This window comes from Micromonospora mangrovicola (genome assembly GCF_047200535.1).
Taxonomy (GTDB): domain Bacteria; phylum Actinomycetota; class Actinomycetes; order Mycobacteriales; family Micromonosporaceae; genus Micromonospora.
In genome coordinates this window covers 1-55906 of sequence record NZ_JBJZOG010000041.1, presented here as the reverse complement: position 1 = coordinate 55906, position 55906 = coordinate 1, and the positions used below count along the sequence as shown (strand labels likewise).

General features: G+C 73.1%; 52 protein-coding genes and 1 pseudogene. 20 read left to right on the top strand and 33 right to left on the bottom strand.

Going from position 1 to position 55906, the window contains the following annotated elements:
- Positions 1 to 3: 3 nt before the first annotated feature.
- Positions 4 to 432 carry a DUF3151 domain-containing protein gene (locus tag ACL02O_RS18225; protein WP_412819284.1) on the bottom strand — a complete coding sequence of 143 codons (429 nt, stop codon included), beginning with the start codon at positions 430 to 432 and terminating at the stop codon, positions 4 to 6.
- 285 nt (positions 433 to 717) lie between these two features.
- On the opposite strand from ACL02O_RS18225, the gene ACL02O_RS18220 reads away from it, so the two are divergent.
- Positions 718 to 1932 (top strand): LOG family protein, encoded by a 1215-nt coding sequence (locus ACL02O_RS18220; protein WP_412819283.1) that lies wholly within the window; start codon positions 718 to 720, stop codon positions 1930 to 1932.
- 55 nt (positions 1933 to 1987) lie between these two features.
- Here ACL02O_RS18220 and fbaA read toward each other — a convergent pair whose 3' ends face one another.
- A complete protein-coding gene (gene fbaA, locus ACL02O_RS18215) occupies positions 1988 to 3013 on the bottom strand; it encodes a class II fructose-bisphosphate aldolase (RefSeq protein WP_412819282.1) in 1026 nt (341 codons plus the stop codon).
- Positions 3014 to 3144: 131 nt separating this feature from the next.
- The gene (locus ACL02O_RS18210; RefSeq protein ID WP_412819281.1) at positions 3145 to 3528 is read right to left on the bottom strand and encodes a phage holin family protein; all 384 of its coding nucleotides are present in this window, start codon (positions 3526 to 3528) and stop codon (positions 3145 to 3147) included.
- Between the two features lie 155 nt (positions 3529 to 3683).
- Between ACL02O_RS18210 and ACL02O_RS18205 the strand changes: the two genes are divergently transcribed.
- A complete protein-coding gene (locus ACL02O_RS18205; protein WP_412819280.1) occupies positions 3684 to 3896 on the top strand; it encodes a hypothetical protein in 213 nt (70 codons plus the stop codon).
- Positions 3897 to 3930: 34 nt separating this feature from the next.
- Here the strand turns inward: ACL02O_RS18205 and ACL02O_RS18200 are convergent, their stop codons facing one another.
- Together ACL02O_RS18200 and ACL02O_RS18195 are read right to left on the bottom strand one after the other, a co-directional pair.
- Positions 3931 to 4992, bottom strand: a complete 1062-nt coding sequence (locus ACL02O_RS18200; protein ID WP_412819279.1) for an LCP family protein — start codon at positions 4990 to 4992, stop codon at positions 3931 to 3933.
- The gene (locus ACL02O_RS18195; protein WP_412819278.1) at positions 4992 to 5474 is read right to left on the bottom strand and encodes a SigE family RNA polymerase sigma factor; all 483 of its coding nucleotides are present in this window, start codon (positions 5472 to 5474) and stop codon (positions 4992 to 4994) included. The genes ACL02O_RS18200 and ACL02O_RS18195 overlap by 1 nt, the downstream gene beginning before the upstream one ends.
- A gap of 175 nt (positions 5475 to 5649) precedes the next feature.
- On the opposite strand from ACL02O_RS18195, the gene ACL02O_RS18190 reads away from it, so the two are divergent.
- The 4 genes from ACL02O_RS18190 (at position 5650) to ACL02O_RS18175 (ending at position 12239) form a co-directional block, all read left to right on the top strand.
- Positions 5650 to 7224, top strand: a complete 1575-nt coding sequence (locus ACL02O_RS18190; RefSeq protein WP_412819277.1) for an LPXTG cell wall anchor domain-containing protein — start codon at positions 5650 to 5652, stop codon at positions 7222 to 7224.
- Positions 7225 to 7334: 110 nt separating this feature from the next.
- On the top strand, positions 7335 to 8774 hold the full coding sequence (locus tag ACL02O_RS18185) for a 3' terminal RNA ribose 2'-O-methyltransferase Hen1 (RefSeq protein WP_412819276.1): 1440 nt from the start codon (positions 7335 to 7337) through the stop codon (positions 8772 to 8774).
- Entirely contained in the window at positions 8771 to 11287 is a 2517-nt protein-coding gene (locus tag ACL02O_RS18180) for a polynucleotide kinase-phosphatase (protein WP_412819275.1), read from the top strand. The genes ACL02O_RS18185 and ACL02O_RS18180 overlap by 4 nt, the downstream gene beginning before the upstream one ends.
- A gap of 172 nt (positions 11288 to 11459) precedes the next feature.
- Positions 11460 to 12239 carry a DedA family protein gene (locus ACL02O_RS18175; protein WP_412819288.1) on the top strand — a complete coding sequence of 260 codons (780 nt, stop codon included), beginning with the start codon at positions 11460 to 11462 and terminating at the stop codon, positions 12237 to 12239.
- A gap of 218 nt (positions 12240 to 12457) precedes the next feature.
- Here the strand turns inward: ACL02O_RS18175 and ACL02O_RS18170 are convergent, their stop codons facing one another.
- From ACL02O_RS18170 to ACL02O_RS18090, 17 genes and pseudogenes are all read right to left on the bottom strand, one after another.
- Complete coding sequence (locus ACL02O_RS18170) at positions 12458 to 12835, bottom strand: ArsR/SmtB family transcription factor (protein ID WP_007073957.1); 378 nt, start codon at positions 12833 to 12835, stop codon at positions 12458 to 12460.
- Between the two features lie 57 nt (positions 12836 to 12892).
- Entirely contained in the window at positions 12893 to 13432 is a 540-nt protein-coding gene (gene pyrE, locus ACL02O_RS18165; RefSeq protein ID WP_412819274.1) for an orotate phosphoribosyltransferase, read from the bottom strand.
- 166 nt (positions 13433 to 13598) lie between these two features.
- Positions 13599 to 14408 carry an SDR family NAD(P)-dependent oxidoreductase gene (locus tag ACL02O_RS18160; RefSeq protein WP_412819273.1) on the bottom strand — a complete coding sequence of 270 codons (810 nt, stop codon included), beginning with the start codon at positions 14406 to 14408 and terminating at the stop codon, positions 13599 to 13601.
- Positions 14409 to 14689: 281 nt separating this feature from the next.
- Positions 14690 to 15301, bottom strand: a pseudogene (locus ACL02O_RS18155) (hypothetical protein); the annotation flags it as partial.
- Positions 15302 to 15374: 73 nt separating this feature from the next.
- A complete protein-coding gene (locus ACL02O_RS18150; RefSeq protein WP_412819272.1) occupies positions 15375 to 16229 on the bottom strand; it encodes a hypothetical protein in 855 nt (284 codons plus the stop codon).
- Between the two features lie 82 nt (positions 16230 to 16311).
- Positions 16312 to 17370: a hypothetical protein gene (locus tag ACL02O_RS18145; RefSeq protein WP_412819271.1), complete on the bottom strand. Its 1059-nt coding sequence runs from the start codon at positions 17368 to 17370 to the stop codon at positions 16312 to 16314.
- Between the two features lie 9 nt (positions 17371 to 17379).
- Positions 17380 to 18948 carry a polyamine aminopropyltransferase gene (locus ACL02O_RS18140; protein ID WP_412819270.1) on the bottom strand — a complete coding sequence of 523 codons (1569 nt, stop codon included), beginning with the start codon at positions 18946 to 18948 and terminating at the stop codon, positions 17380 to 17382.
- On the bottom strand, positions 18945 to 19775 hold the full coding sequence (locus tag ACL02O_RS18135; RefSeq protein WP_412819269.1) for a hypothetical protein: 831 nt from the start codon (positions 19773 to 19775) through the stop codon (positions 18945 to 18947). The genes ACL02O_RS18140 and ACL02O_RS18135 overlap by 4 nt, the downstream gene beginning before the upstream one ends.
- The gene (locus ACL02O_RS18130) at positions 19772 to 20194 is read right to left on the bottom strand and encodes a DUF350 domain-containing protein (RefSeq protein WP_412819268.1); all 423 of its coding nucleotides are present in this window, start codon (positions 20192 to 20194) and stop codon (positions 19772 to 19774) included. Before ACL02O_RS18130 ends, ACL02O_RS18135 begins: the two co-directional genes overlap by 4 nt.
- A 37-nt stretch (positions 20195 to 20231) precedes the next feature.
- A complete protein-coding gene (locus tag ACL02O_RS18125) occupies positions 20232 to 20657 on the bottom strand; it encodes a DUF4247 domain-containing protein (RefSeq protein ID WP_412819267.1) in 426 nt (141 codons plus the stop codon).
- The gene (locus ACL02O_RS18120) at positions 20654 to 21145 is read right to left on the bottom strand and encodes a DUF2617 family protein (RefSeq protein WP_412819266.1); all 492 of its coding nucleotides are present in this window, start codon (positions 21143 to 21145) and stop codon (positions 20654 to 20656) included. Before ACL02O_RS18120 ends, ACL02O_RS18125 begins: the two co-directional genes overlap by 4 nt.
- 2 nt (positions 21146 to 21147) lie before the next feature.
- On the bottom strand, positions 21148 to 21777 hold the full coding sequence (locus ACL02O_RS18115; protein ID WP_412819265.1) for a DUF4178 domain-containing protein: 630 nt from the start codon (positions 21775 to 21777) through the stop codon (positions 21148 to 21150).
- Between the two features lie 80 nt (positions 21778 to 21857).
- Positions 21858 to 22718 carry a hypothetical protein gene (locus ACL02O_RS18110; RefSeq protein ID WP_412819264.1) on the bottom strand — a complete coding sequence of 287 codons (861 nt, stop codon included), beginning with the start codon at positions 22716 to 22718 and terminating at the stop codon, positions 21858 to 21860.
- A gap of 56 nt (positions 22719 to 22774) precedes the next feature.
- On the bottom strand, positions 22775 to 23152 hold the full coding sequence (locus tag ACL02O_RS18105) for a hypothetical protein (RefSeq protein ID WP_412819263.1): 378 nt from the start codon (positions 23150 to 23152) through the stop codon (positions 22775 to 22777).
- 131 nt (positions 23153 to 23283) lie between these two features.
- Complete coding sequence (gene clpB / locus ACL02O_RS18100; RefSeq protein WP_412819262.1) at positions 23284 to 25875, bottom strand: ATP-dependent chaperone ClpB; 2592 nt, start codon at positions 25873 to 25875, stop codon at positions 23284 to 23286.
- Between the two features lie 154 nt (positions 25876 to 26029).
- Positions 26030 to 26293: a hypothetical protein gene (locus tag ACL02O_RS18095; protein WP_412819261.1), complete on the bottom strand. Its 264-nt coding sequence runs from the start codon at positions 26291 to 26293 to the stop codon at positions 26030 to 26032.
- Positions 26290 to 26577, bottom strand: a complete 288-nt coding sequence (locus tag ACL02O_RS18090) for a DivIVA domain-containing protein (protein WP_412819260.1) — start codon at positions 26575 to 26577, stop codon at positions 26290 to 26292. Before ACL02O_RS18090 ends, ACL02O_RS18095 begins: the two co-directional genes overlap by 4 nt.
- 304 nt (positions 26578 to 26881) lie before the next feature.
- Between ACL02O_RS18090 and ACL02O_RS18085 the strand changes: the two genes are divergently transcribed.
- On the top strand, positions 26882 to 27112 hold the full coding sequence (locus tag ACL02O_RS18085) for a winged helix-turn-helix domain-containing protein (protein ID WP_412819259.1): 231 nt from the start codon (positions 26882 to 26884) through the stop codon (positions 27110 to 27112).
- A gap of 108 nt (positions 27113 to 27220) precedes the next feature.
- On the opposite strand, the gene ACL02O_RS18080 is transcribed toward ACL02O_RS18085, so the two are convergent.
- Positions 27221 to 28303: a beta propeller repeat protein gene (locus ACL02O_RS18080; RefSeq protein WP_412819258.1), complete on the bottom strand. Its 1083-nt coding sequence runs from the start codon at positions 28301 to 28303 to the stop codon at positions 27221 to 27223.
- Between the two features lie 55 nt (positions 28304 to 28358).
- On the opposite strand from ACL02O_RS18080, the gene ACL02O_RS18075 reads away from it, so the two are divergent.
- From ACL02O_RS18075 to ACL02O_RS18065, 3 genes are all read left to right on the top strand, one after another.
- Positions 28359 to 28859 carry a cation:proton antiporter regulatory subunit gene (locus tag ACL02O_RS18075; RefSeq protein ID WP_412819257.1) on the top strand — a complete coding sequence of 167 codons (501 nt, stop codon included), beginning with the start codon at positions 28359 to 28361 and terminating at the stop codon, positions 28857 to 28859.
- 7 nt (positions 28860 to 28866) lie between these two features.
- On the top strand, positions 28867 to 30075 hold the full coding sequence (locus ACL02O_RS18070; RefSeq protein ID WP_412819256.1) for a cation:proton antiporter: 1209 nt from the start codon (positions 28867 to 28869) through the stop codon (positions 30073 to 30075).
- A gap of 169 nt (positions 30076 to 30244) precedes the next feature.
- Positions 30245 to 30673: a hypothetical protein gene (locus ACL02O_RS18065; RefSeq protein WP_412819255.1), complete on the top strand. Its 429-nt coding sequence runs from the start codon at positions 30245 to 30247 to the stop codon at positions 30671 to 30673.
- A 55-nt stretch (positions 30674 to 30728) separates the two neighbouring features.
- Here ACL02O_RS18065 and ACL02O_RS18060 read toward each other — a convergent pair whose 3' ends face one another.
- Together ACL02O_RS18060 and ACL02O_RS18055 are read right to left on the bottom strand one after the other, a co-directional pair.
- A complete protein-coding gene (locus ACL02O_RS18060) occupies positions 30729 to 32768 on the bottom strand; it encodes an amylo-alpha-1,6-glucosidase (protein WP_412819254.1) in 2040 nt (679 codons plus the stop codon).
- Positions 32765 to 33148 carry an SCP2 sterol-binding domain-containing protein gene (locus ACL02O_RS18055; protein ID WP_412819253.1) on the bottom strand — a complete coding sequence of 128 codons (384 nt, stop codon included), beginning with the start codon at positions 33146 to 33148 and terminating at the stop codon, positions 32765 to 32767. Before ACL02O_RS18055 ends, ACL02O_RS18060 begins: the two co-directional genes overlap by 4 nt.
- Positions 33149 to 33339: 191 nt before the next feature.
- Here ACL02O_RS18055 and ACL02O_RS18050 point away from each other — a divergent pair, with 191 nt between their 5' ends.
- Entirely contained in the window at positions 33340 to 33894 is a 555-nt protein-coding gene (locus ACL02O_RS18050) for a DJ-1/PfpI family protein (RefSeq protein WP_412819252.1), read from the top strand.
- A gap of 124 nt (positions 33895 to 34018) precedes the next feature.
- On the opposite strand, the gene ACL02O_RS18045 is transcribed toward ACL02O_RS18050, so the two are convergent.
- The 5 genes from ACL02O_RS18045 to dnaK form a co-directional block, all read right to left on the bottom strand.
- On the bottom strand, positions 34019 to 34228 hold the full coding sequence (locus ACL02O_RS18045) for a hypothetical protein (RefSeq protein ID WP_412819251.1): 210 nt from the start codon (positions 34226 to 34228) through the stop codon (positions 34019 to 34021).
- Positions 34229 to 34420: 192 nt separating this feature from the next.
- On the bottom strand, positions 34421 to 34861 hold the full coding sequence (locus ACL02O_RS18040) for a heat shock protein transcriptional repressor HspR (RefSeq protein WP_412819250.1): 441 nt from the start codon (positions 34859 to 34861) through the stop codon (positions 34421 to 34423).
- A gap of 30 nt (positions 34862 to 34891) precedes the next feature.
- On the bottom strand, positions 34892 to 36079 hold the full coding sequence (dnaJ, locus tag ACL02O_RS18035; RefSeq protein ID WP_412819249.1) for a molecular chaperone DnaJ: 1188 nt from the start codon (positions 36077 to 36079) through the stop codon (positions 34892 to 34894).
- Between the two features lie 79 nt (positions 36080 to 36158).
- A complete protein-coding gene (gene grpE / locus ACL02O_RS18030) occupies positions 36159 to 36911 on the bottom strand; it encodes a nucleotide exchange factor GrpE (protein ID WP_412819248.1) in 753 nt (250 codons plus the stop codon).
- 48 nt (positions 36912 to 36959) lie between these two features.
- On the bottom strand, positions 36960 to 38813 hold the full coding sequence (gene dnaK / locus ACL02O_RS18025; protein WP_412819247.1) for a molecular chaperone DnaK: 1854 nt from the start codon (positions 38811 to 38813) through the stop codon (positions 36960 to 36962).
- A gap of 208 nt (positions 38814 to 39021) precedes the next feature.
- Here dnaK and ACL02O_RS18020 point away from each other — a divergent pair, with 208 nt between their 5' ends.
- Genes ACL02O_RS18020 through ACL02O_RS18010 form a run of 3 tightly spaced genes read left to right on the top strand, consistent with a single transcriptional unit; the run spans position 39022 to position 43801 of the window.
- The gene (locus ACL02O_RS18020; RefSeq protein WP_412819246.1) at positions 39022 to 40863 is read left to right on the top strand and encodes an ABC transporter; all 1842 of its coding nucleotides are present in this window, start codon (positions 39022 to 39024) and stop codon (positions 40861 to 40863) included.
- Positions 40864 to 40880: 17 nt separating this feature from the next.
- Complete coding sequence (locus tag ACL02O_RS18015; RefSeq protein WP_412819287.1) at positions 40881 to 42539, top strand: GTPase; 1659 nt, start codon at positions 40881 to 40883, stop codon at positions 42537 to 42539.
- Positions 42540 to 42577: 38 nt separating this feature from the next.
- Positions 42578 to 43801, top strand: a complete 1224-nt coding sequence (locus ACL02O_RS18010) for a hypothetical protein (RefSeq protein ID WP_412819245.1) — start codon at positions 42578 to 42580, stop codon at positions 43799 to 43801.
- A gap of 33 nt (positions 43802 to 43834) precedes the next feature.
- Here the strand turns inward: ACL02O_RS18010 and ACL02O_RS18005 are convergent, their stop codons facing one another.
- Positions 43835 to 44737, bottom strand: a complete 903-nt coding sequence (locus ACL02O_RS18005) for a hypothetical protein (protein WP_412819244.1) — start codon at positions 44735 to 44737, stop codon at positions 43835 to 43837.
- A 503-nt stretch (positions 44738 to 45240) separates the two neighbouring features.
- On the opposite strand from ACL02O_RS18005, the gene pdhA reads away from it, so the two are divergent.
- From pdhA to ACL02O_RS17975, 6 genes are all read left to right on the top strand, one after another.
- Positions 45241 to 46419 carry a pyruvate dehydrogenase (acetyl-transferring) E1 component subunit alpha gene (gene pdhA / locus ACL02O_RS18000; protein ID WP_412819243.1) on the top strand — a complete coding sequence of 393 codons (1179 nt, stop codon included), beginning with the start codon at positions 45241 to 45243 and terminating at the stop codon, positions 46417 to 46419.
- Positions 46419 to 47408: an alpha-ketoacid dehydrogenase subunit beta gene (locus ACL02O_RS17995; RefSeq protein WP_412819242.1), complete on the top strand. Its 990-nt coding sequence runs from the start codon at positions 46419 to 46421 to the stop codon at positions 47406 to 47408. Before pdhA ends, ACL02O_RS17995 begins: the two co-directional genes overlap by 1 nt.
- Positions 47409 to 47413: 5 nt before the next feature.
- The gene (locus tag ACL02O_RS17990) at positions 47414 to 48865 is read left to right on the top strand and encodes a dihydrolipoamide acetyltransferase family protein (RefSeq protein WP_412819286.1); all 1452 of its coding nucleotides are present in this window, start codon (positions 47414 to 47416) and stop codon (positions 48863 to 48865) included.
- 223 nt (positions 48866 to 49088) lie between these two features.
- On the top strand, positions 49089 to 49226 hold the full coding sequence (locus tag ACL02O_RS17985) for a hypothetical protein (protein ID WP_013283356.1): 138 nt from the start codon (positions 49089 to 49091) through the stop codon (positions 49224 to 49226).
- 350 nt (positions 49227 to 49576) lie between these two features.
- Positions 49577 to 52177: an LppU/SCO3897 family protein gene (locus tag ACL02O_RS17980; protein WP_412819241.1), complete on the top strand. Its 2601-nt coding sequence runs from the start codon at positions 49577 to 49579 to the stop codon at positions 52175 to 52177.
- Between the two features lie 161 nt (positions 52178 to 52338).
- Positions 52339 to 54174 (top strand): NHL domain-containing thioredoxin family protein, encoded by a 1836-nt coding sequence (locus ACL02O_RS17975; protein ID WP_412819240.1) that lies wholly within the window; start codon positions 52339 to 52341, stop codon positions 54172 to 54174.
- Positions 54175 to 54234: 60 nt separating this feature from the next.
- Here ACL02O_RS17975 and ACL02O_RS17970 read toward each other — a convergent pair whose 3' ends face one another.
- The gene (locus ACL02O_RS17970) at positions 54235 to 54984 is read right to left on the bottom strand and encodes a LamB/YcsF family protein (RefSeq protein WP_412819239.1); all 750 of its coding nucleotides are present in this window, start codon (positions 54982 to 54984) and stop codon (positions 54235 to 54237) included.
- Positions 54968 to 55897: a 5-oxoprolinase subunit C family protein gene (locus tag ACL02O_RS17965; protein WP_412819285.1), complete on the bottom strand. Its 930-nt coding sequence runs from the start codon at positions 55895 to 55897 to the stop codon at positions 54968 to 54970. Before ACL02O_RS17965 ends, ACL02O_RS17970 begins: the two co-directional genes overlap by 17 nt.
- Positions 55898 to 55906: the final 9 nt, after the last annotated feature.

Below are 55906 nucleotides of genomic sequence, written 5' to 3'. Positions count from 1 at the left end.
CGGTCAGTGGCTGGCGAGGGCGTCCGCTGCGGCCGGGTCGCAGTCCCGCAGGAACTGGGCACAGCGCGCCGCCTCGTCCGCCTCGCCGATCTCGCCGGCCGCGCGGGACAGCACGTAGAGGCAGCGGAGGAAACCCCGGTTGGGCTTGTGCGACCACGGCACCGGGCCGTGGCCCTTCCAACCGCTGCGCCGCAGCTGGTCCAGGCCCCGGTGGTAGCCGGTACGCGCGTACGCGTACGCGGAGACGACCTGGCCGGCGGCCAACGCCCGGGCGGCGAGCGCGCCCCAGGCCGCGCTGTGGCTCGGGTAGCGGGCCGCGGCGTCGGCGAACGCCTCGTCGGTGTCCTGCTCGGCGGCGGCGGCCAGCGCTGCGTCGGCCTCCTCGTGCACAGGCAGGAGGGTGGCCGGTGGCTCAGGCAACAGGTTCTGCATCGCCCCATTCAACCCGCTTCGCCCTCGGGTGCGCGAGGGGGTCCGGGAAGCCGCTCGGCTGAACGGCTGAGGGTTTCGTCACGCCTGCGGCCCGCCGGTCGCGTACCCGCGGCCCATGCCACGCCGAGATGTTTTCCATTACAACTAATGGTCCGGAGCCTCCCCAGGACCCGGTTACGCAGGAGCCCGACGGCCTGGCCGTCGGGCTCCTGTCGTTCCCCGGCCATCCGCCGACCCCCGGCCCAAACGGTTTGCCGGCTTGCCCGGCGCGGGCAGGATGAGCTGGTGCCGACCCCACCTCCCGCGGACGTCATCGAGCCGCACGACACCACCATCGACGAGATCGAGACCCGGGCCGAGTTCGACCGGCGGATGGCCGAGGGCAGCCTCGCCGGCCTGACCGTGCAGGGCCTGCGCCTCGACCTCGATCCGGTCCCCGACCTGCGCGACGTCGAAGTCGCCGGCACCCTCTTCGTGGGCTGCCGGTTCGCCGACCGGGAGGTCGGCGCGGACCTGGTCCGCCGCGGCGCCAACGTGGTCCCGCCCTTCTCCGGGCTGCCCTACCCGACCCAGCCGTCCCACCTCTACACCCCCGACGACCTGGCCGCCGGCTTCGCCGAGGGTGGCTTCGCCGGGATGTACGACACCCGGGTGTACGCGCACTTCCGGGCGCACGGCGGGGCGCTGCCGGACGTCCGCGAGGCGCTCGGCCAGCGGCTGCACGACCACGGGGTGGACAACGCCCTGGCCGACGCCACCCGGACCTGGTTGGCGGTGCACGGGTCGCAGTCGGTGGTGGGCGTGATGGGCGGGCACGCGGTGCCGCGCGGCAGCACCGCGTACCGGATGGCGGCGGTGCTGGGCTGGGAGCTGGCGCGGGCCGACCGGCTGGTGGTGACCGGCGGCGGTCCCGGCGTGATGGAGGCGGCCAACCTGGGCACGTTCCTCGCCGCCTGGCCGGCGGAGGAGCTGACCGCGGCGATCGACGTGCTGGCCACCGCGCCGGACTTCACCGACCACGACCACTACACCGAGATGGCGCTGCGGGTCCGGGAGAAGTACGCGGCCGGCCCCGCGCTGCCCGCCCCGCGCCCGGCCGCCGCCGGCACCGGATGGGCCCGCTCCGGCGGCCTGGCCATCCCCACCTGGTTGTACGGGCACGAGCCGGCGAACCTGTTCGCCGGGCGGATCGCCAAGTACTTCTCCAACGCCATCCGGGAGGACACCATCCTGCGGCTGGCCCGGGGCGGGATCGTCTTCGCGCCCGGCCGGGCCGGGACGGTGCAGGAGGTGTTCCAGGCGGCCACCAAGACCTACTACGGCACCGACGGGGCCAGCGGCGCGTACGTCTTCCTGGACCGGACGTACTGGACCACCGAGCTGCCCGTCGAGTCGCTGCTGCGCCCGCTCTTCGCCGCGTCCCCGTTCGGCGACCTGTCGGCCACCGTGCACCTGACCGACGACGTACGCGAGGCGGTCCGGGTGCTGACCGCCGGCTGAGCGGCGCGGAGGCCGGCCCCCGGGCGGGGAGCCGGCCTCCGGTGGAGCGGAATCCTTACTTGGTCATCGTGGTGCCGGTCGAGCGCAGGTGCTCGCAGGCCTCGACGACGCGGGCGGCCATGCCGGCCTCGGCGGCCTTGCCCCAGACGCGCGGGTCGTACATCTTCTTGTTGCCGACCTCGCCGTCGACCTTCAGCACCCCGTCGTAGTTGCGGAACATGTGGTCCGCGACCGGGCGGGAGAAGGTGTACTGGGTGTCGGTGTCGATGTTCATCTTCACCACGCCGTAGTCCAGCGCCTCGCGGATCTCGGAGAGCAGCGAGCCGGAACCGCCGTGGAAGACCAGGCTGAGCGGCTTCTCCTTGCCGTACTTGGCGCCGACCGCCTCCTGGATGTGCTTCAGCACCTCGGGGCGGAGCTTGACGTTGCCCGGCTTGTAGACGCCGTGCACGTTGCCGAAGGTCAGCGCCGCCATGTAGCGGCCCTTCTCGCCGAGGCCGAGCGCGTCGACCATGGCCAGACCGTCCTCGACGGTGGTGTAGAGCTTCTCGTTGATGGCGTTCTCGACGCCGTCCTCCTCGCCGCCGACGACGCCGACCTCGATCTCGAGGACGATCTTGCCCTTGGCGGCCTCGGTGAGGAGCTGCTCGGCGATCTCCAGGTTCTCCGCCACCGGCACGGCCGAGCCGTCCCACATGTGCGACTGGAACAGCGGCTCCTGGCCGTTCTTGACCCGCTCCTGCGAGACGGCCATCAGCGGCCGGACGAACTTGTCCAGCTTGTCCTTCGGGCAGTGGTCGGTGTGCAGCGCGATGTTCACCGGGTACTTCTTGGCCACCTCGTGCGCGTACGCCGCGAACGCGACCGCGCCGGTCACCATGTCCTTCACCGACGGGCCGGACAGGTACTCGGCGCCACCGGTGGAGACCTGGATGATGCCGTCGCTCTCCGCGTCGGCGAAGCCCTTGAGCGCCGCGTTCAGCGTCTGCGAGGAGGTCACGTTGATCGCGGGGTACGCGAACCGGCCGGCCTTGGCCCGGTCCAGCATCTCCGCGTAAGCCTCGGGGGAAGCGATGGGCATGTCGAACGCTCCTTACTTACCGCTCTCGGCCGTGCTGGCCGCTGTCTTCCTTGGCTGCGCCGGACCGCGCTGTCCACCGCGGGCAGTATCCCGTAGGAGGAGACGACGGGCACAACCGACCCGGAAACCGCTCACGAACGCTCCAGCCGGTCCGGCACCGCGACGCTGATCAGCCAGCTCACCACCGCCATCACGATGGCGCCCCAGAAGGCGGCCCAGAAGCCGTCGACGTGGAACGGCAGATGCAGCTGCCGGGCGATCCAGTCGGTGAGCAGGAACAGCAGGGCGTTGACCACGAGCGCGAACAGGCCGAGCGTGAGCAGGTAGAACACGCAGCCGAACACCCTGATCACCGGCTTGAGCACGGCGTTGACCACACCGAAGATGAGCGCCACCGCGAGCAGGGTGAGCGCCGTGTTCGCCCCGTTCCGGCCGGTCACCTCCACGCCGGGCACGATCAGCGTGGTGATCCACAACGCGATCGCGGTGATCACCAGTCGGATCAGGAAGCCCACGGTCCCATCCTGGCACCGGGCAGCGCACGCGGAGGCGCGAACCGCCGACTCCGCGGCTCGCCGCCGCCGCGGTTCCGCTCGGCGCCGAGCGGCGGGCGGCACCAGCCCGTACGGTGTGGTGGTGACTTGTCCGCACCGGGATCCAGGGAGGGACGATGGGTCAGCCCGACGAGGACTTCACCCCGAGCGACCACCTCGCTCCGGAGGAGCGGGATCTGGAGGCGGAACCGGCCGACGCGGTCGAGCAGGCCGTGGGGGTCACCGCCGAGGACGGTGACGGCGAGCCGCACCGCGGCCTGGAGGTCGACGACTGGGACGCGATGGAGCAGGCCAGAGTGGTCGCCGCCGACGAGGACGACTACCGCTGACCTGCCGGCAGGGGCCGCCCGGCCCGCTGCCGCGTCACCGCAGCCGGGTGACCTGGTCGGGGTGGGCGGCGGTCCACTCACCGAGCCGGTCGCCCCGCAGGGCGGCCAGGAAGCCCGGCCCGAGGGCGGGATCGAGCCGGAAGTTGAAGTTCGACTTCTCCGCGTGCCGCCCAGGCAGGACGACGCCGACCGGCTCGACGCGGGCGGCCTGCGCCGCCGTCGCGCCCAGGGTCGCCAGGGAGGCGTCGCCGGTGTCGGCGACCAGCCCGGAGCTGAGGTGCCGGAGCAACTGTTCGAGCACGACCGGGTTGCTGAACGTGCCCCGTTCCTGGAGCCGTTGGAGCAGGCTGGCCGCGTACCGCTCGGCGTTGCGGTCCCGGTCCAGGACCCCGTCCGGCAGCTCGGCCCGCTGGCGGAGCAGGTCCACCGAGGCGTTGCCGTCGAACTGCTGACAGCCGGCCGGGTAGACCCGGTCGCTGTGGATCGAACGGACCCGCTGCGGCAGGCAGACCCGCACGCCGCCGACCACGTCGGTGAGCTCCCGTACCACCGGGTAGGTCAGCGCCACGCCGGCGTCGATCCGTACGCCGAGGGCATCCGCCACCGCGTCCCGGGTGGCCCGGTAGCCCCCGTTCAGGTCCGGCTGCGGGCCCCTGGCGCCGAACGAGAACGCCGCGTTGAGATGTTGCGTGCCGTTGCCCGGGACGGTGACCTCCAGGTAGCGCGGAAGCGAGACCAGGTAGAGCCGGCTGCGGTCAGCCGGGATGTGCACCAGCAGCACCGAGTCGGCGAACCGCGCCTGCCGGTCCGCGTTCCCGTCGACACCGACCACGAGCACGTTCAGCGGCACCCCGGCGGGCGCGGGCGATGCCGGATCACCGAGCAGGTGCGCGGTCTCGGGCTGCCGCGGCGCCATCGCCGTGAAGCCGGTCAGGGCGGCGGCGACCACCGCCAGCGCCGTGCCGCCGAGCCGGAGGCGGAGGCGGCGACGCCGGCGGCGGACCACCATCCGGTCGATGGCGGCGCGGAGCGGGCCGGTCGGTGGGGTGAGCGCCTCGTGCCGCGCGAAGGCCGCCCGCAGGTCGTCCTCGATCATCAGTGGACCTCCACGTACTCGGCTCGGAGGGTGGCCAGCGCCCGGGAGATGCAGGACCGTACGGTGCCGACGGCACAGCCGAGGATCTCGGCGATCTCCGCGTCGGGCAGGTCCTCGTAGTAGCGGAGCACCAGCGTGGCGCGCTGCCGTCGGGGCAGCCGGGACAGCCAGGACCAGACCTGGTCCCGGTCCACGGCGGACTGCGCGTGGTCGGTCGGCGCCGGCACGGCCTCGTCCGGCTCGCCGCGCAGCAGCACCCGACGCGCCCACGATCCCCGCCGCCAGTCGATGAACTGGTTGGTGAGCATCCGGCGGACGTACCGCTCCGGGGCGTCGCTACGGGCCACCCGCCGCCAGTTCAGCTGGACCCGCACCATGGTCTCCTGCACCAGGTCCTGCGCCTGGTGCGGATCGCCGGTCAGCATGACCGCGTACCGCAGCAGGGCGCCCAGCCGCGCGTCGGCGAACTCCTCGTACGTCACTGCACCTCCCGGTGTCCCGCCCTGTCGACGGGTACGGGCCGGTGAAACATTGCACCGCCAGCGATCAACCGTTCGGTCAATTTCCGCCGGTCAAGCGACAGCGGGGCAGCAAGGGCTTTAAGGATTTTTTAAGCTCCACGGGCTCCACCTGAATCCCACGGGAGGAACCCCCCACATGCTCACCAACTCCACCCGGCGCTGGCTCGCCGGGCTGGGCGTCGCAGGCGCGTTCGTCGCCGCCTCCGCCACCCCCGCCGCCGCGGCAGCTGAGGAGACCCCGGTCAAGCTCGGCTGGTATTTCAACGACACCACGGTCGCGGCCGGCACCGCTGGCAAGATCGAGGATGGCACTATCTATGCCTCGGCCCCCACGGTGCTGCACGACCTCACCGTCCGCTACGACTACAGCGACCTGGTCGGCAAGGTCGACTTCACCGCATACGACGACACGTACGACGAGTGCGACAGCCCGTCGACGGGCGTGCTGCTCTGTGTCGCGCAGTTCGAGCTGGGCGCCGAGGAGTGGGGTCTGGCCGGCATCTTCCCGGTCCAGGTCACCCCCACCAAGGATGCGCAGGACGGCGACACCGGCAAGCTTAGGATGACGGTGAGCGCCGCCGGCTTCGACGAGATCACCGCGGAATCGACCGTCCGGATCGGTGAGGGCGTCGACCTGGCCGCCGGTCCGCAGACCGAGCTCTCGATGGCCCCCGGCAAGGGCTTCACCGCGCCGCTAAAGGTCACCAACGCGGGCGAGACCACCGCCAAGGGTGCCACCGCGATCTTCTTCAACGACTACGGCCTGAACTCCACCAAGCACTTCAGCAACTGCACGTACGTCGACGACGAGCTGCGTACCTGCCAGTTCAAGGACGACCTGCCGGCTGGCGCCAGCTTCGGCGCGACGCTGCCGTACGTCCTCGGCGCGGACAGCTTCGCGCCCGGCTTCAAGTACGGCGAGATCGTCTGGATGACCCCGGCCGAGTTTGAGGACTTCCAGGGCTACCTCGAGTACCGGGGTGTGACCATCGGCAAGCCGGGCACCGACGGCGAGCTGACCTTGACCGAGGCCGGCACGACCAGTGCGCGGGGTTTCCAGGCGGACACCCAGCCGGACAACAACTGGTCCAGCCTCGCGGTGACCGTCACCGGCAAGAACAGCACCGACCTCGAGGCGCTCGGCGCGAAGGTCAGCGGCAAGGCCGGCGACACGGTGACGGCGACGGTCGGAGTGCGCAACAACGGCCCCGCGACCCTCGACTACAGCCGCGGCGACAGCCCCGTCACTTACCTGACCCTGGACGTGCCGGAGGGCACCACGGCCGTCGCCGTGCCGCAGAGCTGCCTGCCGGAGAACGGCGACGAGCAGGGTGAGCCGGGCGAGCCGAAGGCGCGTCACTACCGCTGCTTCTTCGAGCCGTTCCTGAAGGCCGGCGACAAGGCCACCCTGGACTTCTCGCTGCGAATCGACAAGGTCATCGCAAACGCGACCGGCCTCGTCAAAGTCAATGTTCCGTGCCCGTGCGACGGCGGTTTCTCCCAGGACCTGAAGCCCTCGAACGACACCGCAAAGGTCGTGGTGAACGCCACCGCCGGCGGTGACGGTGGCCAGGGCGGCGGTGACGGCGGCACGCTGCCGATCACCGGCTCCGCCACCGGCCTGATCGCCGGCCTCGGCGCGCTGCTGCTCGCCGCCGGTGCCGGCGGTTACGTGGTGGCCCGCCGCCGCAAGACCCGCTTCGTCGCCTGATCCGTACCGCACCACCGGCGCCCCGTCGACCCGAGGTCGGCGGGGCGCCGTCGTACCTACGGAAGAAAAACGGGACGACGCATGATCGATGGGACTGACACCATCGACAGGTGCTGTTGACCCTGACCACGACCCACCGTCCCGCGACCGACCTCGGCCACCTCCTCGTCAAGCACCCGGACCGCGTGCAGAGCTTCGACCTGCCCGCCGGTACCGCGCACGTGCTCTATCCCGAGGCGGCGGAGCAGCGGTGCACGGCGGCGCTGCTGGTCGAGGTCGACCCGCTGAAGCTGGGCGGCGGCCGGGGCCGGGGGCGGGCCCAGGTGGCCACCCCGGACAGCTTCACCCTCGGCCGGTACGTCAACGACCGCCCGTACGCGGCGTCCAGCCTGCTCTCGTCGGCGCTGGCCAAGGTGTTCCGGTCGGCGCTGCGCGGCGAGTCGCGGGACCGGCCGGAGCTCGCCGCCACCGCGATCCCGCTGGAGGTACGGGTGCCGGTGCTGCGCTGCCGCGGCGGCGCCGAGCTGGCGGTACGGGTCTTCGCCCCGCTGGGCTGGACGGCGACGGCCAGCCCGATCCCGCTGGACGAGGCGTACCCGGAGTGGGGCGACAGCCGGTACGTCGACCTGACGCTGACCGGGACGCTGCGGCTCGCCGACGCCCTCAACCACCTGTACGTGCTGCTGCCGGTGCTGGACGACGCCAAGCACTACTGGGTGGCCCCGGACGAGGTGGACAAGCTGCTCCGGGCCGGCGCCGGCTGGCTGGCCGACCACCCGGAACGCGACCTGATCACCCGCCGCTACCTGGCGCACCGCCGGGCCCTCGCCGGCGCGGCGCTGGCCCGCCTGGCCGAGCTGCGGCTGGCCGACGAGCCGCCCGCCGACGACAGCGTGGAGCAGACCGGGCCGCCGGAGGAGAAGGACGAGAAGCGCGCCTCGCTGGCCGTACGCCGGCGTGCGGCGGTGCTGGCGGCGTTGCGGGACAGCGGCGCGACGCGGGTGCTGGACCTGGGCTGCGGCGGCGGGGCCCTGCTCACCGCGCTGGTCGCCGACCGGCGGCTCACCGAGATCGTCGGCACCGACGTCTCCGGCCAGGCGCTGGCCCTGGCCGCCCGGCGGCTGCGGCTGGACCGGCTGCCGGAGCGGCAGCGGGACCGGATCAAGCTGTGGCAGTCGGCGCTGACCTACCGGGACGACCGGCTGCGCGGCTACGACGCCGCGGTGCTGATGGAGGTGATCGAGCACGTCGACCCGCCCCGGCTGCCCGCGCTGGAGGACGCGGTGTTCGGGCACGCCCGGCCCGCCACGGTCGTGGTGACGACCCCGAACGCGGAATACAACGTCCGCTACGAAGGGCTGGGCGCGGGCCGGTTCCGGCACGCCGACCACCGGTTCGAATGGACCCGGGCCGAGTTCGCGGCCTGGGTCGAGCGGGTGGCGACGGCCCACGGCTACACCGCCACCCTCGCCGGAGTCGGCGACGACGACCCTGAGGTGGGCAGCCCCACGCAGCTCGCCGTGCTGACCCGGAAGGAGGAGACCGCATGACCACCCTGGACATCCCCGAGCTCGCCCTGGTGGCGCTGGTCGGCGTCTCCGGCTGCGGCAAGTCCACCTTCGCCCGCCGGCACTTCCGGCCCAGCCAGGTGCTCTCCTCGGACACCTTCCGGGGGATGGTGGCCGACGACGAGAACGACCAGTCGGCCTCCGCCGACGCGTTCGACGCGCTGCACCACGTGGCCGGGATCCGGCTGCGCCGGGGCCGGCTGACCGTGGTCGACGCGACCAACCTCCAGCCGCACGCCCGGGCCGCGCTGGTCAAGGTGGCCCGCGAGCACGACGTGCTGCCGGTGGCCATCGTGCTGGACGTGCCGGAGGCGCTGGCCTGGGAGCGGACGCGGGCCCGCGCCGACCGGACCCACGGCCGGCAGGTGCTCACCCGGATGCAGCGCGACCTGCGGCAGTCGTACGGGCGGCTGGCCCGGGAGGGCTTCCGCAAGGTGCATGTGCTGCGCGGGGTCGAGGAGATCGACGCTGCGGAGATCCGCTACGAGAAGCTGTTCAACGACCGGCGGGAGCTGACCGGGCCGTTCGACATCGTCGGTGACGTGCACGGCTGCCGGGAGGAGCTGGAGGCGCTGCTGCTCCGGCTGGGCTACGCCCTGCACCGCGATGACGCGGGCCGCCCGGTCGACGCGGTGCACCCGGCCGGGCGTACCGCGGTCTTCGTGGGTGACCTGGTGGACCGCGGCCCGGACTCCCCCGGCGTGCTCCGCCTGGTGATGGGCATGGTGGCGGCCGGCCACGCGATCTGCGTGCCGGGCAACCACGAGCAGAAGCTGCTGCGCAAGCTGCGCGGCCGGGACGTGCGGCTCACCCACGGCCTGGCCGAGACGATGGACCAGCTGGCGGCGGAGCCGGCGGGTTTCGTGGCCGGGGCGGCGTCCTTCATCGAGGGCCTGGTCAGCCACTACGTGCTGGACGGCGGCCGGCTGGTGGTGGCGCACGCGGGCCTGAAGGAGGCGTACCACGGCCGCACGTCCGGGCGGGTGCGGTCGTTCGCGCTGTACGGGGAGACCACCGGCGAGACCGACGAGTACGGCCTGCCGGTCCGCTACCCGTGGGCGCGCGACTACCGGGGCTCGGCGATGGTCGTGTACGGGCACACCCCGACGCCGGAGCCGGAGTGGGTGAACAACACCATCTGCCTCGACACCGGCTGCGTCTTCGGCGGCAAGCTGACCGCGCTGCGCTACCCGGAGAAGGAGCTGGTCGCCGTCCCGGCGGTCAAGGAGTGGTATGCCCCGGCCCGCCCGCTGGTCGCGCCGACGCCGGCCCGCCCGGACACCGTGCTGGACCTGGCCGACGTGACCGGGCGGCGGCACCTCGCGCACGCGTACGGGACGCTGACCGTGCCGGCGGAGAACGCCGCCGCCGCGCTGGAGGTGATGAGCCGGTACGCGCTCGACCCGGGCCGGCTGGTGTGGCTGCCGCCCACCATGGCGCCCTGCTCGACCTCGACGGTGGACGGGTTCCTGGAGCACCCGGAGCAGGCGTTCGCCGACTACCGCGCGGCCGGCGTCGAGCGGGTGGTCTGCGAGGAGAAGCACATGGGCTCCCGGGCCGTGGTGCTGGTGGAGCGGGAACCGGGGCGGTTCGCGGGCGGGGCGGTGCACACCCGCACCGGCCGGCCGTTCTTCGGGCCGCCGCTCGACGACGAGCTGCTGGCCCGGGTCCGCGCCGCGGTCACCACGGCCGGTCTCTGGGCCGAGCTGGACACCGACTGGCTGCTGCTCGACTGCGAGCTGCTGCCCTGGTCGGCGAAGGCGGGCGGCCTGATCCGCGAGCAGTACGCCGGGGTCGGCGCGGCTGGCCGGGCCGCTCTGCCGGCGGTGCTCGCCACACTGGACGCCGCCGCCGGCCGGGGGCTGCCGGTGGCTGAGCTGCGCGGCCGGATGGCCGACCGGGGCGCCGAGGTCGAGGCGTACTCGGCGGCGTACCGGGCCTACGTCGGGCCGACCGACGGGCTGCGCGGGGTGACCCTGGCGCCGTTCGCCGTGCTGGCCGGGGCCGGGGCGAGCTACGCGGACCGCTACCACGGGTGGCACCTGGCGCTGGCCGACCGGCTCTGCGCGGCGGATCCGGAGTTCTTCACCCCGACCCGCCGCCAGGTGGTCGACCTGGCCGACGGGGCGGCGGTGGCGGCGGCGGTCGACTGGTGGCTGGCGCTGACCGCGGCCGGCGGCGAGGGCATGGTGGTGAAGCCGTACGCCGGGCTGGCCGCCCGCGCGCCGAAGGGGTCGCTGCTCCAGCCGGGGATCAAGTGCCGGGGCCGGGAGTACCTGCGGATCATCTACGGTCCCGGGTACACCGAGCCGGGCCAGCTCGCCGCGCTGCGCAAGCGGTCGCTGGGTCGCAAGCGCGGCCTCGCGCTGCGCGAGCACGGCCTCGGCCTGGCCGCGCTGGACGCCCTGGCCGAGGACGCCCCGCTCTGGCGCCGCCACGAGCTGGTCTTCGCGATTCTCGCCTGCGAGTCCGAACCGGTCGACCCCCGCCTCTGACCCTCCACCCCCAGTCGCGCTGATTCCCGGAAAGAGTGGCTGTTCTACGCCCGACAGCCACTCTTTCCGGGAAAGTGCGACTTCGGGTGCCGGCCAGGGCGGCCGGCCCGGCGCGCGGGCGGGGCAGGCCCGGGTACCCTTTGTGGCCGTGGACACAGCTGAGAAGACCCGGATGATCTCCGAGAATGTCGCTCTGAACCCGCTCGACCCGAAGGACCTGATCCACACCTTCGGGATGATCGGGGTCTGGGCGATCCTCTTCGCCGAGACCGGCCTGCTGGTCGGCTTCTTCTTCCCGGGCGACTCGCTGCTCTTCCTGGCCGGCGTGGCCGCCTCGCCGGTCGCCGACGCGATCTTCGGGGCCGGCACCCGGCTGTCGCTGGCCAGGCTGCTGATCGGCGGCCCACTCTGCGCGATCGCCGGGGCGCAGCTCGGGCACTGGCTCGGGGCCCGGTACGGCCGGCGGATGTTCGACCGCCCCAACTCCCGCCTGTTCAAGCGGGAGTACGTGGAGAAGGCCGAGCACTACTTCCAGAAGTTCGGCCCGGCGAAGGCCGTGGTGCTGGCCCGGTTCATCCCGATCGTGCGGACCTTCCTCAACCCGGTCGCCGGCGTGCTCGGCATGCCCGCCCGGCAGTTCTTCGTGTGGAACGTGGTCGGGGCGTTCCTCTGGGTGGACGGCATCCTGCTGATCGGCTACCTGCTGGCCGACCAGATCTACAACGCGATCGGCGACAAGATCGACCGGTACATCCTGCCGGTGGTCGCGGTGATCATCCTGATCTCGGTGCTGCCGATCTTCTTCGAGTTCCTCCGCGACCGGCGGGCGCGCAAGCGCGGCGAGGCGGCCACGGTGGTCGCGGCGGCCAGCGCGGCCGGCGCGGTCGAGGCGGTGCGGGACGCGATCGAGGGCGACGACCACCGCCGGCACGGCCCGCACCAGGGCCACTGACCCGGGTACGACGATGGCCGGCCCCCTCCCGGGGGGCCGGCCATCGTCGACCTGTCGACCTGTCGGTGGTACGGATGACGGGCAGCCGTCACCGTCCGGTGGTGGCGCCACCCCTGCACGCCGCCCGGTGCCGCGCTCGGTCGAGGCGGCCTACGGCCACCCGGGCTCAGCGCGCCACGGGCCCCGGACACCGACCCGGATCTCGGGCAGCTCCGGTTTCAGCGGGCCTTCTTGGTGGCCCGCTTGCGCGGCGGGGTCAGCAGATCCGCGATCGTGGCGATCGCGGTCGGCACCAGCCGGTAGTACGCCCAGACCCCACGCTTCTCCCGCTCCAGCAAGCCGGCCTCGGTGAGGATGCGCAGGTGGTGGCTGACCGTCGGCTGCGAGAGGCCGAGCGGCGCGGTGAGGTCACACACGCACGCCTCGCCCTCGGGCGCCGACTGGATCAGGCTGAGCAGCCGCAGCCGGGCGGGGTCGGCGAGGGCCTTGAGGACCCCGGCGAGACGCTCGGCATCGGCACGTTCGATCGGCTCGCCGGCAAGCGGCGAGATCTGAGGCATGGTCATTTCAGCCAACGCAGTTCCCACGTATTCCATCCTTCCACCAGCAGCATCGATCCGCCTGCATATCAGCAGATCCGAATCGGCAAACTTTTACGCCACAAGGCCGAGGTCAGCCAACGTATAGGCCGCCCGATACGGCAGTCCGGCGGCTCGCACAGCGACGCCGGCGCCTCGATCAACAATAACCGCCACACCCACCACCTCGGCCCCGGCCTCGCGCAATGCCTCGACGGCGGTCAACACGCTGCCGCCGGTCGTCGAGGTGTCCTCAACCGCCAGCACCCGCCGACCGGCGACGTCCGGCCCCTCGATACGCCGCTGGAGGCCGTGCGCCTTGCCCGCCTTCCGGACCACGAAGGCGTCCAGCGGTCGGTCGGTCTCGGCCGAGGCGTGCAGCATCGCGGCGGCGACCGGATCGGCCCCGAGGGTCAGCCCACCGACCGCGTCGTACTCCCAGTCGGCGGTGAGGTCACGCATCACCCGACCGACCAATGGTGCCGCCCGGTGATGGAGCGTGACGCGCCGCAGATCGACGTACCAGTCCGCCTCACGTCCCGAGGAGAGCACCACACGGCCATGGACCACAGCCAGGTCGGTGATGAATTTACGCAGGTCGTCGTGGTCCCCCATGTCGATAGAGCGTACTGCGCAAGTCTGGGAGCCGGCTGCCGGGTCCACCCGGGTCAACCCTGAGGGCGACCGACGGCTGGCTATATCCGACTACGCTGTGCGACCACAACCGGCACCGACGGACGCCGATCCCGTCGACGGGACGCCCGCCCCGGTCGACCGACGGTCAGTCGTCGCCCCGCCCGACGCGGCCTCGAGTGTCCCGGGCGACGCTGCGCAGCAGCCGCCGCGGCGCGTGCCGCAGGCCCGCGACGGCCAGCTTGTACTTCCAGCTCGGCACGCTGACCAGCTTGCCTTTCCGCAGGTCACGCAGGCCTTCGTCGACCACGTCGGCGGCCCGCAGCCAGAGCCAGCGCGGAGTACCGGTCATGTCGATGCCGGCCCGCTCGTGGTAGCCGGTACGCGTGTAGCCGGGACAGAGCGCCATCACCCGGACGCCGAGCGGGGCCACCGAGAGGCCGATCGACTCACTGAAATTCGTCACCCACGCCTTGCTGGCCGAATAGGTCGAACCCGGCATCGGTACGCCGAAACCCGCAACCGAAGAGACATTTATCACTGTCCCAACGCCGCGCTCGATCATCGGCCGGAGCGCCGCGTGGGTCAGCCGCAGCACCGCCAGCACGTTCAACCGGAGCAGGCGTGCCTCATCCTCGACGGTGGACCGGACGAACGGGGTGTTGAGGCTGATCCCGGCGTTGTTCACCAGCATGTCGACCGGGGGATCGGCGACCAACCGCCGCTCCACCGCGGCGCAGCCGTCGTCGGTGGACAGATCGGCGGAGATCGTCTCAATCCGGTGGCCGTACCGACCGGTCAGCTCGGCAGCGATGGCGTCCAGCCGACCGGCGTCCCGGGCCACCAGGATCAGATCCCAACCGTCGGCAGCCAGCCGGCGGGCGAACGCCTCGCCGATGCCCAGACTGGCCCCGGTGATCAGGGCGCGGCGCGGTGAGAGATGTGCTGCGTCGGTCACGTGCGGTCCTCGGGGGGCGGTGTCGGGCCGGAGGGTGGCGTGGACTGCTGCGGGCCGGCAGGCGGAACGGGCGGGGTCGTGGGCGGGGGCGGCGGCGGACCCGGCGGCGGCGCCCAGGGCGACGACGCCGGAGCGGCCGGCCCCGGGGCGGGCGGCGCCGACGCCGGACCGTAACCAGGAGCCGGCGGCGCGGACGAGGGGCCGTAACCAGGGGCCGGCGGCGCGGACGAGGGGCCGTAACCAGGAGCCGGCGGCGCGGACGAGGGGCCGTAACCAGGGGCCGGCGGCGCGGACGCCGGACCGTAGCCGGGGGCGGCGGCCGGGGCGGGGCGGCGGCCGAAGAAGGCCCCGGCCGCCGGGAGGATCAGCAACGCCGCGACCACCAGGTAGCCGAGCACCTGCGCCACCGCCACGGCGGCGTTGACCGGGATCCACCAGTCCGGATACGCGTCGCCGAGCCGGCCGAACAGCTCCGCGGTGGCCCTGCCGTCGGCGCCGACCTGCAACGGGGCCGCCCGCTGGCCGACCAGCACCGCCAGGCCGCAGCAACCGCAGAACAGGCCGAGTCCCGCGACGACCCAGGTGGCCACCCGGGCACCGGGGCGGCCCGAGAGCAGGCCGAGAGCGAGCCCGACCAGCACCAGCCCCGCCACCACACCGACCACGGTGGACAACGCCGTGGTGCCCCGCAGCGCCGACACCACCTCGTCGATCTCGCGTTGCCCGGCGCCGGTGGCGCTCGCCGCGTCCCGGAAGCGGCTCACCGTGCCGCCGATAACGGCCAGGCCGGCGACCGCGTACCCGACGGCGCCGACCGCCATCAGCAGCAGCAGCGCCGCCGCCGAGACGACCGCCCCCGGACGGCGGGGCGCGGCCTGAACGGGGTACGACACGACGAATCCCTCCGGTAGGCGTCGGCTTGCAACCTACTCGGAGGGATCGTCGGCGTCGCTCTTATCCGGGCAGTCAACTTCCGGATGGCGGCTCGGATTCCCGCCGCTCGCCCGACTCGGGCGCCGAACCGGGCCGGTCGGACGGCCCGGGAGGAGCACCCTCGCCCGGCGTCGGCGGCTGGCCGGCTGCCGGCGGCTGGCCCGGCTGACCCGGTTGGCCAGGAGCCGGCGGATATCCGGGGGCCGGCGGATATCCGGGGGCCGGCGGATATCCGGGGGCCGGCGGGTAGCCCGGCTCGGACGGGTACCCGGGTGCCTGCGGGTGACCCGGCCAGGTGGCACCCGGCACGGGCGGCTCCCACACCGGCTGCTTCGACCGGCGGAAGAAGTCGTTGGCCGCGGGCAGCGCCAGCAGGATCAGGGCGGCCAGCAGGGCGAGCAGGGCGACCACACCGAGCAGCGTGCTGACCGGGCCGTACCAGCCGGGCAGCGCCTCCTCGAGTCGGCGCTGGATCTCCTGCCCGCTCGGCACGTCCCCGTTGGTGGGGCCGCCGTTCACCAGGCCGCCGGCCGCGTTGTTGAGCAGGCTGCCGCCGGAGCAGCAGATCAGAATCCCGCCCAGCACCCAGGTGGTGATCCGGGCGCCGTTGCGGCCCCGGTTGTTCATCAGGGCGAGGACCACGAGCGCGGCCGCGAGCAGCAGCGTGAGCACGGCCCCGACGAGTCCGAACACCCAGGCGAAGTCGGCCGCCTGCTCGACCGAGGTGCCCCGGTAGGCGTCCCGGAGGACGTTCCGGACCGTGCCGATGGTGGCAATCGTCAGGATCAGGTTCACCACCTGGATGGCGGCGACGAGGATGAGCAGCCAACTGGATGTCGTCACCACGCCCGGGCGGGCGCGGGCCGGCGTTGCGGAGGCATCGACCATGATTCTCCTCTCCTGGACAGCACGACCACCGTAACCAGCCGTGGCCGGATCGGCAGGGGAGGTCGGCGGGATCCGCCACCACTCACCGGCGGTACAGCGTCGCCTCCCGGCGCAGCCGGCGGTGCTCGGCGGTGACCACGCCGAGCAGGAACAGGTCGAACAGGAGCGCGAAGACCGCGCCGAACTGGTTGACCGTGAAGTTGAAGATCTGCCCGAACAGGAGGTCGACCAGGAGGGCCAGCTTGAACAGCCGGAACGCGTCCAGCCGGTCGCCGCGCAGCCGCAGTGCCGCCCGTACGCTCAGCACGGCGGTGATCAGCGCGGCGACCGAGCTGCCGAGCACCGCGCCCCACTCCCGCCGCTGGTCCAGTTCGCCGGTGACCCCGGCGAGCGCCACGGAGACCACGGTGACCACGGGCCCCACCACCAGGTAGACGACCACCGGCCAGACCAGCCACCGCCGGGCGGCCACCCAGGCGGCGAGCCGCCGGGCCCGGTCCGCCGCGCGCCGCCAGAACCGGACCGGGGGCGGCTCACGCCGGGGCACCGCGTCGAGCAGCTGCACCATCGCCGCCTCGACGGTGGGACCGGCGCCCTGAACCAGGCGGAGCACGGCGATCCGCCGCCGGTCGGTGAGCCCGCCCGGCACCCCGCCGAGCATCATGTCCAGGGCGTTCGCGATCCGCTCGTCCGGGGTCAGCCGCATCCGGCCGCGTACCGCCTGGGTGAGCAGGACGAGCAGGGCGAACGCGCCGTAGATGATGCCCGCGGCCGGGGCGTAGAAGTAGTCGGTCCGGGCGGTGACGAATTTGCCCACCTCGTCGATGAAGAGCCCGAAACCGATCCCGCCGATGATCGCCCCGGCAGTCCGCGCCCCGCCGCCGAGGAAGACCAGCGCGACGCCGAGCCCGACGGCCAGCAGCAGCCCGCCCCAGAGCACATGGGCGATGTGCAGCCCGCCCCCGCCGAGCTGCGGGTACCCGGTGGCCTGGAGGTACGCCCGCAGGGCGAGCACGGTGACCACCCCGGAGAGGACGAACGCCTGGAGGTACGCGGCCGCGTCGATCGCCCGGCTCGGGAGCCGCCGGCGCAGCCACCCGAGGTTCCGGGCGCCGCCGCGACGGGGCGATCCGGGCACCATGCCCCGAAACTAGTAGCCGCGCCACTCCATCCGCTCGTACTCCAGCAGCCTGGGCTGCAACAACGTGGACGCGGGCACGTCCAGCCGGGCCCGGTCGGCGGGGAAGGTGGCCGCCGCGGCGAGCACCGACGGGGTGAGGAAGCGCAGCGGCGGCGCGCCGGCGGGCAGCGCCAACGCCGGCGGGGTGCCGCCCGGCGTGGCGAGCACGAACCCCCAGTCGCCGAAGCTCGGCACGTCCACGTGGTAAGGCACGGTGGCGAAGCCGGCCTCGCGCACCGAACGCTCGATCGACCAGTACGACCGGGGCGCGAAGTACGGCGACCCGGCCTGCACCACCACCCGCCCGCCGGGGGTGAGCACCGAGCGGATCAGCGCGTAGAACTCGACGGTGTAGAGCTTGGCGGTGGCGGTCTCGTCCGGGTCCGGCAGGTCGGCGACCACCACGTCGAAGCGGTCCCTGGCGCTCCGCAGCCAGCCGAACGCGTCCAGGTTGAGCACCCGGACCCGGGGGTCGGCGAACGAGTTCCGGTTGAGGTCGCGCAGCTGCGGCTCGGTCCGTGCCAGCCGCACCACGGCCGGGTCGAGGTCGACCAGGGTCACCCGGCGCACGTCCGGGTACTTGAGGATCTCCCGCAGCGCCAGCCCGTCCCCGGCGCCGAGCACCAGCACCTCGCCGTGCGGCCCGTTCATGGCCGGGTGGACCAGCGACTCGTGGTACCGGTACTCGTCGATCGAGCTGAACTGGAGGTCGCCGTTGAGAAACAACCGCAGGTCGGTGTCGGCGTGACCGATCTCCCGCGCCGACCGGGTCAGCACGATCTCCTGGTAGCGGCTGCGCTCGGCGTGCACCACCGGATCCCGGTAGAGCTGCTGCCGTGCGGTCACCTCGAAGTCGTGTGCGGTGACCCAGGCGTACCCGAGGCATAGGGCGACCACGACGGATCCGGCGCCGAGCGCGAGCCGGGCGCGGCGGCGCAGGTCGGCCCGGAAGACCGTGAACACCAGCGCGAGGCCGGCGACGGCGTTCACCGCGCCCACCACCAGCGCGCCCTTGAGCTGCCCGAAGACCGGGATGAGCAGGAACGGGAAGGCCAACCCGCCGAGCAGCGCACCCACGTAGTCGGCGGCGAACAGGTCGGCCACCGCGCTGCCGGCGGACTGCTCCCGGATGCGTTGCAGCAGCACCATGAGCAGCGGGATCTCCGCGCCGATCAGCAGGCCGAGCACGAACGCGGTGCCGACCAGGGCCGGCACGTACAGGTCGAGCCAGGCGAAGGCGGCGTAGAGGGCGAGCACGGAGAGGCCGCCGAGCAGGGCGAGGGTCAGCTCGATCGCGGCGAACGCGGCGGCGGCGCGGGACTGCAACGGCTTCGCGACGAGGGCGCCGACGCCCATCGCGAAGACCATCACGCCGAGCACGATCGACGCCTGGCCGACCGCGTCGCCGATCAGGTAGCTGCCGAGGGCGACCAGCGCCAGCTCGTACACCAGGCCGCAGGCGGCGCAGACGAAGACCGCGAGCAGGACCGCCGCGCGGGCGGCCCGCCATGCCGGCCGTGCCGGCGCGTCGGTGGTCATTCCTTCTCCCGGGTACGCCCGGCGGCTTCCGTCGCAGCCGGGTGGTCCGTCCCGGTGTGCGTGCCGGCGCGCTGCGCAGGCACCGTCACCCGGTGCTCCCGGCGGCGCTGCACCGCACCCGCGGCGATGAAGAGCGTGGCGAGCAGGAGCAGCCCGACCGCGGCGACCAGCCAACCCCAACGGTCCCGCCAGAAATCGCTGCCGGCATCCGGCAGCGGGCTTGCCGAGGCGGTCGGGTCGACGCTCGGAGCGGCGGCCGGCGCGGCCAACCCGGCCTCGACGGCGAGCAGGGGCAGCATCGTGGCGGCCCGGGTGACCGCCCAGCCCGGGTCGTCGACGAAGGTCGCCTCGTCCAGCCCGAACCGTTCCAGCCCCCGCTCGATGTCGGCGAGGTCGGCGGGGTCGATGTCGGCGGACCCCGCCGCCTGGACGATGGCGGAGTCGGACGCCTCGCTGCTCTCCGGGGTGTAGGTCACGTCCGCGTCGACCTCGATCCAGCGCGGGCACTCCGGCGCGTCCTTGACCGCCGTCCCGTCGCCGAGGTTCGAACCGACGCTGACCACGTCGTACGTGTCCCGCAGCCGCCAGCCGTAGCAGATGCCCTGGCTGGTGAAGGCCGCGTGCAGGATCGGCACGGTGCCGGCCCGTTCCTCGGTCGCGGGGGCCGGGACGCCGGTGGTGAGCGCCTGCCCGCCGGCCGACGCGGCCGCCGGACCGGCCGGGCCGATGCCGCCGCCGAGGCCGAGGCCGACCAGCAGGACCACGAGCAGCCCGGTGAGCGGGCCGGACCGCTTGCCGGCCGGGCGCCGCTGGCTACCGGACCTCAACTGATCGCCGCGGCGATGATCGCGCCGGTGGCGAGGTGCACGACGGCGGAGACCCAGACGGCCGGGTGCGGTTCCGGGTCGACCAGGATCTCCCCGAGCTTGCCGGGGGTGGCCAGGTCGAGCAGCAGGAACGACGCCGCCATGATGACCAGGCCGAGGATGCCGTACGCGGCCGCGCCGATCAGGCCGAGGGCGAAGTCGTCCGCGCTGGCGGCGATCGCGGCGACCACGATGGTGCCGACGCCGGCCAGGTTCGAGGCGAGCAGCAACGCGGCGTTGCGGTTGCGCCCGACCCAGATCAGCTCGTGGAGCTTGCCGGGGGTGGCGACGTCGACCAGGACGTAGCCGACGGCCATCAGGGCGACACCGACCACGCCGTAGGCGAGCGTGACCAGCAGATCGGTGACCAGCGTCTGCACAGGGGACTCCAGGATTCGTCAGGTGGGAGGGGTCAGGTCACTTGCCGGCGCCGGGTCCGCCGCCGCGGACCGTGCTGCCCCGGCCCCAGCCCCAGTGGTTGCCCACCCGGGAGTGGTAGCGCGGGTACGCGGTGCTCATCCGCTCCAGCAGGATCACCGAGCCGGCGGCGATCGGCAGGATCACCACCGAGTCGTCGTTGTAGCGCAGGTAGACACCGCTGCCGTCGACGTACTGGTCCGCCGGCTGCCAGACATCGGTGATCTGCTTCGACACCTGGCTCGGCGTCCTGTCCGTCGTGTAGGCGAGCGCCTGGGAACCGATGTCCCGGCTGGCGTCCCGCCGGAAGTGGTCCGCCACGTAGCCGCGCGGGGAGAAGTTGCCGTAGAAGATGGCAAATCCCGCCACCACGGCCCCGATCACCGCGAACGCAACGCCCACCACGAACCACCGTCGGTACGTCATCGGGTCACCACCGTTTCGGTCAGGACCAGTTCGTTGGTCTGGGGGTACGCGTGCCAGGTGCGCCAGGCCACCGCGCCGTCCGGCGGGTCGGGGCGGACGGCGAGCGCGGTGACCGCGTCGACGTCGCCGGGGAAGACGCCGACCACGGCGTACGGGTCGTCGGCCAGTTCGGCGCGGAGCGCGGCGACCCGGGTGCGCAGGCCGTCCCCGGCGGGCCGGAGCACGGTGGCGGTGAACCGGTAGCCGGCGCTGTCGTCGTGCAGCGTGCCGGGCAGGTGCGGCGGGCGTCCGGGCAGGCAGGCGACGGTCTCGGTCAGGTCGCCGCAGACCACCTGGTGCGAGGCGCCGAGCAGACGCAGCCGCAGCCGCAGGCCGTCGGGCAGGGTCACCTCGCGCACGTGCAGCGCGGGGCGTTCCGGGCCGCCCAGGCTGAGGCTCAGGTCGGCGGCGCGGGTGTCGACGTACGGGGCGTCCAGGTCGACCAGCACGCTCAGGACACCTTTTCCGGGCCGCCCTGCGGGTAGATCATCACCTCGGCGCGGTGCAGCTTCTCGCCGAGGTTCACCTCCCAGCCGGCCTCCCCGTACGCCTCGAAGGAGAGCCGGGCCCCGCCGGGCGCCTGGTAGTCGTGGTAGCGCATGGTGCCGCGCGGGTCGAGGCCGGTGCCCTCGGTGGCGGTGTACCTCGCCTGGCCCGACTCGTCCCAGTGATAGCTGCGGCCGGCGATCTCGAGGGTCGGCGCCCCGGGCGTGAGGGAGGCGGCCGGCTCGCTCGCCCAGAGCACCAGCTCCAGGTCGGGGTCCTCCTCGACGGAGAGCCAGCGCTTGACCCCGCCGGCGTCGTCGAGCAGGTGCTCGGCCCAGCTCCAGCCGCCCTCGACCAGGTGCACCGAGCCGCGCACGGTGTACGACACCTGGCGGATCTCCACGATGTCGCCCGGCTTGAGCTTGCGGGGGTCGCCGCGCAGCGCGTCGGCGTCGCGGTCGCGGAACGGGTCGCCGGGGGCCTGCGGGCGCGGCGCGGACCGCGCCCGGCTCAACGCCACCACGGCGATCACCACGCCAGCCACCCCGAGCAGGCACCCCAGTCCCGCCACCAGGTACGCCAAGTTTCCGTCCACGGCCGCCTCCCCACGTGCGTCGGCGGAGACGGTAACAACCCGACGCACGTGCGCCGAAGTCCCACTCGCTGAGTGAGCGGTCAGCTACGTGGGGCCCGGTCGTCGGCGGGTGGCGGCTCGGTGGCGTCCGCGCCGGTGGGAACGGGCGCCGTCGGGTAGGTGGGCGGATGAGCGATGTGCAGGGCCGGGTCGGGGCAGATCAGGTAGCCCGGTGGCAGCGCCACCCAGCCGGGCTGACCCGGCTGCGGTTGGGCCGGTCCGTAGCCGTAGCCGTAGCCGAACGCCGGCCACGGACCGGCGGCCGGCATCGCGGAATCCCCTCGGAACCAGCGGCGGGACTCGGGAAGCAGGAGCAGCACCACCACGGCCACGGTGAGCGCCAGCACCAGCAGGATCCCGATGCCGGCGACCACCGCGGTCACCGCCTGCATGCTGTCCCCGCGCGCGTAGAGGGTGTCGAGGAACTCCGACGGCCGCCAGTCGCCGCCGTCGTCGGGGAGGTCGCCGCCGGACGAGTCGTACCCCGGGTCACCCATTCCGGCGAAGAAGGCGAGCGGGATCATCAGGCCGCCGCAACCCTGCCCGAGGCAGAGCAGCAGTTGCACGCCGGCGGCGACGAAGACCAGGATCCGGGCGACGTTGCTGCGCCGGCGCAGCGGCAGCGCGGTGGCGGCGAGCCAGCCCGCGAGCAGCAGCGCCGGGACGCCGATGAAGAGCGCCATGAAGAGGTTGCCGCTCCGCTCCTCGGACACCTCGGTCGGGTCGGCGTCGGGCACCTGCCGGAGCACGTCGTCGATCAGCGCGTTGTAGCGCACCGCCTCGATGACCGCGGCGCAGACGACGGCGAGCAGGACGACCACCGTCGCGAGCTGGAGCCAGTAGGCGACGGTGATCGCGCCGGGCCGGTCGGCTCGGGCCGGCGCGGCTTCGGGAGAGGTCATGGCGGAAAGGTACGGATCCCCGTCGTTTTCCGCTGCCCCGTTTCGGGCCGCACCGGTCACTCCCCGGCGAGGCGCTCCGCGGCGTAGTCGCGCAGGGTGGCGCGGCCCATCACGCACCCGCTGAACGTGGTGAACTCGGCGTCGTCGTCGTGCAGCCGCTCCCAGGCCGCCCGGCCCGCCGACGGGTCGACCCGGTCCAGCAACGTGGCCGCGTACGCCTTCCCGGCCGGCGACCCGTGTTTGATCAGCCAGTCGACCTTCTTGCGGGCCTCCGCCGGGTGCTCGCCGAGCGCCCGCTCGACATACCGGTACGCCTCGGTGGCGGGCAGGATCTGCGAAGCGATCCCCACTCCGCCGAACGCGAGCGTGTCCGCGTTCGCGAGCTCCTTGACGGCCGCGTCCAGTTCCTTGTCCTTCTTCCCGATCCCCAACATGCCTCCCTAGTGCCCCGCCTGACGGCCGCTCATCCCGCTGATCAAAGAGTTCTCGTCGCCGGCCGCCGCGGTCCACCCGTGGACCGGGACCGGCCGGGTTCCCGCGTGGCGCGGGACCCCGGCCGGGGCGGTCAGGCGGCGCTGACGGTCAGGGACTCCTTGGTGTCGGCCAGGTCGACCTTGACCGTGTCGCCGTCGCGGATCTGGCCGGCCAGCAGCGCCTTGGCGAGCTGGTCGCCGATCGCCGACTGGACCAGCCGGCGCAGCGGGCGGGCCCCGTAGATCGGGTCGTACCCGTGCTCGGCGAGCCACGTCCGGGCCGCCTCGGTGATCTCCAGTCCGAGCCGGCGGTCGGCCAGCCGGCGGCGCATCCGCATCAGTTGGATGTCCACGATGGCCCGCAGGTCGTCGCCCCGGAGGGCGGCGAACACCACGATGTCGTCGAGGCGGTTGAGGAACTCCGGCTTGAAGTGCGACCGGACCACCGCGAGGACCCCTTCCCGGCGCTGCTCCTCGGCCAGTGTCAGGTCGCTGATCACCGACGACCCGAGGTTGGAGGTGAGGATCAGGATCGCGTTGCGGAAGTCCACGGTGCGGCCCTGGCCGTCGGTGAGCCGGCCGTCGTCGAGCACCTGGAGCAGCACGTCGAAGACGTCCGGGTGGGCCTTCTCCACCTCGTCCAGCAGGACCACCGAGTACGGCCGGCGGCGCACCGCCTCGGTGAGCTGGCCGCCTTCCTCGTAGCCGACGTAGCCGGGCGGGGCACCGACCAGGCGGGCGACGGAGTGTTTCTCGCCGTACTCGCTCATGTCGATGCGGACCATGGCCCGCTCGTCGTCGAAGAGGAACTCGGCGAGCGCCTTGGCCAGCTCGGTCTTGCCGACGCCGGTCGGGCCGAGGAAGAGGAAGCTGCCGGTCGGGCGGTCCGGGTCGGCGACGCCGGCCCGGGCTCGGCGGACCGCGTCGGAGACCGCGGCGACCGCCTCGGACTGGCCGACCACGCGGGACCGCAGCGACTCCTCCATCCGGAGCAGCTTGGCGGTCTCGCCCTCCAGCAGCCGGCCGGCGGGGATGCCGGTCCAGGAGGCGACCACGGCGGCGATGTCGTCCGCCCCGACCTCCTCCTTGAGCATCGCGCCGTCGGCCTGGAGCCGGGCCAGCTCCTCCTCGGCCTGCGTCAGCTCGGCCTTGAGCGCGGGGATCCGGCCGTACCGCAGCTCGGCGGCGCGTTCCAGCTCGCCGTCGCGCTCGGCCCGCTCGGCCTCGCCGCCGAGCCGCTCCAGCTCCTCCTTGGCGGTGGAGAGCTTGGTGATGTGGCTCTTCTCCAGCTGCCAGCGCTCGGAGAGCGCGGTGAGCTGCTCCCGCTTGTCGGCCAGCTCCTTGCGCAGCCGCTCCAGCCGCTCGGCGGAAGCGGCGTCGGGCTCCTTGGCCAGCGCCATCTCCTCGATCTCGAGCCGGCGCACCGCCCGCTCGATCTCGTCCACCTCGACCGGCCGGGAGTCGATTTCCATCCGGAGCCGGGACGCGGACTCGTCAACCAGGTCGATCGCCTTGTCCGGCAGGAACCGGTCGGTGATGTAGCGGTCCGACAGGGAGGCGGCGGCGACCAGCGCGGCGTCGGTGATCCGTACGCCGTGGTGCACCTCGTAGCGCTCCTTGAGGCCGCGCAGGATGCCGATGGTGTCCTCGATGGTGGGCTCGCCGACCAGCACCGGCTGGAAGCGGCGCTCCAGCGCCGGGTCCTTCTCGATGTGCTCGCGGTACTCGTCGAGCGTGGTCGCACCGACCATCCGCAGCTCGCCGCGGGCCAGCATCGGCTTGAGCATGTTGCCGGCGTCCATCGAGCCCTCGCCCTTGCCGGCGCCGACGACGGTGTGCAGCTCGTCGAGGAAGGTGATGACCTGGCCGTTGGAGTTCTTGATCTCCTCCAGCACGGACTTCAGCCGCTCCTCGAACTGGCCGCGGTACTGCGCGCCGGCCACCATCGCGCCGAGGTCCAGCGAGACCAGCTTCTTGTCCCGCAGCGACTCGGGCACGTCCCCGGCGACGATGCGCTGGGCGAGGCCCTCGACGATGGCGGTCTTGCCGACGCCGGGCTCACCGATCAGCACCGGGTTGTTCTTGGTTCGCCGGGAGAGCACCTGGATCACCCGGCGGATCTCCGAGTCGCGCCCGATGACCGGGTCGATCTTCCCGTCGCGGGCGCTGGCGGTCAGGTCCACGCCGTACTTGGCCAGGGCCTGGTAGGTCTGCTCCGGGTCGGCGGTGGTGACCCGCCGGTCGCCGCCCCGGACCGTGGGGAAGGCTGCGACCAGGTTCTCCTCGGTGGCGCCGGCGTTCTTCAGCGCGACGGAGACCGCGCCACCCACCCGGGCCAGGCCGGCGAGCAGGTGCTCGGTGGAGGTGTACTCGTCGCCCAGCGGCCGGGCGATCTGCTCGGCGGCGCCGATGGCGTTGACGAACTCGCGGGCCAGGGTCGGCTCGGCGATGCTGGATCCGCGCGCGGCGGGCAGGGCGTCGACCGCGCGCTGGGCGGCCTGGCGCAGTCCGGCCGGGTCGGCGCCGACGGCGCGCAGCAGGCCGGCGGCGGTCGAACCCTCGGTGTCCAGCAGCGACAGCAGCAGGTGCCAGGGCTCCACGGTGGCGTGACCGCGCTGGTTCGCCAGCGCGACGGCACCGGTGATGGTTTCGCGGCTCTTGGTGGTGAGTCGTTCCGTGTTCATGGGCTCCCCCGGATCGGCGTGTCCACTAGGAAGGACACAACCAGAGTTGAGTCTATTCCGCTCAACTCCACGGGTGTGACGCCGATCACTATCGGATCATGACGCCGGTCCGGATGGAGGGCACGCGGCCTTTGGAGCTGAGTCGTTCAGGCCATCACCGACCCGGCCGCCGGGGCAAGCGTGCGGTGCAGGGTGCCTCGTGGTCGGCGCGCAGGACGCAACGCCGGCCGCCGTCGAGCTTGCGGTCGCAGAACACCCAGTGGCGTACGCACTGGTTGTCCTCGGTCGAGACGCTGATCCCGCCGAGGTCCACGGCGGCGAGGAAGGCCAGCGACCGGCCCGCCGTCCGGCCGAGCATCTTCGCCCGAGCCAGGTCAGCCGCGCGCACCGGCAGGTGGATGACGTACCGCCCGGTCACGAACGCCTGGCCAGGTCACGCATGGCGGAAGCCTGGCGGGACTGCCACTCGCGGAGCGCGCCCTTGATCCGGGCCACCTCGTCCCGGTTCCGAGCAACCTCGGCGTACGCGGCAGCGAGGTCACCGGCCACCCGTTCGAGGAACGCGGCGACCTCGACCGGATCCAGGCCCTTCCTGCGGGTCGCGAACGTCCGACTCCGCACCTGCCACGGCCGCAGCGGGAGGTACGACTTGGAACGGTATGCGCCGCCGGGCGGCTGGTTGGATGGACCTGGTCTCGTCACCGGGCCGGCTTTACGCCGCAGCAGTGGACGTAGCAGGTTGCGCACGATGATTCGGTCCCTTCTTCCGATTCACCTGCGAGGGCAGCGGGAGGGCACGACTGGCCCCGCCCGTGACCAGTCGTGCCGGTGGCGGTGCCAACCGGGGGGCCGGTTTGCCTACCAGGCGTTCCGCCGAAGGCATCCGCATAGGCAACATACAATGCAAAGCATGCAATGACAAGGAGTGACCATGCTAGGCACGCGAAGTGTTGGCTGAGCGGTCTCGCGCGTGGGAAGATCTTGGGGCCTACCAGGAGTCGCCGCCATGCCCCGAGTTTCCGACCGCCAGCGAATCGCACAGGACATCAGAGACAAGATCGCCTCGGGCGAGTACGCCCCGGGCGACAAGCTCCCGTCCCTGCGTGAGCTGATCGCACACTACGGAGTCTCCGCGGAGCCGGTCCGCTCGGCGCTGTTGATTCTGCAAGCGGAAGGCCTGGTCGAGGGTCACCAGGGCAAAGGCATCTACGTCACTCCCCGGGACCCTGCTTCCTGATCTCGGCGCTCGGACTGACGGCGCAAGCGATTCAGCTTCAAAGGAAGCCACCACCCAAAAGTTGCCCCGAGCCCGCCGTCGAGCTGCCATCGGTCAGCGGGACCTCCGTCAGCTCCCGGTCAGGATCAACCTGATCCACCGCCGGTGCCCGACCGGCCCCACGGCCAGCACGATCTCGTCCGACGCGCGGGCCAGCAGCGTCCCGTCGCTCAACAGGTGCAGGTGGTGCTCCGGCCCGACCGGCCAGGCCACCTCCTCGTACCGGCCGTCGACCACGATGCCCACCCCGTCCGGCCCGGTCACCGCCACCCGCCCGGCACCCACCGGCACCGCCGACCGGATCCGGTCCGGGTGGCCGTCCGCCGGGACCGGCTGCCACCGGCCCAGCCAGCGCCACAGCGCCGGGAAGCGGGTCCGGTCCGGCCGCTCCCCGACCAGCCACAGCTCACCGTCGGGCGCGCGCACCGGGCGGACCACGCCGACCGCGCCCTCCGGCGCCGGCACCGCCGTCCGCTGCCAACTACCGCCGTGGTCGGCCGAGACCGCCGCGTACGGGCGGCCGGCGTCGTCCGCACCGGCCGCCACCAGCAGGGCACCGGCGTCGGCCACGTCCTGTACCCGGGGCAGGCCGGGCTGGACGGGCAGCGGGCGCAGCCGCCGACCGTCCCACCGGGCCACCCGGCCGCCACCCTCGTCGGTCACCTGGAACCGGCCGTCCGGCCCGGTCAGCCCGGGCGGCGGCGCGATCCCCGGGTAGTGGGTGAAGGTGGCGCCGCCGTCGGTCGAGGCGTACCAGCCGAACGGCTCGGCACCCAGGACCAGCAGGCCGTTCGGGGCGTAGAGCTGCTGGTCCTCGGCCACCGGGCGGGGATGCGGCAGCGCCCGCCAGGACCGGCCACCGTCCCGGGAGGCGAAGAGCAGCGCCGGGCACTGCCGCCCCGGCGGCCGGCCGTCGCAGGTGGCGAAGAGGGCGTACGCCTGCTCGGCGTCGACGAACTCGACGTGCGGCGGGTCGTACCGCTCGGCGACGGCGACCGCGACGTGGCGTACCTCGTCGACGTCGGCGACCGGTCGCGGCGCCGGCGCGGCGCCGGCCGGCCGGGGCGACGTGGACGCCCGGCTCGGCGGCGGCCGGCGGACGTCTCCGATCGAGCAGCTGACCAGGGCGGGCAGGAGCAGCAAGAAGATCATCTTGCGACTTGTTCGCCGGTCCATGACGCCTCCAACGGAGGGTACCCTCACCTGGGTGCGAGTACGTGTCGAACAGACTGCCCTACCGGGGATCGGCGTACGTCACGATCTGATGACGGAATCCGGCCGCCGGCTCGGCGTGGTCTCCCACCGCAGTGGCCGCCGGGACCTGGTCCTCTACGACCCGGACGATCCCGACTCCTGTCAGCACGACATCCCGCTGACCGACGACGAGGCGGAGGCGCTGGCCGACATCCTCGGCGCGTCGCTGATGCTCAGCCAGCTCTCCGGGCTGCGCGAGCAGGCCGCCGGGCTGCTCACCGAGCAGATCGCGATCCCGGCCGGCACCCGGTACGTCAACAAGCGGCTGGGCGACACCCAGGCCCGGACCCGCACCGGCGCGTCCATCGTGGCCGTGCTCCGGGACGGCGAGGTGATCGTCTCGCCCGATCCCACCTTCCGCTTCGCCGCCGGTGACGTGGTGGTCGTGGTCGGCACCCGGCAGGGGCTCGACGGGGTGACCGCGATCCTCGCCGAGACGGACCCGGACGGCTGAGGCGCGGATGCACGAAACCACGACTCTGCTCGTCGAGGTCGGCGCGCTGCTGCTGCTGCTCGGCCTGCTCGGCCGGCTCAGCCGTCGGGTCGGCGTCTCGCCCATCCCCCTCTACCTGCTCGCCGGGCTCGCCTTCGGCCACGGCGGCCTGCTGCCGCTGAACGCCAGCGAGGAGTTCTTCGCGGTCGGCGCGGAGATCGGCGTGATCCTGCTGCTGGTCATGCTCGGCCTCGAGTACAGCGCCAACGAACTGGTGGGCAACCTCCGTTCGGCGGCCCCGGCCGGCCTGATCGACGCGGTGCTCAACGCGCTGCCCGGGTTCGCCTTCGCCCTCCTGCTCGGCTGGGGCTGGGTGGCCGGCGCGGTGCTCGCCGGGGTCACCTGGGTCTCCTCCTCCGGCGTGATCGCCAAGGTGCTCGGCGACCTCGGTCGGATCGGAAACCGGGAGACCCCGGTGATCCTCTCCGTGCTGGTCATCGAGGACCTGGCGATGGCTTTCTACCTGCCGCTGGTGACCGCGCTGCTCGCCGGGGTCAGCCTGGTCGAAGGCGGTATCGGGCTCGCCGTCGCGGTGCTCACCGTGGTCGTCGTGCTGGCCGTCGCCATCCGGTACGGGAACCTGATCTCCGCGGCGCTGTCGGCGAAGGACCCGGAGGCGCTGCTGCTCGGGGTGCTCGGCCTGACCCTGCTGGTCGCCGGCATCGCGGCCAAGCTCCAGGTCTCCGCCGCGGTCGGCGCGTTCCTGGTCGGCATCGCCCTCTCCGGCCCGGTGGCGCACCACGCGACCGAACTGCTCTCCCCGCTGCGGGACCTCTTCGCCGCGGTGTTCTTCGTCTTCTTCGGGCTGGTCACCGACCCGCTGGACATGCCGCCGGTGCTGCTGCCCGCCCTGGCGCTGGCCGTGGTCACCATGGGCACGAAGCTGCTCACCGGCTGGCTGGCCGCCCGCCGGGCGGGGATCGCCGAGCCCGGTCGCTGGCGGGCCGGCTTCGCGCTCACCCCGCGCGGCGAGTTCTCCATCGTCATCGCCGGCCTCGCCGTCGCCGCCGCGTACCCGGTCGAACCGAAGCTGGCCGCGCTCGCCACGGCGTACGTGCTGATCACCGTGGTGACCGGGCCGATGCTGGCCCGGCTGCCCGACATGCCCTGGTTCAAGCGCTGGCTGCGCCGGCGCGGCGCCGCCCGGCCACGCGTGCCGCCGGGAATCGCGGACTGACCGCCGCCGGGCCGGGTCCACCGTACGGTGGACCCGGCCCGGCAATCGGTTGCCGAATTGATTCCGGGAAGGTCTACCGCTGACCTGCGCAACCGCGTTACCGTGTCGCCCCAGCAGCCAGGGTCCGCGGGTGCCAAAGCCCCCGCCGGCGAAAGCGGAAGGTTGGCCGGTGAGCGTGCAGGAAGAGACGTTTCACGGCTTCGCCAACCCCGTCGACCCGTCGCCGACGGAGCTCCGGGCGTGGGCGTACCACCCGGACTCCGTACCGCTGACCTCGATGCCGCAGGACTGGGACCTGCTGGTCGCCGGCGACCACCTGGTGCAGACGCTCTTCGAGCTGGCCATGGACCCGGCCTGCCCGGCCCGCCGGTTCGCCCTGCACTGCCTCTACATCTACGCGGCCGACGGCATCCGGACGAACTTCCGGGCCCACCCGAAGCGCCGCTTCCGCAAACTGGTCGAGCAGGCCGAACGGGCCGGCGACGAACTGATGCGCAACTGGGCGCACAACAGCCGGGTGCTGCTCGCCCGGCCGGACCTCTTCGTCTACCGCGACTGGTGCGAAGGCGGCCTGGTCCGCGAGAACCGGCGCCTCTAGGCCGCTCCCGACCCCGAGGCCGCAGCCGCATCGGGCCGGTCCAGCGAGCTGTGTCTCAGGCGGTCACGTCCTGCCGGCCCCAGCGGCCGGGCACGTTGCGCAACACCAGGCGGCCGATCCCGTCCGGCAGGGCGGGGCGGCTGGTCAGTTGGTCGCCGACCGGTTCGAGCCCGAGCATCGCCCGCAGCAGCAGGAGCGGCGTTCCGGCGCTCCACGCCTGTGGACTGCATGCGGTGGGGTACTCCACGGGGTAGCGGGTCAGATCGCGTTCGTAGCCGCCAAACGCCTCGGGCAGCCGACCGTCGAAGAAGCCGGCCGCCTCGATAATCGCGACCGCAATCCGTCCGGACTCCCGGTCGAAGCCGTAGCGGCGCAGCCCCCAGGCGACCAGACTGTTGTCGAACGGCCACACCGTGCCGATATGGTAGCCAATCGGGTTGTACCGGCGCTGGTTGGTGGCGAGGGTGCGTACGCCCCAGCCGGAGAAGAGCTCTGGGCTCATCAGGTGCTGCGCGACCCGTTCGGCGCGGGACTCGTCGACGATGCCACTCCACAGCAGGTGGCCGATGTTCGACGCAAGCCCGTCCACCTGGCCGCCGTTCGCATCGAGGGCGAGGGCGTAGTAGCCGTCTCGCTCGATCCAGAAGTCCCGGTTGAACCGTTCCTTGAGGTCGGCCGCCTCCCGTTCCAGTCGCTCGGCGTATGCGGGATCGCCCCAGAACTCCCGGGCCAGCCGGGCACCGCGGATCTTGGCATCGTAGGCGTAACCCTGGAGTTCACAGGTAGCCCGGGGGAAGCTGGGGAGCTGACCGTCCCGGTAGCAGATGCCGTCCCACGAGTCCTTCCAGCACTGGTTTTCCAGGCCCCGCGGGGCGCTGCGCCGCTGGTACCAGATGTAGCCGTTGCCCATCGCGTCGCCGTACGTGTCGATCCAGTCCAGCGCGGCTCGCGCTTCCCGCTCGAACCGGCGCACGAGAACGCCGTCCCCGGTCCACCGCTCGTACTCGTCCATGAGCACGACATAGAGCGGGGTGGCGTCCGCCGAGCCGTAGTACGGTGTGTGCGGCTCGTCCTCGAACGCAGCTTTCTCGCCGTAGCGGAACTCGTGCAGGATCTTCCCCGGCTCCTCGTCCCTGAAGTCGTCAAGTCGGCTGCCCTGCGGGACGGCGAGGGTGTAGATGGTTGCCTCCGCGAGCTGCGGGGCGAAGGGGAGCGCCTGAAAACTGGTGATGATGCTGTCCCGACCGAAGACGGTCATGAACCAGGGCAGGCCGGCGGCCGGCACGCTCAGCCCGGCGGAGACGAGTGGTGTGTAGCGGAGCGCGGCCAGGTCGACGATGCTGCGCCGGTACGTCCCGGTCAGCGACTCGTGGTCCGTCTCCAGGCGAGGGGCGTTGTCGAACCACAGCTTCAAGTCTTCGGCGAGGCTCGGCCTACGTCGGGGGACGCCACTCAGGCTGGCCCGTACGGTCTGTCCGTCCGGGCCGCGCATCGCCGCCCGCAGCGTCAGCTTCCACATCGTCTTCGGCTCAAGCCGCCCCGTGACGGTCAACCCGTCGAGGTCGACTTCGCTACGGCAGTTGCCCGGGCCCCTCCCGCTGCCGATGTCGCAGCTGACCACCACCTCACGATAGAAGCCCTCCCGCTGGTAGCCGAGGTACAGGCAGCCGTTTTCGAGCCGGGAGTGGTAGCCGCCCCTTTTCCTTAGGCGGCGCCGGATCTCGAAGATATCCGCGAAGTCGCTGGCCACGTCCAGGCGTACGACGAGATCGAGCGCCTCGTCGCCGTGGCTGATGATGGTCAGCTGGTCCTCGAACTCCTCGTTGATCGTCTGCTGACGAATGATCGACATGGTGGAGTCGAAGTCGTGGGTGGCGCCCGCCGGCGCGAGGAAGAACCGGGCCTGGAAGTACTGAAGATCATCCAGGGACAGGGAATAGAGCGACTTGCCGTTGATGGTCAGGCACCACTTCGACAGGAACCGGGTATCCCAGGAGAAAAGCCCGGTCGGAAAGGTCGGCGAGGCGTGCACATCCCCACGCCGGTCGGTGACGACGAAGGTGTTCCCGTCCAGAATGCGCACAAGGTCACTCACGCTCGTCCTCCGGGTGGGAGGTACGCAACCAGGTCGCGCGGGTCCCGGGCAGCCGCTGGGCCAGGAAACAGGCGCTCCAAGAACCGGAACAGTTCCACCCGGCCGGCAACGACGAGATCGCGTCTCAGCCATGCCGAGGTGAGGTTCCGCTCGCCCTGGGCTGCGGCATCCAGCAACGCCTTGTCGCCTCGGACGACGCAGTCCGCTGGGCGATCCTCCGGCGAGACAGTGATCTTGCCGAGTGAGATGTCGACGAACCAATGGTGGATCGCCCCGTTCGCAGCAAGCTCGAAGCGGATCGTGCCGGTGACCCTGCCAAGTCGTTGGGTGCCCGGACGGGTGGCCAACTCGTCCAGGAACTCCTCAATCGAGGCGGACATCGTCTCCCCGTTCGTCACTCGCGCCGGCGCCGGCTGAGGCCGACAGCTCAGCCGCCTGCCACCTTCCCGCAAAATACCCTCATCACACATATTCAGCCGATATCGTTCCACGCGGGCTGGCTGAGAAACCCGCGGAGCCCGGTGCCCGTCGGGCGGGTCGCGGCAGAGCATTACGGGAAACAGGAGCGATCATGGAGAAGGTGCTACTGATCACCGGCGATGCGGCGGAGTCGCTGGAGGTCTTGTACCCCTATCAGCGATTGATTGAGGAGGGGTACGACGTTCACATGGCTGCACCGGCCGCCAGGAAGCTCCAGTTCGTCATCCACGAGTTCGTCAAGGGCTTCGACACGTACGCCGAGAAGCCCGGATACGCCTTTCCGGCCGACATGGCGTTCGAGGACGTGAACCCGGCCGACTACATCGCCCTGGTCGTGCCCGGCGGCCGGGCCCCCGAGTACCTCCGTAACAACGAAGAATGCCTGCGGATCGTCCGGCATTTCGTTGAGGCGGACAAGCCGATCGCCCACCTCTGCCACGGCCCGCTCATCATGGCGGCCGCAGGGGCGCTCGACGGCCGGCGCGCCTCGGCCTACCCGGCGCTCGCGCCGGACATCAGGGCCGCCGGTGCAGAGTTCGTCGACACCGAGGCGCTGGTCGACGGCCTTCAAGTGTCCGGCCGGTCGTGGGCGGACAATCCGCCGTGGATGCGGGAGTTCATCCGAATCCTCCGGTCCCGGAGGTGACGAGGACGTCGCCCCCGCAGGCCGCCCAGCCGGCCCGCAGATCGGCAGCCACCTGAGCCGCCGAACCGAGCCGACGAACGGGCCGGGACCCCCCGTGGGTCCCGGCCCGCACGCCGACGGATCGTCAGCTGGTCGGTCCGCCCTGCTTCTTGCGCTGCTCGTCGGCTCTGGCCCGGTCGATGCCGTGGTCCACCTGGTCGGCGAAGCGCCCGTCCTTGATCTTGTCGGTGAAGCGGCCCTCGGTGACCTGGTCGAATCGCTCGCGGACGTTCTCGGCCACCTTCTCCAGCCGGTCCTCCGCCTGCTGTGCCACCTTCTTCGCCGATTTCGCCATGGCTCCCCCTGCCAGCTCGGCGTCCGGATTGACCTGGTTGGGCCTAATTCCGAGGCTAGCGGACGGGCCACCACCGCCGCCGACCTTTCCCCGAACCGCTCGCGGGGAACAGCCCGGAAACGAATCTTGGACAGCTGCCGTTCGTGGCGAACGGCAACTGCCCAAGATCGTGAACTCAGGTGAGCGTCCCGGTCAGCGGCCCGGGGTACGGCGGGGACGCCACACGACGAGCGCCGTGGAGGTGCGGTTGGTGGGCACGAGGTCGCCGCGCGGGAACCCACCCAGCGACTCCAGCTCGGCGATCCGGCGGTACGCGGCGTCCAACTCCGCCTCCAGCCGGGCCACCCGCTGCTGGGCCTCCTCCAGCAGCCGTTCCAGCCCGATGATCCGCTTGACCCCGGCCAGGTTGATCCCGTCGTCCTGACTGAGTCGCTGCACCTCGCGGAGCAGCACCACGTCCCGGACGCTGTACCGGCGCCCACCGCCCGCCGCCCGGCCGGCCTGCACCAGGCCCAGCCGGTCGTACTGGCGCAGGGTCTGCGGGTGCATCCCCGCCATCCGCGCCGCGACCGAGATCATCAGCACCTTGGCCTCGTAGGCAGGGTCACCCGAGCCGACGAACTCCTCCGACATCCCCGCTCACCTCCGCTGCCTTCCCACGCGTCAACTGAATCGACGCACCCGCGCCTCAAGATGTTCCCGCGCGGCCGGTGGGGTCTGCTCGGCGAACGCCTCCAGCGCCGCCCGCGCCTCGTCCGACACCGTCGCCGGGACCACCACGTCGAGAGTGACCAGCAGGTCACCGGCGCGGCCGTCCTTGCGTACGACGCCCTTGCCCCGGGCCCGCAGCACCCGACCGCTCGGAGTACCCGGCGGCACCCGCAGGGTCACCGTGCCGTCCAGGGTCGGCACCCGCAGATCGGTGCCGAGCACCGCCTCGGCGAACGTGATCGGCACGGTCAGGGTCAGGTCGTCCCCGGTGCGCCCGAACAGCTCGTCCGGGCGGACCTTGACCTGGACGAACAGGTCGCCCGCCGGGCCACCCCGTTCGCCCGGCTCACCCCGGCCGGCCAGCCGGATGCGCTGGCCGTCGGCCACCCCGGCGGGGAAGCGGACGTTCAGCGTCCGGGTCTTGGTCACCCCGCCGGTGCCGTGGCACTCCGGGCACTTCTCCTCGACGATCGTGCCGACGCCCTGGCAGTTGCGGCAGGGCTCGGAGAAGCTGAACGACCCCTGGTTGCGGGTGGTCACCCCGGCACCGTGGCAGACCGGGCAGGCCACCGGCGAGGTGCCGGGCTTCGCGCCGTTGCCGTGGCAGGTGTCGCAGACCCCGGGGGCGCGCAGCGTCAGCGGGAGGGTGACCCCGCGCACCGCGTCCTCGAAGTCCAGGGCCACCTCGGCCTCGACGTCCCGGCCCTTCGCGGGGCCCCGCGCGCGGGTCGCGCCACCGGCGCCCCCGCCGGTGAAGAGCGAGCTGAACAGGTCGCCGAGGCCACCGCCGGCACCGCCGAACCGGGCCTCGCCGCCGGCCGCCCCGCCGAACAGGTCGGAGACGTCGAACGGCACGCCACCCGGCTGGCCACCGCCGCGGGCGTTGCGGCGGAACGCGCCGGAGCCGAAGAGCGACCGCATCTCGTCGTACTCGCGGCGCTTCTTCTCGTCACCGAGCACGGCGTACGCCTCGGAGACGGCCTTGAACCGCTCCTCGGCCTTCGGATCACCGGGGTTGTGGTCCGGGTGCGACTCCCGGGCCAGCTTCCGGTACGACTTCTTGATCTCGTCCGAGGAGGCGGACTTCTCCACGCCCAGCGCGGCGTAGTAGTCCTTCTCGATCCAGTCCTTGGAACTCACCGGTCCACCCCCTTCCACGGGACGTACCCCGGTCGTCCCGCCCGCCCGGTGCGGGCGGGCGGGACGTCACGGGTCGGCACTACTCCGGGTCGGCGACCGCGACCAGGGCGGGCCGCAGCAGCCGTTCGCCGAGCTGGTAGCCCCGGCGCATGACCTGCACGCAGGTCGGTTCGGTCACGTCGGCGGAGGTCTGGTGGGCCACCGCCTCGTGCCGGGTCGGATCGAACGGGTCGCCCTGCTCGCCGAACGCGGTCAGCCCGAACTTGCCCAGCGCGGCGGTGAGCTGCTCGGCCACCGAGCCGAACGGCCCGACCAGGTCACCGTGCTCACGGGCCCGGTCCAGGTCGTCGAGGATCGGCAGCAGCGCGGTCAGCACCGAGCCGGTCGCCTGCTCCTGGACCAGGTTGCGGTCCCGGTCGACCCGCTTGCGGTAGTTGGCGTACTCCGCCGACACCCGCTGGACGTCCCTGGTCCGCTCGTCCAGCTCGGCCCGGAGCACGTCCAGCTCGGGCCCGGCCGGCACGGCCGCCGGAGCGGCCTCCTCGCTCGGCTCAGCCGGCGCGTCGACCACGGGCGGGCCGGAGACCGGGTCCTCGACCTCGATCTCGTCGACCACGACCTCGGTCTCCTCGACCAACCCCTCGGCCGGCACGTCGGACGCCGCGTCCGCCGCCGCGGCGTCGGACGCGGACTTCTCGGTGCTCTTGCCGATCTTGCGCTTGTCACGGATGACGACCCGCGGCTCGTCGCCGGTACCCTGCCCGGCGGTCGCGGAGCCACCCGGCGCCGACCCGGTGGAGTCCGGGTCGGCGGCTCGTGGCTTCTCCGTCATGCGGTTACCTCATCCCTCTGTGGTCGAGAACGTGTCCGGGACGGAACGTCACTTCTTGTCCTCGTCCACGATCTCCGCGTCGACCACGTCGTCGGCGCCGCCGGCCTGCGGGCCACCGGTCGCACCCGCGCCCGGCCCGGCCGCGCCCGGCTCGCCCGCCTCGCCCTGCTGCTGCGAGTAGAGCAGCGAGCCGGCCTGCTGAGAGACCTGGGCCAGCTTCTCGTGGGCCGCCTTGATCTTGTCGATGTCCTGGCCGCCGAGGGCGCTGCGCAGGTCGCCGAGAGCCTCGTTGAGCTGGTCGCGGTTCTCGCTGGGCAGCTTGTCGCCGCTCTCGGCGAGGAACTTCTCGGTCTGCCACTGGAGCGCCTCGGCCAGGTTGCGGGTCTCCGCCTCGTCACGCCGACGCTTGTCCTCCTCGGCGTGCTCCTCGGCGTCGCGGCGCATCCGCTCGATGTCGTCCTTCGGCAGCGACGAGCCGCCGGTGATCGTCATCTTCTGTTCCTTGCCGGTGCCCAGGTCCTTGGCGTGCACGTTCACGATGCCGTTGGCGTCGATGTCGAAGGTGACCTCGATCTGCGGCACGCCGCGCGGCGCCGGCGGGAGGCCGGTCAGCTCGAAGGTGCCGAGCTTCTTGTTGTAGGCCGCGATCTCCCGCTCGCCCTGGAACACCTGGATCAGCACCGACGGCTGGTTGTCGTCCGCCGTGGTGAAGACCTCGGAGCGCTTGGTCGGGATGGTGGTGTTGCGCTCGATCAGCTTGGTGAAGATGCCGCCCTTGGTCTCGATGCCCAGGCTCAGCGGGGTCACGTCGAGCAGCAGGACATCCTTGACCTCACCCTTGAGCACACCGGCCTGGAGGGCAGCACCGACGGCGACGACCTCGTCCGGGTTCACGCCCTTGTTGGGCTCCTTGCCGGTGAGCTGCTTGACCAGTTCGGTCACGGCCGGCATCCGGGTCGAGCCACCGACCAGGATGACGTGGTCGACGTCCGAGACCTTGATCCCGGCGTCCTTCACGGCCTGCTCGAACGGGCCCTTGCAGCGGTCCAGCAGGTCCTGCGTCATGCGCTGGAACTCGGCGCGGCTCAGGGTCACGTCGAGGTGCAGCGGGCCCGCCGAACCAGCGGTGATGTACGGCAGGTTGATGTTGGTGGTGGTGGCGGCGGACAGCTCGATCTTGGCCTTCTCCGCAGCCTCCTTGAGCCGCTGCATGGCCATCTTGTCCTGGGACAGGTCGATGCCGTGCTCGCCGCGGAAGGTCTTCACCAGGTGATCGATGATCCGCTGGTCCCAGTCGTCGCCACCGAGGTGGTTGTCACCGCTGGTGGACTTGACCTCGATGACGCCCTCGGCCAGCTCCAGCAGCGAGACGTCGAAGGTGCCGCCACCCAGGTCGAAGACCAGGACGGTCTGCTCCTTGGAACCCTTGTCGAGGCCGTACGCCAGGGCGGCCGCGGTCGGCTCGTTGACGATCCGCAGCACGTTGAAGCCGGCGATCTCACCGGCCTCCTTGGTGGCCTGGCGCTGGCCGTCGTTGAAGTAGGCGGGCACGGTGATCACCGCGTCGGTGATCTGCTCGCCCAGGTACGCCTCGGCGTCCCGCTTGAGCTTCATCAGCGTGCGGGCCGAGATCTCCTGCGGGGTGTACTTCTTGCCGTCGATGTCGACGGTCCAGTTGGTGCCGATCTCCCGCTTGACCGAGCGGATCGTCCGGTCGGGGTTGGTCACCGCCTGGCGCTTGGCGACCTCACCGACGAGCACCTCGCCGTTGCGGGCGAACGCGACGATCGAGGGGGTCGTCCGCGAGCCCTCAGCGTTGGCGATGACGGTGGGCTCACCGCCCTCGAGAACGCTGACGCAGGAGTTCGTCGTGCCGAGGTCGATGCCGACCGCACGTGCCATGTTCGCTTCCTCGCTTCGTAACGGTGAGCAGGTCAACGGGCCTGCCCGGCGGGTCGCCCGCAGCGACCGCACCACAAGTTGAGTGAACTTGACTCAATAGTGCCACGCCGTCGGCAAACCGCAAGTCGAGGTTGAGTCGACCCGACGCAACCTGACCGTTATTACCGTCCGGTTGTCTTACCTTGCGTCGGTCGGGCACGCTTTAGCGGTGACGACGCATGGCGATTCCGCCACCCGTTCCGGCGCGCCCGCCGTCGCAGCCCGCAGCGGATCCGCCACCGGGGACGACGACCGGCCCGCCACCAGCGCGGAGGGCCTGCCCGCCGCGCTCGTCGACCTGCGGGCCGCGATCGGGGCGGCCCGTTTCCCACTGGCCCTACCCTCGGCCGAGCCGGCCCGACGTACCGCCACCGGCCTCACCGACCAGCTCGACGACTACCTGCTGCCCCGGCTCGCCCGACTCGACGCTCCGCTGCTGGTGGTGGTCGGCGGGTCCACCGGTGCCGGCAAGTCGACGCTGGTCAACAGCCTGGTCCAGGCCCGGGTGAGCGCCGCCGGGGTGCTGCGCCCCACCACCCGCTCCCCGGTCCTGGTCTGCAACCCGGCCGACTCGGCCTGGTTCCGGCAGGGGGAACTGCTGCCCGGTCTCACCCGCACCAACGAGCCGAGCGACAAGCCCGGCACCCTGCACCTGGTCACCGCCCCCGCACTCCCGGCCGGGCTGGCCTTTCTCGACGCGCCCGACATCGACTCGGTGGTCGACGCCAACCGGGCGCTCGCCGGGCAACTGCTGGCCGCGGCCGACCTCTGGCTCTTCGTCACCACCGCCGCCCGGTACGCCGACGCCGTGCCGTGGGAGCTGCTGCGCAGCGCCCGGGCCCGGGGCACCGCGATCGCCATGGTCCTCGACCGGGTGCCCCCGGAGGCGGCCGACGAGATCGCCGCCCACCTGTCCGAGATGCTCGCCGCCCAGGACCTGGGCGCCGCGCCGCTCTTCGTGCTGCCGGAGACCTGGGTCGACGGGCAGGGGCTGCTCCCCGACCGGGTCACCGCCCCGCTGGGTGCCTGGTTCGGCCGGCTGGCGGCGGACGCCGAGGCCCGCTCGGCCGTGGTCCGGCAGACCCTGGACGGCGCGATCGGCGCCCTGCACCCCACCGTGGACGCGCTGGCCGACGCCGCCGACGAGCAGGTGGCGGCCGCCGACGCGCTGGACGAGCGGGTCCGGGCCGCGTACCGGGCGGCGGAGCGGACGGTCGACCACGGGCTCAAGGACGGTCGACTGCTCCGCGGCGAGGTGCTGGCCCGCTGGCAGGAGTTCGTCGGCACCGGCGAGTTCTTCCGCACCCTGGAGGCCCGGATCGGCCGGCTGCGGGACCGCATGGTCGCCGCGGTCACCGGCCGTCCCGCCCCCGCCGCCGAACTGCGGACCGCCATCGAGTCCCAGCTGGTCACCCTGCTACGCGGGGTGGCCACCGAGGCCGCGGAGAACGCGTACACCGGGTGGAAGGCGCACCCGGCCGGGGCGGCGCTGCTCGAACCGGAGCTGGCGCACGCCTCGGCGGACTTCGCCGAACGCGCCGAACGGATGGTCCGCGACTGGCAGCGCGGTGTGCTGGAGCTGGTCCGGGCCGAGGGCGGCGACCGCCGCTTCGTGGCCCGTACGGCCGCGTACGCGGTCAACGCGACCGGACTGGCCGTCATGATCGCGGTCTTCGCCTCCACCGCCTTCATCCCGACCGGGCTGGAGGTCGCCACCGGTGCCGGCACCACCGTGGCCGCCCAGGCGGTCCTCCAGGCGATCTTCGGCGACCAGGCGGTGCGGAACCTGGCCAGCAAGGCCCGGGAGGACCTGCTCGACCGGGTGACGACGCTGCTGGCGGAGGAGGCCGCCCGGTTCCTCGACCGGACCGGGGCCGCCCGTCCGGCCGCCGAGACCGGCGGGACGCTGCGCCGGGCCGCCGTCGAGGTGGAGAAGGCCCGGCACCGCAGCGGCCTGTCCGGCGCGGCCGGCGCGGCACTGCCCGCGGCCGACCAGGACGGTGGCCGGTGAGCAACATCGTCGGCCGGATGCGGGAGGCGTTCCGGGGCGAGCAGCGGGTCGACCCGGACGCCCTGATCGCCCGTCTCCAGGCGGTCCAGCGTTTCCTCGGCGCCGCGGACGGTCTGGTGCCGGACAGCCGGCTGGTCCCCGCGCACACCGTGGTCGAGCGGGCCGGGACCCGGCTCGCCCTCTCCGGACACCACACCGTGGTCGCCCTGGCCGGGGCGACCGGCAGCGGCAAGTCGAGCCTGTTCAACGCCCTCGCCCGGCTGGACCTGTCGCCGGTCGGCGTCCGCCGGCCCACCACCGGGGTGGCGCACGCCTGCGTCTGGGGGCCGCTGGACGGCGCGTCCCGGCTGCTCGACTGGATCGGGGTGCTGCCCCGGCACCGGTTCGTCCGGGAGAGCGCCCTCGACGCCGACGACGAGTCCGACCTGCACGGCCTGGTCCTGCTGGACCTGCCCGACTTCGACTCGGTGCAGCGGACCCACCGGCTGGAGGTGGACCGGCTGCTGGGCCTGGTCGACCTGGTGGTCTGGGTGGTCGACCCGCAGAAGTACGCCGACCGCGTGATCCACACCAACTACCTGCGCGAGTTCCACCGGCACAAGGACGTCACGGTGGTGGTGCTCAACCAGGTCGACCGGCTCCCCCCGGCCGACCTGCCCAAGGTCCTCGACGACCTGCGCCGGCTGCTCGACGCCGACGGCCTGGAGGGCGTCCCGCTGCTGCCCACCGTCGCGGTGGACCCGGTCGGGCTGGACGGCCTCCGCGCCGAGCTGGCGCGGACCGTCGCCGAACGGCAGGCCGCCCTGCGTCGGCTGGCCGGCGACGTGGACATCGTGGTGGACGGGCTGGAGCCGCTGGTCGGCCCGGAGCCGCCGCGCACCGGGCCGGGCGACGCCTCGGCGCGGGAACTCACCTCGGCGCTGGCCGGGACGGCCGGGGTGCCGACCGTGGCCGAGGCGGTCGAGGCCGCCTACCGGCACCGGGCCGGCGGCTCGACCGGCTGGCCGCTGGTCCGGGGCTGGCGGCGGCTCCGGCCGGACCCGCTGCGCCGGTTGCACCTGCCCGGCGGGAATCCCGACGCGCCGGCGGAGAGCCTGGTGGCGGCGACCTCCGTACCCGATCCGACTGCCGCGCAGCGCTCGGCGCTCAACCTGGCCATCCGCGCGGTGGCCGACCGCTCCGCCGCCGACCTGCCGGCGCCCTGGCCGGCCACGGTGACCACGGCGGCCCGGTCCCGGCTGGCCGACCTGCCGGACGCGCTGGACCACGCGGTCGCCGCCACCGACCTGGGCATGGCCGGCCGGCCGGTCTGGTGGCGGGTGGTCGGCGGGCTCCAGTGGCTGGTCACGCTCGCCGCGGCGGCCGGGCTGGGCTGGCTGGTGTTCGGGTACGCGCTGCGCGTGCTCGGCCTGCCCGCGCCGGACTACCCGAAGCTCGGCGAGGTGCCCTGGCCGACCGTGCTGCTCCTCGGCGGCCTGCTGGCCGGGCTGCTGGTGGCCGCGCTGACCCGGCCGCTGGTCGGCTGGGCGGCGCGCCGCGCCCGGTTGCGGGCCGAGCAGCGGCTGCTGACCTCGGTGGGCAGCGTCGGCGAGAAGTACGTGCTGGACCCGGTCTGGGCCGTGCTGGCCCGCTACGCCGACGCCCGGGAGGCGCTGCGCGACGCCGCCCGGCGCTGACCGGTGTCCTCGCGGACGAGGGGGCGTAGGGTCGGTGCATGGCCACGCCACAGACCCCTTTCGAGGCGGTGCTGCACGCCGCTCGCGACGTGACGAGGCTCGACTCCGCCCTCGACGCGGAGATGCTCGGCGCCGCCCTGCTGGGCAGCGTCTACGCCATCGCCGAGTCCGACCGGGAGACCGCCGTCCGGGAGTTCGTGACCGGGTTCCTCGCCGCCACCTCCCGCCGCCGCAGCGCCGCCGCCACCACCATCCGCGCCGTCTTCGCCGCCCTCGTTCCGGACGCCGAGGGCGCCGGCCGGGTCCGCGCCGGCGCGTACACGCCGTCCTGGGCCGCCCAGCTCGGCCGGGTACGCCTCACCGGCACCTGGGCGTACGGGGACGTGTACGGCGACCAGACCTCCTACCTGGCCACCTTCGCGTACGACGACGTCGAGGGCGGCCCGGAGCACGCGCTCGTCGCGCTGGTCGACCACAACATCGGCATCACCAAGGACGTCTTCGTCGGCGGTCCGGCCGGACGGATCGTGGAGCAGGCCCGGGAGATCTGCACCGAGGACGAGTTCACCTGGTTCCGCACCGAGGACCCGGCCCGGATGCACGCGGAGGTGAGCCGTCACCTGGCGATCACCGACCAGCTCGGCGAGTTGCCGGCCCAGGGCTCGCTGGCCACCGATCGGGCGCTGGTCGGCGCGCGGCTGGCGGTGCTGCCCGGACGGCCCGGCGCGGCCGACGCCGGGGAGGTCCCGCCGGCCTCTGACGAGGAGCGGACCCGGCTGGTCCGGAGCTTCCTCGGCTCGCCCGAGGCCCGCCGGCTCGGCCTGGACGCGGTGACCGACGCGGAACTGCCCTCGCTGCACTTCTGCCTGGGCCTGCTGCTGGACCACGCGGCCAGCTTCCCGGACGCCGACCCGATGCGGTGGAGCCCGACCGTCGCCGAGCTGTTCCTGCTGGACTGGGTGCATCGTCGGGCCGTACTGGACATGGACGACGCGGCGATGCTGCCGAGGGTGCTGCGCGGCTGGGCGGCGTACGCGGCCCGCAGGCGGGGGCTGCCGGACGCCGCGGCCCGTCGGACGGACGAGGCGATCGGGGAACTGGTCCCCGAGTTCGCCCGCCTCTACAGCACCGGCGAGCGGCGCAGCCCGGCGACGGCCGCGGTCGCGCAGCTCATGGCGGACGGCGTCGACCCGGACGACCCGGCCGCCCTGGACGCCTGGATCGAGGCCAACCGGCACCGCCTCACAGACGACCCGGCCTGAGCCCACCGGCCCCGCTCCGGCCGCGCGGGCGGCTCAGGTGCCGGCTGCCGCGCCCGTGCCACGGGCCCGGACGGTGCCGGTGGGCAGCGGCGAGGGATGCGGGCTGGGCAGGACCACGGGGGCGACCGGCAGCCGGCGGTGCGGCACCGGGGTGGGCACCGGCGGCCCGGCCCGCTCCGGGCGGTGGCCGGCGGGCGGGTGCGACCTGCCCGGGCGGTGGTGCGGGCCCGGCGCGCTGGCGCTGGGTTCCGGTCCGGCACTGGGGCTGGGGGTCGGCGCGGGCGGATCGACCGGGGGTGGGTTGGCCGGCGGCGGACCGTCGGGCGGGGCGCCGGCGGTGGCCGTCGGGTCGCCGGCCGGGCTGGCGAACGTGCTGGTCGGCTCGGCTGTCGGGGTGGCTGACGGGTCCGGCGTGGCCGGTTCGGAGGCCGACGGCGAGGGGGTCGGCGACGGGACCGGTGCGGTGGTCGGGGTGGGCCCGGGGGCGGGCGGCGGTGGTACGGCCGGCCGGGGTCGCCAGGCCGAGCCGAGATCGGGGTCGTTCGGCAGCACCGGCGCGGCCGGCATCAGCGGCAGGGCTGCGGGCGGGGTGGTGGCGGCCGGGCCGATCGCGGGCGCCCTGGTGGGCAGGAGGGGCGGCTGGCTGCCGCTGGGCAGCGGAACCACCACCGGCCCGACCGAGGGGGTCGGGATGAACGGGCTGCCGCCGTCCGGCAGCGCGCTGTTGCCGACGGTTGCCGAGCCGGCGTTGAACGCGGCGAGGATCGGCATGGACGCGGTGCCTGCGAGCAGCGCCACGGTGAACAGATAGCCCCGGGTCGGACCGCCGGTGCCGGCCGCGCGGTGTGCCCCGATCACCCGGCGGTAGCCGGGCCGGGGGGCCGTCCGGTGGCGGCCGAGGAGCGGCGTACCCGGACCTGCTGCTGGCTCGGACACCGGCACACTCCTCGCACGTCGACCCGGCGGCAAACCCGACGGAAGGCGTCAGACATCGAACCGGACAAAGGCCGTTTAACACCCACCCAGGCACCAGTCAGCTTGAACCAGTGACGCTCAGTTCACCAGTCGCCACCGCGTGTCGACACACAATTTGTCCGTCGGCCGGCGGGCCCCGAGGCGACAAAACGTTCATCCGTCGCGAACCCGATCGAACGTCACAGGCAGGGGAGGCCATACTGTGGGCCCGCTCACCTCCTCTGCAATCATTCAGGCACGACGGCAACGCAGCCGCTACCTCCGCGCACCCCGCGGCTGGTGCGGAACGACGCCGGCGCTCCCGGGCCGGGTTCATGAGACGGACCCCGGCTCACGCCGCGCGGCAACCCTCACCGGGGCTAGGCGCGGCCGCCAGGGACCGACCCGGCACCAGCCGGGCGGGCGCACGATGTGCGCGGCACGGGTCACCCCCCGGCCGGCGCAGACCAGACAGGGAGAGACGGATGGCAAAGGGCGACCCCGGGGCCGCCGCCCGCAGCAGGCGGGCCGCACCCCGTTCCAAGCGCGCCGCCGTAGCGGGCGAGCCGGAACTCGTACAGCTGCTCACGCCGGACGGCGAGCGGATCGAGAGCGCGCTCGGCCCGGACGGGACCGAGTACCGGGTGGACTTCACCGACGAGGAGTACCGCGGGCTCTACCGTGACCTCGTGCTGGTCCGGAAGCTCGACGCCGAGGCCACGGCGCTCCAGCGTCAGGGCGAGCTGGGCCTCTGGGCCAGCCTGCTGGGCCAGGAGGCGGCGCAGGTCGGCTCCGGCCGGGCGCTGCGCGCGCAGGACATGGCCTTCCCGACCTACCGCGAGCACGGTGTCCTCTACTGCCGGGGCATTGACCCGATCATGCCGCTCGGCCTGTTCCGCGGCGTCGACCAGGGCGGCTGGGACCCGAACGAGTTCAAGTTCAACATGTACACGATCGTGATCGGGGCGCAGACCCTGCACGCGACCGGGTACGCCATGGGCGTCGCGATGGACGGCAAGACCGGCGGCGACGAGGGCGAGGCGGTGATCGCCTACTTCGGTGACGGCGCCACCAGCCAGGGCGACGTCAACGAGTCCTTCGTCTGGGCCAGCGTCTTCAACGCCCCTCTGGTCTTCTTCTGCCAGAACAACCAGTACGCCATCTCCGAGCCGCTGGAGCGGCAGACCCGAGTTCCGCTGTACCAGCGGGCGGGCGGCTTCGGCTTCCCCGGCGTCCGGGTGGACGGCAACGACGTGCTCGCGTCGTACGCGGTGACCCGGCACGCGCTGGACAACGCGCGGCACGGCCAGGGCCCGAGCCTGATCGAGGCGTACACCTACCGGATGGGTGCGCACACCACCTCCGACGACCCGACCCGTTACCGGATCGCCAGCGAGGTCGAGGCCTGGCAGGCCAAGGACCCGATCGCCCGGATGAAGGCGTTCCTGACCAAGCAGCAGATCGCCGACGAGTCGTTCTTCGCCGAGGTCGACGAGCAGGCCCGGACCGAGTCGGTGCACCTGCGCGAGCGGGTGCTCGCCATGCCCAACCCGGAGCCGGTCAGCATGTTCGACCACGTCTACCCCAACGGGTCCCTCGAGCTCGACGAGCAGCGGGCCCAGTTCAGCAAGTACATGGAGTCGTTCGAGGGGAGCGCCCACTGATGGCCACGGAGACGCTCACCCTCGGCAAGGCCCTCAACACCGGCCTGCGCAAGGCCCTGGAAAACGACCCGAAGGTCGTCATCATGGGCGAGGACGTCGGCAAGCTCGGCGGCGTCTTCCGGATCACCGACGGCCTGCAGAAGGACTTCGGCGACCAGCGGGTGATCGACACCCCGCTCGCCGAGTCCGGAATCATCGGCACCGCGGTCGGCCTGGCCATCCGCGGCTTCCGGCCGGTCTGCGAGATCCAGTTCGACGGCTTCGTCTACCCCGCGTACGACCAGATCGTGTCGCAGGTGGCGAAGATGCACTACCGCTCGCAGGGCAAGGTCCGGATCCCGATGGTCATCCGGATCCCGTACGGCGGCGGCATCGGCGCGGTCGAGCACCACTCGGAGTCGCCCGAGGCGTACTTCGCGCACACCGCCGGCCTCAAGGTCGTGACCTGCGCGAACCCGCAGGACGGGTACTCGATGATCCAGCAGGCGATCGCCTCGGACGACCCGATCGTCTTCCTGGAGCCGAAGCGGCGCTACTGGGAGAAGGGCCCGGTCGAGCTGGACGCCCCGCTCGCCGACGCGTACCCGCTGCACGCCTCCCGGGTCGCCCGGCCGGGCACCGACGCCACCGTGCTGGCGTACGGCCCGATGGTGCGGACCGCGCTGGACGCGGCCACCGCCGCCGCCGAGGACGGCCGGGAGCTGGAGGTCATCGACCTGCGCTCGCTCTCCCCGCTGGACCTGACCGCCGCGTACGAGTCGGTGCGGCGCACCGGCCGCTGCGTGGTCGTCCACGAGGCTCCGGGCAACCTGGGCCTCGGGTCGGAGATCGCGGCCCGGATCACCGAGGAGTGCTTCTACTCCCTGGAGTCCCCGGTGCTGCGGGTCACCGGCTTCGACACCCCCTACCCGGCCGCCCGGGTGGAGGAGGAGTACCTGCCCGACCTCGACCGGGTGCTCGACGCCGTCGACCGCACCTTCGGCTGGTGATCGGCATGTCGCGGATCAAGGAGTTCAACCTTCCCGACCTGGGTGAGGGCCTGACCGAGGGCGAGATCCTCGCCTGGCTGGTCAAGGTGGGCGACGTCATCGAGCTGAACCAGCCGATCGTCGAGGTGGAGACCGCCAAGGCGGCGGTCGAGATCCCGGCGAAGTGGGCCGGCCAGGTGCAGGCGATCTTCCACCCGGAGGGGGCCACCGTCGAGGTGGGCACCCCGATCATCGCGATCGACACCGACCCGGGCGCCGGGCCGGTCGAGCAGTCGACGACCGGCGCGCCGGCCGCCGACCTGCCCACCCCGTCGGCCGCCTCGCTGGCCGCCGTCGAGATCGCGCCCGAGGAGGGCATGGTCGAGCCGGGCCTGATCGGCGGTGCCGCCCCGGGTGGTCGGACCGCCGTGCTGGTCGGCTACGGCCCGCGGACCACCGCGGCCAAGCGCCGCCCGCGCAAGGCCACGGCGCCGGCCGGGAGCACGGCCGCGCCGGTCCAGGCCGCGCCGGTCCCGGCACCGGTGTCGCCCGCCCCGGCGGCGAACGGCACCGGCCGCGCCACCGGGCCGGTGCTGGCCAAGCCGCCCGTCCGCAAGCTCGCCAAGGACCTCGGCGTCGACCTCGCCGGGCTGACCGGCTCGGGCCCGCTCGGCTCGATCACCCGGGAGGACGTACAGCAGGCGGCGAGCGGGACCCCGGCGTCGGCCGAGCCGCTGACGGTCACGGCCCCGACCACCGCGGCCGCGAGCTTCGGCGCGGACCGCGAGCAGCGCATCCCGGTCAAGGGGGTACGCAAGCTCACCGCCGAGAACATGTCGCGCTCGGCGTTCACCGCCCCGCACGTCACGGAGTTCCTGACGGTCGACGTGACCCGGGCGATGAAGGCCCTGGACCGGCTCCGCGAGCGGCGCGAGTGGCGCGAGGTGCGCGTCTCGCCGCTGCTGCTGGTTGCCAAGGCGGTGCTGCTCGCGGTGAAGCGTCACCCGATGGTCAACTCGACCTGGACCGGCGACGAGATCGTGGTCAAGGAGTACGTCAACCTGGGCATCGCGGCGGCCACCGAGCGCGGCCTGATCGTGCCGAACATCAAGGACGCCGGCCGGCTCTCGCTGCGTGAGCTGGCGGACGCGATGACCGGGCTGGTCCAGACCGCCAAGACGGGGAAGACCTCCCCGGCCGACATGTCCGGCGGCACGCTGACCATCACCAACGTCGGCGTCTTCGGCGTCGACACCGGTACGCCGATCCTGCCCCCGGGCGAGTCGGCCATCCTCGCCTTCGGCGCGGTCCGGGAGATGCCGTGGGTGCACAAGGGCAAGGTCAAGCCGCGCCTGGTCACCACGCTGGGGCTCTCCTTCGACCACCGGATCATCGACGGCGAGCTGGGCTCGAAGTTCCTCCGCGACGTCGGGGACTTCCTCGCCGATCCGGAGGCGGCGCTGCTCGCCTGGACCTGACGGTCCATCGCTCCGGCGACGGCCGGTGTGCATCGGGTGAACACCCGGCACACCGGCCGTTGCCGTTGAGGGGCGAAATCTTCGGCAACATGGGGTTCTTGACCTACGATCCTTAGGTACGTGGCTCAGCTCACCTAATAATCGATGGAAGTTGGGCGTGCTCTGCGGTTCAATAGAGACATCAAGGGGCTGACAACCGAATAGCCAGGAGGAGAGACCCAAGATGAGCATGATCGAGCGAATCCGCACCCGCCGCGACGCCAACCGCCGTGCCCGCGCCATCGAGCACGCCCTGCGTTCCGCCAACTCGCCCGCGGTCCGCGAGGAGCTCCTCGCCATCGCCCAGCGTCACATGAGCTGACGCCCCCCTACTTTCCTCACCTCCTCCAGTTCGAAGACCCGCCCGGTGTGACCGGGCGGGTCTTCGGCGTTTCACGTCGATTGACACCGGGATTCCACCTCGCCGCACCGCCCGGTACGGTTGGGCACGGTCGCCACCCGCCCACCTCCGGACCGATCGCGACGAGAGAAACCGATCGCCAGTGTCCGGCGACGGTGAGTGACGGCCGGTGCTCCCCAGGGCGCCTCCAGGCGGCCACCGGATACGGTGCGGGGAGCCCGCACGGCCGGTACCCCGCCGGCAACGCCGGCGACCATGCCGACGGTCCCGATCGGCATCGGTGGCCGACATGTGATGGAGGAGGCGCACCCATGACGTCCGAGGCCCCGCACCGCCCTGGCCAGGAGCCGGGCGAGGTGTCGCCGGGCGCCGGCGGACCGGCGCCGTACGGCGACCGCCCGGCCCCGCAGGACAACGGGTACTCCGGCGCTCCCGACCTCGGCTGGGCTCCGCCCCCGCCGGCCGGTCAGCCCGCCCAGCCGACCCCGGCCTGGACACCGGACGACCAGCCGCCCGCCTGGGCTCCGCCGGGAGGTCAGCCCGTCACCAACCGTGGCTCCGCCCAGGTGCCGGCACCCGCCGAACCGGGTGCCTGGGGCGGATCTCCGCAGGCCGCCTGGGCCCCGCCCGGCGAGTCGACGCCACCGGCCTGGGGCAACCCGGCCGAACACAACGCGCCCGCCTGGCCCGCCCCGGCTTCGCACGGCGAGCCGCCGACCTGGGCCCAGCCGGGTGAGCCGGGCAGCCGCGGCGCCGCGCAGGTGCCCGCCCCCGCCACCGTGCCGCACGAGACCTGGGCCACGCCGGCCGCGCCGCAGCCGGAGGACGCGAACCGCTCCGGCGGCTGGGCCGTGGGCGCCGCCGCGCAGCAGGACGACCCGAACCGCTCCGGCGGCTGGAACGCCCCGCAGCAGGATGAGCAGCCGGCCTGGGGCCAGCAGGGCGACCAGCCGGCGCCGGCCTGGGCCGAGCCGGCCGCCCGCGCCGCCGCCAAGGTCCCGGTGCCCGGCCAGGGTGACAACCACTGGGGCGCGCCGGACGACCCCGCCCGCTCGGGCGGCTGGGCGGCCGGCACGCAGCAGGACGACCCCGCCCGCTCCGGCGGCTGGGAGGCCGAACCCGCCGGTCCGCGCGACGCGGACCCGGACCGCTCCGGCGGCTGGGCCGCGGGCCGGGCCGCCGACTCCCCGCAGCAGCCCGCCTGGGGTGCCTCGGACGAGCAGCGCCCCGCATGGGGCGACGCCGCTGCCGCGCCGCAGCGTGACCAGGACGACCCGGCGCAGCCCGGCTGGGCCGCCGCCGCCCCGACGTCCGGTGACCGGCCGGAGGCCGGTGCCTGGGCCCCGGCGGAGTCGCCCGCCCGGGCCAGCGCCTCCGTGCCGTCCCCCGACTCGCCACCCGCGTGGGGCGGCAACCAGGACAACCCGGCGCAGTGGACGCCGCCCCAGCGCCCGACCATCCCGGAGGCCGAGCCATGGGCACCCGGCGAGGCGTGGGGCCGGGCCGCCGAGGCCGAGCCGGCCGAGTCGGCGTCGAACGGCTGGGAGCCGAACCGCGCCGAGGACGCGCCGGTCTACGAGCCGGCGCCGGGCCCGGGCATCTCCGCGGCGAACGCCGTGCCGCTGCCGCCGCAGGAGCAGCGCGTGCCGGGAGCCGCCCTGGCCGCCTCGCCGCCCTCCGACTACATGCCTTCGGGCCCGTTCGGCCCGGCCGCCGAGTCGGCCGAGCACGGCCCGCAGGGGTACGAGCCGGAGCGGGCCGCCTGGGGCACGCCCGAGCCGACCCACGAGGAGTCGCAGTCGCCGGCCGGTCCGGTGGTACCCGCGCCGCGCACCTCCCCGGAGTCCGGGACCGTCTCGGCCAGCGCCTCGGTGCCGGTGGCCAGCCGGGTGACGCCCCCGACCGACCAGCAGCTGCACGGGGCCGGCGTGCCGGCCCCGCAGCCTCGGGTGTACGGCCGGCCCACCCGCAGCGAGGACGAGGAGAGCGCGGGGCCGGACGCCCCGAACGGCTACCCGGAGCAGGGGCCGCGCTTCGACGAGCACGGCCCGCAGTCCCGGATGGAGGAGCCCGAGCGGGCGAACGCCTTCGGCGAGGTTCCCCCGCCGTCGTCGCCCGCCGGTCCGCCGCCCTTCCCGACCGGCATGCCCTCCTTCGTCGATCCGGCCGGCAACAACCGCCCGGTGAACGGGGTGCACCCGCAGAGCGCCGAGCACCCCGGGGACCCGTTCGGCGCGCCCGGCGATCCCTTCGGCGGTCCCGGTGTCCAGCGCGACCCGTTCGACGGCCCGGGTCCGTTCGGCGGCCCCGGCGGACAGCCGGACCAGTTCGGCACGCCGGCTGGCCAGCACGACCAGTTCGGCGCGCCCGGCGGACAGCCGGACCAGTTCGGCGCGCCGGCCGGTGGCCGGGCCGCCGTCGCCGTGCCGGGTCAGGGGCAGGGCGCGCCGGGTGGCTTCCCGGCCGCGTTCCCGCCACCGCCGCAGCAGGCCCCGCCCCCCTGGCAGCAGGGCCCGGCCGGCGACCCGGAGCAGGGCCGCTTCGACGCCTTCAAGCCGGAGGCGGAGACGCAGACCGAGGCGCCCGCTCCGAAGGTGCGCAACGGCAGGGTGCTGGCCCTCGTGCTGATCGCGGCGGTGCTGATCCTCGCCGTTCCGCTCGGCGCGCTCGCGCTGCTCGGCAAGCTCGGCGGCGACCACGGGAAGGCAGCCCCGTTCGACCCGGCCGTGGGCTCCTGCATCAAGCAGTCCGGCACGACCGCGGCGGCGGCCGACTGTGGCGAACAGGGCGCGTTCACCGTCGTCTCGAAGGTCGACAGCAAGGACAAGTGCGCCGACCCGACGCAGCCCACCGTGTCGCTCAAGGGCGTCGAGGGGAACCGGGTGCTCTGCCTCAAGCCGGCCGGCAGCTGACAGATCCTCGACGGCGGGGCCACGGTTTCCGTGGCCCCGCCGTCGTGCGTAGCGGGGTCGGTGAGCGGTCACCTCCGTCGCACAACCTCGCCGGCTGTCACGTACACCTCTCCACCACCCCGTCGGGCGGCCGGCCGCCGCCGGTGCGGCACGATGGGGGCATGAGCGCACGCGTACGCGCCCCCGAACTGCGGGGTCGGGCCTGGCTGAACACCGGTGGGAAGGCCGTCACCCTGGCCGACCTGCGCGGCAAGATCGTCCTCCTCGACTTCTGGACCTTCTGCTGCATCAACTGCCTGCACGTCCTCGACGAGCTGCGCCCACTGGAGGAGCGCTACGGCGACGTGCTGGTCGTGATCGGCGTGCATTCGCCCAAGTTCGAGCACGAAAAGGACGCGGACGCCCTGGCTGCGGCCGTCGAGCGGTACGGCGTGCACCACCCCGTGCTCGACGACCCCGAGCTGGACATGTGGCAGCAGTACGCGGCGAAGGCCTGGCCGACCCTGGCGGTGGTCGACCCCGAGGGCTACGTGGTCGCCACCATGGCCGGCGAGGGGCACGCCGAGGGGCTGGCCAAGCTGATCGACGACCTGATCGCCACCCACGAGGCGAAGGGCACCCTGCACCGGGGCGAGGGCCCGTACGTCCCGCCCGCCGAGCCGGAGACCACGCTGCGGTTCCCCGGCAAGGTCGTGGCGCTCGACGGCGGCAACCTGCTGGTTTCCGACTCGGCCCGGCATTCCCTGGTCGAGCTGGCCCCCGACGGCGAGAAGGTGGTCCGCCGGATCGGGTCCGGCACCCGGGGCCACGCCGACGGCCCGGCCGACAGCGCCACCTTCTCCGAGCCCCAGGGGCTCTGCCTGCTTCCCCCGCACGTCGCCGAGGTGGCCGGGTACAACGTGGTCGTCGCGGACACGGTCAACCACCTGCTGCGCGGCGTGCGGTTCGACACCGGCGAGGTGGTCACGGTCGCCGGCACCGGCCGGCAGTGGCGTTCCACGATCGACGACCACGCGCACGACGCGACCTCCGTCGACCTCTCCTCTCCCTGGGACGTGGCCTGGTACAACGACAAGATCGTGATCGCCATGGCCGGCATCCACCAGCTCTGGTGGTTCGACCCGGTCAAGCGGACCGCCGGCGTGTACGCCGGGACCACCGTCGAGGCGCTGCGCGACGGGCCGCTGCCGGACGTCTGGATGGCCCAGCCCTCCGGCCTGTCCGTCTCGGCCGACGGCAGCCGGCTCTGGATCGCCGACAGCGAGACCAGCGCCGTCCGGTACGTCGAGAACGGCGTGCTGAGCACCGCCGTCGGTCAGGGGCTCTTCGACTTCGGGCACGTGGACGGGCCGGCCGAGCGGGCCCTGTTGCAGCACCCGCTGGGGGTGTGCGCGCTGCCCGACGGTTCGGTGCTGATCGCCGACACGTACAACGGCGCGGTACGCCGGTTCGACCCGGAGACCGGCCAGGTCGGCACGGTGGCGGCCGGGCTGGCCGAGCCGAGCGGCCTGGTGCTCACCGCCGAGGGCGACGTGCTGGTGGTCGAGTCGGCGGCGCACCGGCTGACCCGGTTGGCCCCGGGCGCGCTCACCGCCGCTGGCGCGAGCACGGTGGACGGCCCCCGGCACAAGCTGGAGCGGGAGCCGACCGACGTGGCGGCCGGCGACCTGACCCTGGACGTCATCTTCACGCCCGCGCCCGGGCAGAAGCTGGACGAGACGTACGGGCCGTCGACCCGGCTGGTGGTCTCGGCGTCCCCGCCGGAGCTGCTGATCGAGGGGGCGGGGACGACCACCGACCTGTCCCGCCGGCTGGTGGTCGACGGCTCGGTGGCGCAGGGCGTGCTCCAGGTGACCGCCCAGGCGGCCACCTGCGACGCCGACGTCGAGCACGCCGCCTGCCACCTGACCCGGCAGGACTGGGGCGTCCCCGTACGCGTGGTCGAGGGCGGGGCCAGCCGCCTCCCCCTGATCCTGCGGGGCATGGACGACGCCTGAGCGCGCGGCCCCCGCTCGTCGGGCGGGGGCCCTGCCGCCATCGCCGGCGGCCCGCTCATTTCACGCGAACGGAGTGAGCGGGACCCCGGCGTCGATGAGGACGGCCCGGACCAGTTCGGCGGAGCGCACCGCGCCGGGGGTGTCCCCGTGCAGGCAGATCGACTCGACCTGGCACGGGACCACGCTGCCGTCGACCGCGACGACGGTCCGCTCGGTGGCCATCCGCACGGCCCGGGTGGCCACCTCTTCCGGATCGCTGACCAGCGCGTTGGCGGCGGTACGCGGCACCAGCTGGCCGTTGGGCAGGTAGTTCCGGTCGGCGAAGCCCTCGGCAACGACCCGCAGCCCGGCGCCGACGGCGAGCTGGGCGAGCACCGAGCCGGGCGGGCAGAGCAGCGGCAGTTCGTGGTCGTAGCTGCTGACCGCGGCGACCAGCGCGGCCGCCTGGGCCTCGTCGCAGGCCGCCGCGTGGTAGAGCGCGCCGTGCGGCTTGACGTAGCGGACCCGGGAGCGGAACAGGCGGCAGAAGCCGTCGAGCGCCCCGATCTGGTAGATCGTCTCGTCACGTAGTTCGGCGAAGTCGTACGCGATGTGCCGCCGCCCGAAGCCCGCGAGGTCCCGGTAGCCGACCTGGGCACCCACCGCGACCCCCCGGGCGCCCGCTGCGGCGCAGACCCGGTGCATGGTGGACGGGTCGCCGCCGTGAAAGCCACAGGCGACGTTGGCGGAGGTGATCAGCGCCAGCAGCGCCTCGTCGTCGCCGAGCCGCCAGATGCCGAATCCCTCGCCGAGGTCAGCGTTGAGGTCCATGGAACCTCACCGTAGTCCCTGGCCGGGCCTGCGCGAGCGGGGTCACGTCGTCCACCACCCCGACGACCGGGTATCCGCCGGTGGTGGGATGGTCGGCGAGGAAGATCAGCGGTTGGCCGTCCGGCGGCACCTGCACCGCGCCGAGGACGAGGCCCTCGCTGGGCAGCTCCCCGGCCACCGCGCGAGGCAGGGCCGCGCCGACCAGTCGCGCGCCGACCCGGTTGCTCAGTGGGCTGACCGTGTACGCGGTGCCGAAGAGCAGGCCGAGTGCGGTGTCGCCGAACCAGTCGTGCCGGGGGCCGAGTCTCAGCGTCAGCCGCAGCTCGGCGGGAACGGGCGGGACGACGGTGAGGTCGACCGGGCCGGGCGGGGCGATGGCCGGCCCGAGGGGCAGCCGGTCGCCGTCGCGTACCGGGGGTGGGCCGAGACCGGAGAGGGTGTCCGTGGCGCGGCTGCCGAGCACCGGCTCGACCGCGACACCACCGGAGACGGCGAGCCAGGTCCGCAGGCCGGTACGGGCCGCCCCGATGCGCAGCCCCGTCCCGGCCGGCAGGGAGAGCGGCCGGCCCACGTCGCCCGGCCGACGCTCGACCGGGCGGCCGCCGGGGGGCGGCCCGACGACCGTGTCCGGCCGGGCTACCGCCGGTCGCTCGACCAGGACGGCCACCTCCGCGCCGGTGAGCGCCACGGTGACGGCGCGGCTGAAGCGCAGCTCGCAACCGGTCAGGGTGATCTCCAGGCCGGCGGCGTTCGCCGGGTTGCCGACGAGCCGGTTGGCCAGCATCAGCGCAGCCGGGTCGAGCGCTCCCGAGCGGGGGACGCCGAGGTGCGCGTACCCGGGCCGACCCAGGTCCTGCACGGTGGTGAGGGCACCGGCCCGGAGCACCTCGACCATGGGGGCGGACCCGCTCACGGCGCCACC

Coding starts and splice junctions, on each gene's coding strand:
- ACL02O_RS18085 (WP_412819259.1), top strand. CDS start 26,882: ATGCCCCGAGTTTCCGACCGCCAGCGAATCGCACAGGACATCAGAGAC.
- ACL02O_RS17985 (WP_013283356.1), top strand. CDS start 49,089: ATGAGCATGATCGAGCGAATCCGCACCCGCCGCGACGCCAACCGCCGT.
- ACL02O_RS18150 (WP_412819272.1), bottom strand. CDS start 16,229: ATGGTCGATGCCTCCGCAACGCCGGCCCGCGCCCGCCCGGGCGTGGTG.
- ACL02O_RS18015 (WP_412819287.1), top strand. CDS start 40,881: ATGCGGGAGGCGTTCCGGGGCGAGCAGCGGGTCGACCCGGACGCCCTG.
- ACL02O_RS18200 (WP_412819279.1), bottom strand. CDS start 4,992: ATGATCGAGGACGACCTGCGGGCGGCCTTCGCGCGGCACGAGGCGCTC.
- ACL02O_RS17990 (WP_412819286.1), top strand. CDS start 47,414: ATGTCGCGGATCAAGGAGTTCAACCTTCCCGACCTGGGTGAGGGCCTG.
- ACL02O_RS18225 (WP_412819284.1), bottom strand. CDS start 432: ATGCAGAACCTGTTGCCTGAGCCACCGGCCACCCTCCTGCCTGTGCAC.
- ACL02O_RS18110 (WP_412819264.1), bottom strand. CDS start 22,718: ATGACCTCTCCCGAAGCCGCGCCGGCCCGAGCCGACCGGCCCGGCGCG.
- ACL02O_RS18010 (WP_412819245.1), top strand. CDS start 42,578: ATGGCCACGCCACAGACCCCTTTCGAGGCGGTGCTGCACGCCGCTCGC.
- grpE (WP_412819248.1), bottom strand. CDS start 36,911: ATGACGGAGAAGCCACGAGCCGCCGACCCGGACTCCACCGGGTCGGCG.
- fbaA (WP_412819282.1), bottom strand. CDS start 3,013: ATGCCCATCGCTTCCCCCGAGGCTTACGCGGAGATGCTGGACCGGGCC.
- pdhA (WP_412819243.1), top strand. CDS start 45,241: ATGGCAAAGGGCGACCCCGGGGCCGCCGCCCGCAGCAGGCGGGCCGCA.
- ACL02O_RS18170 (WP_007073957.1), bottom strand. CDS start 12,835: ATGGAATACGTGGGAACTGCGTTGGCTGAAATGACCATGCCTCAGATC.
- ACL02O_RS17970 (WP_412819239.1), bottom strand. CDS start 54,984: ATGGACCTCAACGCTGACCTCGGCGAGGGATTCGGCATCTGGCGGCTC.
- ACL02O_RS18050 (WP_412819252.1), top strand. CDS start 33,340: ATGGAGAAGGTGCTACTGATCACCGGCGATGCGGCGGAGTCGCTGGAG.
- ACL02O_RS18205 (WP_412819280.1), top strand. CDS start 3,684: ATGGGTCAGCCCGACGAGGACTTCACCCCGAGCGACCACCTCGCTCCG.
- ACL02O_RS18055 (WP_412819253.1), bottom strand. CDS start 33,148: ATGTCCGCCTCGATTGAGGAGTTCCTGGACGAGTTGGCCACCCGTCCG.
- ACL02O_RS18190 (WP_412819277.1), top strand. CDS start 5,650: ATGCTCACCAACTCCACCCGGCGCTGGCTCGCCGGGCTGGGCGTCGCA.
- ACL02O_RS18045 (WP_412819251.1), bottom strand. CDS start 34,228: ATGGCGAAATCGGCGAAGAAGGTGGCACAGCAGGCGGAGGACCGGCTG.
- ACL02O_RS18145 (WP_412819271.1), bottom strand. CDS start 17,370: ATGGTGCCCGGATCGCCCCGTCGCGGCGGCGCCCGGAACCTCGGGTGG.
- clpB (WP_412819262.1), bottom strand. CDS start 25,875: ATGAACACGGAACGACTCACCACCAAGAGCCGCGAAACCATCACCGGT.
- ACL02O_RS18175 (WP_412819288.1), top strand. CDS start 11,460: ATGATCTCCGAGAATGTCGCTCTGAACCCGCTCGACCCGAAGGACCTG.
- ACL02O_RS18080 (WP_412819258.1), bottom strand. CDS start 28,303: ATGATCTTCTTGCTGCTCCTGCCCGCCCTGGTCAGCTGCTCGATCGGA.
- ACL02O_RS18105 (WP_412819263.1), bottom strand. CDS start 23,152: ATGTTGGGGATCGGGAAGAAGGACAAGGAACTGGACGCGGCCGTCAAG.
- ACL02O_RS17975 (WP_412819240.1), top strand. CDS start 52,339: ATGAGCGCACGCGTACGCGCCCCCGAACTGCGGGGTCGGGCCTGGCTG.
- ACL02O_RS18040 (WP_412819250.1), bottom strand. CDS start 34,861: ATGTCGGAGGAGTTCGTCGGCTCGGGTGACCCTGCCTACGAGGCCAAG.
- ACL02O_RS17980 (WP_412819241.1), top strand. CDS start 49,577: ATGACGTCCGAGGCCCCGCACCGCCCTGGCCAGGAGCCGGGCGAGGTG.
- ACL02O_RS17995 (WP_412819242.1), top strand. CDS start 46,419: ATGGCCACGGAGACGCTCACCCTCGGCAAGGCCCTCAACACCGGCCTG.
- dnaK (WP_412819247.1), bottom strand. CDS start 38,813: ATGGCACGTGCGGTCGGCATCGACCTCGGCACGACGAACTCCTGCGTC.
- ACL02O_RS18125 (WP_412819267.1), bottom strand. CDS start 20,657: ATGACGTACCGACGGTGGTTCGTGGTGGGCGTTGCGTTCGCGGTGATC.
- ACL02O_RS18180 (WP_412819275.1), top strand. CDS start 8,771: ATGACCACCCTGGACATCCCCGAGCTCGCCCTGGTGGCGCTGGTCGGC.
- pyrE (WP_412819274.1), bottom strand. CDS start 13,432: ATGGGGGACCACGACGACCTGCGTAAATTCATCACCGACCTGGCTGTG.
- ACL02O_RS18070 (WP_412819256.1), top strand. CDS start 28,867: ATGCACGAAACCACGACTCTGCTCGTCGAGGTCGGCGCGCTGCTGCTG.
- ACL02O_RS18140 (WP_412819270.1), bottom strand. CDS start 18,948: ATGACCACCGACGCGCCGGCACGGCCGGCATGGCGGGCCGCCCGCGCG.